This is a genomic window from Chryseobacterium sp. MDT2-18 (genome assembly GCF_030815285.1).
Classification (GTDB): Bacteria; Bacteroidota; Bacteroidia; order Flavobacteriales; family Weeksellaceae; genus Kaistella; species Kaistella salivictor.
In genome coordinates this window covers 1-57671 of record NZ_JAUSWQ010000013.1, presented here as the reverse complement: position 1 = coordinate 57671, position 57671 = coordinate 1, and the positions used below count along the sequence as shown (strand labels likewise).

Annotated in this window: 42 protein-coding genes and 4 CRISPR repeat arrays (1 of these 46 running past the window's edge); of the genes, 25 read left to right on the top strand and 17 right to left on the bottom strand. The window is 38.6% G+C overall.

All coding sequences use genetic code 11. From position 1 onward, the window contains the following. The 5 genes from QF004_RS12475 to QF004_RS12455 form a co-directional block, all read left to right on the top strand. A protein-coding gene (locus QF004_RS12475) for a type I restriction endonuclease (RefSeq protein WP_133441088.1) crosses the window boundary here: on the top strand, positions 1-51 show its 3' end. It extends 1017 nt beyond the left edge of the window; only the last 51 of its 1068 coding nucleotides appear in the window; its start codon lies beyond the left edge, outside the window; the stop codon is at positions 49-51. A gap of 85 nt (positions 52-136) precedes the next feature. Further along, entirely contained in the window at positions 137-988 is an 852-nt protein-coding gene (locus tag QF004_RS12470) for a transketolase (RefSeq protein WP_133439905.1), read from the top strand. 164 nt (positions 989-1152) lie between these two features. Beyond that, a complete protein-coding gene (locus tag QF004_RS12465) occupies positions 1153-2100 on the top strand; it encodes a transketolase family protein (protein WP_133439904.1) in 948 nt (315 codons plus the stop codon). A gap of 235 nt (positions 2101-2335) precedes the next feature. Continuing rightward, entirely contained in the window at positions 2336-2800 is a 465-nt protein-coding gene (locus tag QF004_RS12460) for an acyl-CoA thioesterase (protein WP_307426819.1), read from the top strand. Between the two features lie 120 nt (positions 2801-2920). Continuing rightward, on the top strand, positions 2921-3436 hold the full coding sequence (locus QF004_RS12455) for a PepSY-like domain-containing protein (RefSeq protein ID WP_307426816.1): 516 nt from the start codon (positions 2921-2923) through the stop codon (positions 3434-3436). Positions 3437-3604: 168 nt separating this feature from the next. Continuing rightward, a CRISPR array of direct repeats spans positions 3605-4883; the repeat unit is 47 nt; unit sequence GTTGTGAATTGCTTTCAAATTTCATTATCTTCGTGACGAGGAACAAC. 415 nt (positions 4884-5298) lie between these two features. Next, positions 5299-7578: a CRISPR direct-repeat array (repeat unit 47 nt; unit sequence GTTGTGAATTGCTTTCAAATTTCATTATCTTCGTGACGAGGAACAAC). Positions 7579-8070: 492 nt separating this feature from the next. Next, positions 8071-8425: direct repeats of the CRISPR family, unit length 47 nt; unit sequence GTTGTGAATTGCTTTCAAATTTCATTATCTTCGTGACGAGGAACAAC. Positions 8426-8532: 107 nt separating this feature from the next. Then, a CRISPR array of direct repeats spans positions 8533-15432; the repeat unit is 47 nt; unit sequence GTTGTGAATTGCTTTCAAATTTCATTATCTTCGTGACGAGGAACAAC. 312 nt (positions 15433-15744) lie between these two features. On the opposite strand, the gene QF004_RS12450 is transcribed toward QF004_RS12455, so the two are convergent. From QF004_RS12450 to QF004_RS12405, 10 genes are all read right to left on the bottom strand, one after another. Continuing rightward, positions 15745-16128, bottom strand: coding sequence for an HU family DNA-binding protein (locus QF004_RS12450; RefSeq protein ID WP_307426814.1), 384 nt, complete (start codon positions 16126-16128; stop codon positions 15745-15747). A gap of 402 nt (positions 16129-16530) precedes the next feature. Continuing rightward, complete coding sequence (gene cas2, locus QF004_RS12445) at positions 16531-16869, bottom strand: CRISPR-associated endonuclease Cas2 (RefSeq protein WP_282904871.1); 339 nt, start codon at positions 16867-16869, stop codon at positions 16531-16533. Beyond that, a complete protein-coding gene (gene cas1, locus QF004_RS12440) occupies positions 16866-17759 on the bottom strand; it encodes a type II CRISPR-associated endonuclease Cas1 (RefSeq protein WP_307426810.1) in 894 nt (297 codons plus the stop codon). Before cas1 ends, cas2 begins: the two co-directional genes overlap by 4 nt. Continuing rightward, positions 17756-21898 (bottom strand): type II CRISPR RNA-guided endonuclease Cas9, encoded by a 4143-nt coding sequence (cas9, locus tag QF004_RS12435; protein WP_307426806.1) that lies wholly within the window; start codon positions 21896-21898, stop codon positions 17756-17758. The genes cas1 and cas9 overlap by 4 nt, the downstream gene beginning before the upstream one ends. 439 nt (positions 21899-22337) lie before the next feature. Continuing rightward, positions 22338-23912, bottom strand: coding sequence for a ribonuclease Y (gene rny, locus QF004_RS12430; protein ID WP_307426804.1), 1575 nt, complete (start codon positions 23910-23912; stop codon positions 22338-22340). A 287-nt stretch (positions 23913-24199) separates the two neighbouring features. Beyond that, positions 24200-24487, bottom strand: coding sequence for a cell division protein ZapA (locus QF004_RS12425; protein WP_133439896.1), 288 nt, complete (start codon positions 24485-24487; stop codon positions 24200-24202). Continuing rightward, positions 24487-24789 carry a hypothetical protein gene (locus tag QF004_RS12420; protein ID WP_133439895.1) on the bottom strand — a complete coding sequence of 101 codons (303 nt, stop codon included), beginning with the start codon at positions 24787-24789 and terminating at the stop codon, positions 24487-24489. Before QF004_RS12420 ends, QF004_RS12425 begins: the two co-directional genes overlap by 1 nt. A 150-nt stretch (positions 24790-24939) precedes the next feature. Further along, on the bottom strand, positions 24940-25725 hold the full coding sequence (locus tag QF004_RS12415; protein WP_307426800.1) for a porin family protein: 786 nt from the start codon (positions 25723-25725) through the stop codon (positions 24940-24942). Between the two features lie 4 nt (positions 25726-25729). Next, the gene (gene ubiE / locus QF004_RS12410; protein WP_133439893.1) at positions 25730-26449 is read right to left on the bottom strand and encodes a bifunctional demethylmenaquinone methyltransferase/2-methoxy-6-polyprenyl-1,4-benzoquinol methylase UbiE; all 720 of its coding nucleotides are present in this window, start codon (positions 26447-26449) and stop codon (positions 25730-25732) included. Positions 26450-26455: 6 nt separating this feature from the next. Next, positions 26456-27028, bottom strand: a complete 573-nt coding sequence (locus QF004_RS12405; protein ID WP_307426795.1) for a hypothetical protein — start codon at positions 27026-27028, stop codon at positions 26456-26458. 105 nt (positions 27029-27133) lie between these two features. Here QF004_RS12405 and QF004_RS12400 point away from each other — a divergent pair, with 105 nt between their 5' ends. The 4 genes from QF004_RS12400 to QF004_RS12385 all read left to right on the top strand — a co-directional run bounded on the left by QF004_RS12400 (position 27134) and on the right by QF004_RS12385 (position 30319). Further along, a complete protein-coding gene (locus QF004_RS12400) occupies positions 27134-28201 on the top strand; it encodes a 3-oxoacyl-ACP synthase III family protein (RefSeq protein WP_133439891.1) in 1068 nt (355 codons plus the stop codon). A 66-nt stretch (positions 28202-28267) separates the two neighbouring features. Beyond that, positions 28268-29473, top strand: a complete 1206-nt coding sequence (locus QF004_RS12395; RefSeq protein WP_307426792.1) for a metallophosphoesterase — start codon at positions 28268-28270, stop codon at positions 29471-29473. A gap of 17 nt (positions 29474-29490) precedes the next feature. Continuing rightward, positions 29491-29985: a GNAT family N-acetyltransferase gene (locus QF004_RS12390; RefSeq protein WP_307426789.1), complete on the top strand. Its 495-nt coding sequence runs from the start codon at positions 29491-29493 to the stop codon at positions 29983-29985. A 91-nt stretch (positions 29986-30076) separates the two neighbouring features. Further along, entirely contained in the window at positions 30077-30319 is a 243-nt protein-coding gene (locus QF004_RS12385) for a hypothetical protein (protein ID WP_133439889.1), read from the top strand. Between the two features lie 75 nt (positions 30320-30394). On the opposite strand, the gene alaS is transcribed toward QF004_RS12385, so the two are convergent. Continuing rightward, positions 30395-33052: an alanine--tRNA ligase gene (gene alaS / locus QF004_RS12380; protein WP_307426784.1), complete on the bottom strand. Its 2658-nt coding sequence runs from the start codon at positions 33050-33052 to the stop codon at positions 30395-30397. Positions 33053-33947: 895 nt separating this feature from the next. Here alaS and ureA point away from each other — a divergent pair. The 9 genes from ureA to QF004_RS12335 are packed head-to-tail and all read left to right on the top strand — an operon-like array spanning position 33948 to position 40714. Beyond that, a complete protein-coding gene (gene ureA / locus QF004_RS12375; protein WP_307426782.1) occupies positions 33948-34250 on the top strand; it encodes an urease subunit gamma in 303 nt (100 codons plus the stop codon). Between the two features lie 19 nt (positions 34251-34269). Then, positions 34270-34638 (top strand): urease subunit beta, encoded by a 369-nt coding sequence (ureB, locus tag QF004_RS12370; RefSeq protein ID WP_133439886.1) that lies wholly within the window; start codon positions 34270-34272, stop codon positions 34636-34638. A gap of 3 nt (positions 34639-34641) precedes the next feature. After that, a complete protein-coding gene (gene ureC / locus QF004_RS12365; protein WP_133439885.1) occupies positions 34642-36363 on the top strand; it encodes an urease subunit alpha in 1722 nt (573 codons plus the stop codon). A 53-nt stretch (positions 36364-36416) separates the two neighbouring features. Further along, complete coding sequence (ureE, locus tag QF004_RS12360; RefSeq protein WP_307426775.1) at positions 36417-36968, top strand: urease accessory protein UreE; 552 nt, start codon at positions 36417-36419, stop codon at positions 36966-36968. Continuing rightward, the gene (locus QF004_RS12355; protein WP_307426895.1) at positions 36961-37650 is read left to right on the top strand and encodes an urease accessory protein UreF; all 690 of its coding nucleotides are present in this window, start codon (positions 36961-36963) and stop codon (positions 37648-37650) included. Before ureE ends, QF004_RS12355 begins: the two co-directional genes overlap by 8 nt. A gap of 15 nt (positions 37651-37665) precedes the next feature. Continuing rightward, positions 37666-38304 carry an urease accessory protein UreG gene (ureG, locus tag QF004_RS12350; protein WP_133439883.1) on the top strand — a complete coding sequence of 213 codons (639 nt, stop codon included), beginning with the start codon at positions 37666-37668 and terminating at the stop codon, positions 38302-38304. Continuing rightward, the gene (locus QF004_RS12345) at positions 38305-39102 is read left to right on the top strand and encodes an urease accessory protein UreD (protein WP_133439882.1); all 798 of its coding nucleotides are present in this window, start codon (positions 38305-38307) and stop codon (positions 39100-39102) included. It abuts the gene before it with no gap. A gap of 4 nt (positions 39103-39106) precedes the next feature. Further along, positions 39107-39808, top strand: coding sequence for a hypothetical protein (locus QF004_RS12340; protein WP_307426771.1), 702 nt, complete (start codon positions 39107-39109; stop codon positions 39806-39808). A gap of 18 nt (positions 39809-39826) precedes the next feature. Next, complete coding sequence (locus tag QF004_RS12335; protein WP_307426768.1) at positions 39827-40714, top strand: urea transporter; 888 nt, start codon at positions 39827-39829, stop codon at positions 40712-40714. A gap of 384 nt (positions 40715-41098) precedes the next feature. Here the strand turns inward: QF004_RS12335 and QF004_RS12330 are convergent, their stop codons facing one another. After that, a complete protein-coding gene (locus QF004_RS12330) occupies positions 41099-42526 on the bottom strand; it encodes an OmpA family protein (protein WP_133439879.1) in 1428 nt (475 codons plus the stop codon). Positions 42527-43674: 1148 nt separating this feature from the next. On the opposite strand from QF004_RS12330, the gene QF004_RS12325 reads away from it, so the two are divergent. Genes QF004_RS12325 through QF004_RS12300 form a run of 6 tightly spaced genes read left to right on the top strand, consistent with a single transcriptional unit; the run spans position 43675 to position 50548 of the window. Further along, entirely contained in the window at positions 43675-44799 is a 1125-nt protein-coding gene (locus QF004_RS12325; protein ID WP_133439878.1) for a hybrid sensor histidine kinase/response regulator, read from the top strand. A gap of 6 nt (positions 44800-44805) precedes the next feature. Beyond that, positions 44806-48387 (top strand): response regulator, encoded by a 3582-nt coding sequence (locus QF004_RS12320; RefSeq protein ID WP_307426762.1) that lies wholly within the window; start codon positions 44806-44808, stop codon positions 48385-48387. An 11-nt stretch (positions 48388-48398) separates the two neighbouring features. Next, complete coding sequence (locus tag QF004_RS12315) at positions 48399-48773, top strand: response regulator (RefSeq protein ID WP_307426759.1); 375 nt, start codon at positions 48399-48401, stop codon at positions 48771-48773. A 5-nt stretch (positions 48774-48778) separates the two neighbouring features. Continuing rightward, entirely contained in the window at positions 48779-49597 is an 819-nt protein-coding gene (locus QF004_RS12310) for a protein-glutamate O-methyltransferase CheR (protein WP_307426755.1), read from the top strand. A gap of 1 nt (position 49598) precedes the next feature. Then, the gene (locus QF004_RS12305; RefSeq protein WP_133439874.1) at positions 49599-50165 is read left to right on the top strand and encodes a chemotaxis protein CheB; all 567 of its coding nucleotides are present in this window, start codon (positions 49599-49601) and stop codon (positions 50163-50165) included. After that, complete coding sequence (locus tag QF004_RS12300) at positions 50162-50548, top strand: response regulator (RefSeq protein WP_133439873.1); 387 nt, start codon at positions 50162-50164, stop codon at positions 50546-50548. The genes QF004_RS12305 and QF004_RS12300 overlap by 4 nt, the downstream gene beginning before the upstream one ends. Before the next feature lie 231 nt (positions 50549-50779). Here QF004_RS12300 and QF004_RS12295 read toward each other — a convergent pair whose 3' ends face one another. Then, on the bottom strand, positions 50780-51070 hold the full coding sequence (locus QF004_RS12295) for a hypothetical protein (RefSeq protein ID WP_307426750.1): 291 nt from the start codon (positions 51068-51070) through the stop codon (positions 50780-50782). Positions 51071-51316: 246 nt separating this feature from the next. Next, positions 51317-51892: a hypothetical protein gene (locus tag QF004_RS12290; RefSeq protein ID WP_133439871.1), complete on the bottom strand. Its 576-nt coding sequence runs from the start codon at positions 51890-51892 to the stop codon at positions 51317-51319. An 830-nt stretch (positions 51893-52722) separates the two neighbouring features. On the opposite strand from QF004_RS12290, the gene QF004_RS12285 reads away from it, so the two are divergent. Continuing rightward, the gene (locus tag QF004_RS12285; protein ID WP_133439870.1) at positions 52723-54081 is read left to right on the top strand and encodes a PQQ-dependent sugar dehydrogenase; all 1359 of its coding nucleotides are present in this window, start codon (positions 52723-52725) and stop codon (positions 54079-54081) included. 704 nt (positions 54082-54785) lie between these two features. Here QF004_RS12285 and QF004_RS12280 read toward each other — a convergent pair. The 3 genes from QF004_RS12280 to QF004_RS12270 form a co-directional block, all read right to left on the bottom strand. Then, positions 54786-55130 (bottom strand): hypothetical protein, encoded by a 345-nt coding sequence (locus QF004_RS12280; RefSeq protein ID WP_307426745.1) that lies wholly within the window; start codon positions 55128-55130, stop codon positions 54786-54788. Between the two features lie 782 nt (positions 55131-55912). Further along, on the bottom strand, positions 55913-56620 hold the full coding sequence (locus QF004_RS12275; RefSeq protein ID WP_133439830.1) for a hypothetical protein: 708 nt from the start codon (positions 56618-56620) through the stop codon (positions 55913-55915). 256 nt (positions 56621-56876) lie between these two features. Beyond that, complete coding sequence (locus QF004_RS12270) at positions 56877-57428, bottom strand: RDD family protein (protein ID WP_307426739.1); 552 nt, start codon at positions 57426-57428, stop codon at positions 56877-56879. Between the last annotated feature and the right edge of the window lie 243 nt (positions 57429-57671).

Sequence of the window (57671 nt, the reverse complement as noted above, 5' to 3'; positions counted from 1 at the left end):
GGAATTTATAATTACCGGGAACAACTGCATACCACTTTTGAAAATTACTAAAATATCATCCGGGCCATAAACCCGGAATTTTCATTTCCAAAACCAATCAAAAATTTGTAAATTCGCCTGCAAATAAATCTATATAATGAGTAAATCGATTGAAGAGCTGAAATCTCTTACCACACAAATTAGAAGAGACATTTTGAGAATGGTTCACGCTGTAAATTCCGGGCACCCCGGCGGAAGTTTGGGTTGCACCGAATACTTCACCGCACTGTACGGGAAAGTAATGAACTACAAATCCCCTTTCACCATGGAAGGAAAAAACGAAGATCTGTTCTTCCTTTCCAACGGACACATTTCACCCGTCTTCTACTCCACTTTAGCAAGATTCGATTTTTTCCCGGTGGCAGAACTGGCGACTTTCAGAAAACTGGGAACCAGATTACAGGGGCATCCCACCACGCACGACGGACTTCCCGGAATCAGAATCGCTTCAGGTTCTTTGGGCCAAGGCCTTTCCGTAGCGGTCGGTGCTGCTTTAGCTAAAAAATTAGACGGTGACGACAGTTTGGTGTATGTTTTACAGGGCGACGGCGAATTGCAGGAAGGCCAGAACTGGGAAGCATTCATGTATGCGGCCGCAAAAAAAGTAGACAATATCATCACCACCATCGACTATAACGGAAGACAGATCGATGGCGATACCGAAGATGTTTTAGATTTAGGAGATTTACACGCAAAAATGGAAGCTTTCGGATGGACCGTTCTGAACGAAAAAAACGGTAACGATCTGGAAGCCGTCATCGCAATTCTTGAAAAAGCAAAATCGGAGACCGGCAAAGGGAAACCGGTTTGTATTCTGCTGCATACTGAAATGGGACATGGTGTAGATTTCATGATGGGAACGCACGCATGGCACGGAAAAGCGCCAAGTGACGAGCAATTGGATACTGCATTTAAACAATTGTATTTAGAAGCTCCGGCTGATTATTAATTTGATTTGGGCAGACATTTCCGTCCTCCACTCCCGCTTTTTTTATGGCCACCTTCGCTCCCGCTCAGACTGCCATAAAAAAGAGCTCCGTTCAGGCCGGGCTGCAGATCAGTTATCCTTAGAAAATTCCTTTATTAAAATTCAAGAAATCAAAAAAGTAAATCATGAAATATACCTATACAGAAAAAAAAGATACAAGAAGCGGATTCGGTGCCGGACTGGCAGAATTGGCAGATAAAAACCCAAATGTCGTCGCACTTTGCGCCGACCTTATCGGCTCTTTGAAAATGGAGAAATTCATTGAAAAAGCACCGGAACGTTTTTTCCAGGTCGGGATTGCAGAAGCCAACATGATGGGCATCGCAGCCGGTTTAACCATCAACGGAAAAATTCCGTTTACCGGAACTTTTGCGAACTTTTCAACTTCCAGAGTGTATGACCAGATTCGTCAGTCCATCGCTTATTCCAACAAAAATGTAAAAATCTGTGCTTCCCACGCAGGATTAACTTTGGGTGAAGATGGCGCAACGCACCAGGTTTTAGAAGATATCGGAATGATGAAAATGCTTCCCGGAATGACCGTGATCAACACTTGCGATTACAACCAGACCAAAGCAGCAACACTTGCCATCGCAGATTTCGACGGACCGGTTTATTTAAGATTCGGACGACCGGTTGTTCCCGTATTTATTCCGGAAGATATGCCGTTTGAAATCGGAAAAGGAATTATGCTTCAGGAAGGAACCGACGTGACCATCGTAGCAACCGGACATTTGGTCTGGGAGTCCTTGTTGGCTGCAGATGAACTGGAAAAAGAAGGAATTTCCTGTGAAGTCATTAATATTCACACGATCAAACCTTTAGACGAAGAGATTATCTTGAAATCTGTAGAAAAAACAGGAAGAATCGTCACTGCTGAAGAACACAACTACATCGGCGGTTTAGGAGAATCCGTTGCCGGAATGTTGTCCAGAAAAAGACCGACAATTCAGGAATTTGTAGCCGTAAATGACACTTTCGGAGAATCTGCCACACCGGCAGAACTGATGAAGAAATACAAAATCGACGCCGCTGCGGTAAAAGAAGCAGTGAAGAGAATTTTGGAAAGATAAAAAATACACTTTAAAATCATAGCGCACTGCCGCTCATCTTTACTATTGTTTTGGTGAAGAACGTTATTATTCACACCAGTCCACTGAAAATTCTCAGTGGACTTTTTTTTAAAATAAAAACAGTCCAAGAACTGAAGTGAAAATTGAAATCTATTTTTTTATAAAAGCCAATCTTTCTATTTTTCATTAATAAAAAATTAAAACGGATATTTGCTTTGTTCAAATAATCAAACAAATGCATAACAAAACAGTTTTTCAGTTTATCTCAGAACCCAGCGATGTAAATTATGGCGGGAATGTTCACGGCGGAAGTGTAATGAAATGGATTGACCAGGCAGGTTACGCCTGTGCAAGTTCCTGGTCCTCCAGTTATTGCGTTACGGTTTATGTGGGCGGAATCCGGTTTTATTCACCCATAAAAATCGGACATATCGTAAAAGTGGAAGCCGAAGTTATTTACACCGGAAAAACCAGTATGCATATTGCCATCAATGTTTTTTCAAGAAACATCAAAAGGAAAGATTTCGAAAAGAAAACGCACTGTATTATCGTTTTCGTCGCGGTTGATGATGAAGGTAATTCTGTAGAAGTCCCGAAATTCGTCCCAACCACAGAACAGGACAAGCAAATGGAAAAATACGCGATAAAACTGATGGATCTCCGTAAAAAGATTGAAGATGAGATGAAGCCTTTCATGTAAATTTAACGTTTGCTGTAAAAACATTTTAAAATGAATATTGGAACGGTACTTAATTTGTTCACGTTTTACTTCAATTAAAAATAAGACCTTAATTTTATTTCTAACCAAAATTCCTTGATTATGAAAAATTTGAAATTAGCAACACTGTCACTATTGATGGGCACTTTCGTTTTTACATCATGTGAAAAGAAAGTAGTTTTACAAAACCCCGCTGAGAACAATACAACTGCTTCAAAAACAGAAGTCGTAACGCCTAACCCAGAAGCAAACAACGTCGATCAGAATCTTCCACCACAAGTAAAAACTTTTTTAAATGAACATTATGCCGGTATTGCGATTTCAAAGCATGAAACAAAAACTAATGCCAAGGGTAAACAGTACGAGGTTCAATTAAATAATGGTGTGGAAATAGAATTCGACAATGACGGGAATTGGAAAGGCATCAAAGATAATAATGGCGTTCCCGACATTCTAATTCCTACCAAAATAAAAGAATACGTTAACAAAAATTACAAAGACATAAAAATCAAAAGTCTGGAGAAAAAATCCGATAAAAACATAATCAAAGCCGATCTTCTGAATGGCGTTGATTTAGAGTTCGATATGCAGGGTAATTTTTTAAGGATTGACTTGTAGAAAAACCAAATTTAGAATTTGAATTTACTACAATAAAAAACTCCTTTCAACACCAGATTGAAAGGAGTTTTCTATAAAATAATTTTAACGGTTATCTCGCAACCTGTCCCGGATAAGTTAACTTTCCATCATAAATGGAACAACTTACATCGAAGAAACAACGTTTTCGTTGTGAATTGCTTTCAAATTTCATTATCTTCGTGACGAGGAACAACCTCGGTGACTCGGTCGACTTCTCTAAAAATGTTGTGAATTGCTTTCAAATTTCATTATCTTCGTGACGAGGAACAACAAATATTAGATATGGTGTCTGATACGCTCGGTTGTGAATTGCTTTCAAATTTCATTATCTTCGTGACGAGGAACAACGAACAAGTAGTTCATTTGCGTCTTTATACTGTTGTGAATTGCTTTCAAATTTCATTATCTTCGTGACGAGGAACAACTTTATCTTTGAACGAAAGAGCCTGCTCGGAGTTGTGAATTGCTTTCAAATTTCATTATCTTCGTGACGAGGAACAACGGAAAAGATAATCTTTCCAATAGATGAAAAGTTGTGAATTGCTTTCAAATTTCATTATCTTCGTGACGAGGAACAACGGTGGGTTATTTATCCGCATAGTGGTAAGGGTTGTGAATTGCTTTCAAATTTCATTATCTTCGTGACGAGGAACAACAAGCGACAGCGTGGTTCAATTGTACGTACTGTTGTGAATTGCTTTCAAATTTCATTATCTTCGTGACGAGGAACAACAGAAGCCGAAAGATTAAAAAGAATCTTAGAGTTGTGAATTGCTTTCAAATTTCATTATCTTCGTGACGAGGAACAACGATGTGAAAAAACATTTGAAATCACGGAAAGTTGTGAATTGCTTTCAAATTTCATTATCTTCGTGACGAGGAACAACTTTTTCACTTTCTTTGAAAGGGTTCGGTAAGTTGTGAATTGCTTTCAAATTTCATTATCTTCGTGACGAGGAACAACTATAGTTAAAATTATGATAGCTCGATAATAGTTGTGAATTGCTTTCAAATTTCATTATCTTCGTGACGAGGAACAACGTCTATTCAAACCACCAACCCAAATGCATTGTTGTGAATTGCTTTCAAATTTCATTATCTTCGTGACGAGGAACAACAAAAGAGAATGCGAATGCACTAATAGCGGAGTTGTGAATTGCTTTCAAATTTCATTATCTTCGTGACGAGGAACAACGATTGGTTACTAATTTAGTTGCAACGCATAGTTGTGAATTGCTTTCAAATTTCATTATCTTCGTGACGAGGAACAACTTTTTGTGTAATTATGATGATTAGAAATAAGTTGTGAATTGCTTTCAAATTTCATTATCTTCGTGACGAGGAACAACTCTCCTTTTTCTCGGAGTACCCTCATTTTCGTTGTGAATTGCTTTCAAATTTCATTATCTTCGTGACGAGGAACAACTAAAGGCGAACTCATTACCGAAGGTCCATTGTTGTGAATTGCTTTCAAATTTCATTATCTTCGTGACGAGGAACAACACGGTTCTGCGGAAGTCCGTAATCTTTAGTGTTGTGAATTGCTTTCAAATTTCATTATCTTCGTGACGAGGAACAACTTTTAGTTTGATTTTCAGCTAATCTATCTGGTTGTGAATTGCTTTCAAATTTCATTATCTTCGTGACGAGGAACAACAGCCGACTTTCCGGAACCGGTAGCGCCGCAGTTGTGAATTGCTTTCAAATTTCATTATCTTCGTGACGAGGAACAACTACTTTGGTTTCAACCGCACCCGCGCCATAGTTGTGAATTGCTTTCAAATTTCATTATCTTCGTGACGAGGAACAACTGATTAGATTAGATTTTGAGTATTTGAACTGTTGTGAATTGCTTTCAAATTTCATTATCTTCGTGACGAGGAACAACGTTTCTGCGCAATCGGAACAACGATTTTAGGTTGTGAATTGCTTTCAAATTTCATTATCTTCGTGACGAGGAACAACTACTTTAGTTTCGACTGCACCGGCACCATAGTTGTGAATTGCTTTCAAATTTCATTATCTTCGTGACGAGGAACAACCACGTCTAACTGAAATTCCGTAAGACGTCAGTTGTGAATTGCTTTCAAATTTCATTATCTTCGTGACGAGGAACAACTGAGGTTTCGACCGAGCATAAAGATAATTTGTTGTGAATTGCTTTCAAATTTCATTATCTTCGTGACGAGGAACAACAAGAAAGTATTTTAAAAGCCATTGAGGAAGGTTGTGAATTGCTTTCAAATTTCATTATCTTCGTGACGAGGAACAACTTATTGTCTTACTGGCTTCCTCGGCACCTAGTTGTGAATTGCTTTCAAATTTCATTATCTTCGTGACGAGGAACAACCAAAGAAAATTAAATGTTTGAGATAGTTGGGTTGTGAATTGCTTTCAAATTTCATTATCTTCGTGACGAGGAACAACAATTATTTTTATTTTAAGTTAGAATAATTTGTTGTGAATTGCTTTCAAATTTCATTATCTTCGTGACGAGGAACAACACAGAACCCGAAATATTTCAACAGTCGATGGTTGTGAATTGCTTTCAAATTTCATTATCTTCGTGACGAGGAACAACCCTGTTCACATCCGGGCGGTTATTGTCTAAGTTGTGAATTGCTTTCAAATTTCATTATCTTCGTGACGAGGAACAACGAGATAATAAGGCAATTGCTGCAGAAAGCAGTTGTGAATTGCTTTCAAATTTCATTATCTTCGTGACGAGGAACAACATGTAGAAGCGCAGGCTAATTATCTACAGAGTTGTGAATTGCTTTCAAATTTCATTATCTTCGTGACGAGGAACAACTGCGCAAATTACAAAGCGGTGGAATGCTCAGTTGTGAATTGCTTTCAAATTTCATTATCTTCGTGACGAGGAACAACTCCCTCTTTTTCCGGGGTCCAGTATTCGGAGTTGTGAATTGCTTTCAAATTTCATTATCTTCGTGACGAGGAACAACAAGCGGCTAATAAAAAAGCGAATGCGCGGAGTTGTGAATTGCTTTCAAATTTCATTATCTTCGTGACGAGGAACAACCGGCGATGGTCATGGGTTTAATTCTTCATCGTTGTGAATTGCTTTCAAATTTCATTATCTTCGTGACGAGGAACAACTATCTTTTGTTTTATGATCTGGGTAATCTGGTTGTGAATTGCTTTCAAATTTCATTATCTTCGTGACGAGGAACAACTTGTGACTAATTATTTAATAATCAAATACTGTTGTGAATTGCTTTCAAATTTCATTATCTTCGTGACGAGGAACAACGTTAAGGTCTTCCATAATGCTTAATTTAAAGTTGTGAATTGCTTTCAAATTTCATTATCTTCGTGACGAGGAACAACTATTTTTGTCTATTTCATACACTGTTCCAAGTTGTGAATTGCTTTCAAATTTCATTATCTTCGTGACGAGGAACAACTTAGCTTTTTCTTTTGCTGTCATTATCCTAGTTGTGAATTGCTTTCAAATTTCATTATCTTCGTGACGAGGAACAACAAGGTCACGGGAAAGGGAAACTGAATTGGAGTTGTGAATTGCTTTCAAATTTCATTATCTTCGTGACGAGGAACAACTTTCTACTTCTTCTGCTTCTTCCTGATCTTGTTGTGAATTGCTTTCAAATTTCATTATCTTCGTGACGAGGAACAACTTCTATGGCTTCCAGCGCTTCCAGTCCCTGGTTGTGAATTGCTTTCAAATTTCATTATCTTCGTGACGAGGAACAACTTTTGATGTTGAGAAAATTGCGCGGGCCCTGTTGTGAATTGCTTTCAAATTTCATTATCTTCGTGACGAGGAACAACTTATTGGGACGAATTAATATACCAGTCACAGTTGTGAATTGCTTTCAAATTTCATTATCTTCGTGACGAGGAACAACTTAACTGATCTTGAGCTTCTTCCGGTAGCAGTTGTGAATTGCTTTCAAATTTCATTATCTTCGTGACGAGGAACAACATCTTTCTCCAGGCTCTTCGCCATTCCAGGGTTGTGAATTGCTTTCAAATTTCATTATCTTCGTGACGAGGAACAACACATTTTTTGCAATTCTTCTTGCGTTTTGTGTTGTGAATTGCTTTCAAATTTCATTATCTTCGTGACGAGGAACAACCTTTTATGTTCGATATGTACGTGAAAGGGAGTTGTGAATTGCTTTCAAATTTCATTATCTTCGTGACGAGGAACAACTTGGCTTACAACTTTCAATCTTATTTTATTGTTGTGAATTGCTTTCAAATTTCATTATCTTCGTGACGAGGAACAACTGAAAATTATTTTAATTGTAATTCCCCACCGTTGTGAATTGCTTTCAAATTTCATTATCTTCGTGACGAGGAACAACCTTTAGATTTGCATTAAGATTATTGACAATGTTGTGAATTGCTTTCAAATTTCATTATCTTCGTGACGAGGAACAACTCAATGCAATTAAAACCCAAACGGGAGGATGTTGTGAATTGCTTTCAAATTTCATTATCTTCGTGACGAGGAACAACTTCAAATCCAAATCTAGAAAGCCACTCTTTGTTGTGAATTGCTTTCAAATTTCATTATCTTCGTGACGAGGAACAACATATTCATTTGTCTTTTTGTGATGATTATAGTTGTGAATTGCTTTCAAATTTCATTATCTTCGTGACGAGGAACAACGATATTGTTGTAAGTTGATGAATCACCACTGTTGTGAATTGCTTTCAAATTTCATTATCTTCGTGACGAGGAACAACTTGGGATGGTCATCGTTTCCATTATCCTATGTTGTGAATTGCTTTCAAATTTCATTATCTTCGTGACGAGGAACAACGTCGCCAATAACAACCTGCAAGCAATACAGGTTGTGAATTGCTTTCAAATTTCATTATCTTCGTGACGAGGAACAACTTTCATCTGGTGAGCCTATACACTCCCAATGTTGTGAATTGCTTTCAAATTTCATTATCTTCGTGACGAGGAACAACAAATAATGCTTATGCTTCAAATCCGGCATGGTTGTGAATTGCTTTCAAATTTCATTATCTTCGTGACGAGGAACAACGTCGAAGGTCTTTTCTTGGGCTTCCTGCCAGTTGTGAATTGCTTTCAAATTTCATTATCTTCGTGACGAGGAACAACAGATGAAACAGTGAAATATTTTACCCCCATGTTGTGAATTGCTTTCAAATTTCATTATCTTCGTGACGAGGAACAACTGGAGACTGATGGAAACGCCTATTTTTACAGTTGTGAATTGCTTTCAAATTTCATTATCTTCGTGACGAGGAACAACTGCCGAAATTGGTTTCCGACTTATCGGCTGGTTGTGAATTGCTTTCAAATTTCATTATCTTCGTGACGAGGAACAACAATATCTGGAATGGTCCAATGCCTCCGAGAGTTGTGAATTGCTTTCAAATTTCATTATCTTCGTGACGAGGAACAACTTTATTAGAAATAAAGGACTTCACTGGAAGGTTGTGAATTGCTTTCAAATTTCATTATCTTCGTGACGAGGAACAACTTTCCGCTTCGAGTCCCGATAAGAATAATAGTTGTGAATTGCTTTCAAATTTCATTATCTTCGTGACGAGGAACAACTAACAAGTAGTTCATTTGCGTCTTTATACTGTTGTGAATTGCTTTCAAATTTCATTATCTTCGTGACGAGGAACAACAGATGTGGTATATCTTAAGGCAGGAGGAAGGTTGTGAATTGCTTTCAAATTTCATTATCTTCGTGACGAGGAACAACCGCGAAGAATTTACCTTGATAAAGCCGACGGTTGTGAATTGCTTTCAAATTTCATTATCTTCGTGACGAGGAACAACACTTATCATTTTACCAAGTGTTTTTTTGATGTTGTGAATTGCTTTCAAATTTCATTATCTTCGTGACGAGGAACAACAGACCAACTGAAATTATATGAAGCTGGAATGTTGTGAATTGCTTTCAAATTTCATTATCTTCGTGACGAGGAACAACCCGATAAGGGAGCCGACGCAATCGCTAAAGGTTGTGAATTGCTTTCAAATTTCATTATCTTCGTGACGAGGAACAACATGACGCGCTTACTAAAATGACGTATGAAAGTTGTGAATTGCTTTCAAATTTCATTATCTTCGTGACGAGGAACAACTGTAAAAAGAAGTTCCACGCCCAAACATTAGTTGTGAATTGCTTTCAAATTTCATTATCTTCGTGACGAGGAACAACTTGACGGTGATAATATTCTAAACATAATGAGTTGTGAATTGCTTTCAAATTTCATTATCTTCGTGACGAGGAACAACAGGTAAAGATTTAGAATTTATCAGTTTAATGTTGTGAATTGCTTTCAAATTTCATTATCTTCGTGACGAGGAACAACTGTAAAAAGAAGTTCCACGCCCAAACATTAGTTGTGAATTGCTTTCAAATTTCATTATCTTCGTGACGAGGAACAACTAGTTATTAAAAATAAAGCTAAGAGCCATAGTTGTGAATTGCTTTCAAATTTCATTATCTTCGTGACGAGGAACAACATCAGGAGCGTAGTTTATCACCTGCGCATTGTTGTGAATTGCTTTCAAATTTCATTATCTTCGTGACGAGGAACAACCATGAGTTCGGACGAAGCATTGAGCCACAAGTTGTGAATTGCTTTCAAATTTCATTATCTTCGTGACGAGGAACAACAGTTATGAGATTCAAGACGGAACCAACCGAGTTGTGAATTGCTTTCAAATTTCATTATCTTCGTGACGAGGAACAACAATGACAAAAGATACGCCTACCTTTTGGCAGTTGTGAATTGCTTTCAAATTTCATTATCTTCGTGACGAGGAACAACAATGTAAAAAGATGGTTGTTTCTACTTTATGTTGTGAATTGCTTTCAAATTTCATTATCTTCGTGACGAGGAACAACAAAGTTCGCAAGCTGTACAAAATTCTTTAAGTTGTGAATTGCTTTCAAATTTCATTATCTTCGTGACGAGGAACAACTATCGATGGATGCGATGGACGGGCTTTCAAGTTGTGAATTGCTTTCAAATTTCATTATCTTCGTGACGAGGAACAACGCGAGTTATTGATTCTTTGAATTTCCCGCGGTTGTGAATTGCTTTCAAATTTCATTATCTTCGTGACGAGGAACAACTGTTTATTTAGTTGTTCAACATATCGAACAGTTGTGAATTGCTTTCAAATTTCATTATCTTCGTGACGAGGAACAACTAGGTGATAGATTAGAAAACTACAACATCAGTTGTGAATTGCTTTCAAATTTCATTATCTTCGTGACGAGGAACAACAGAAAGACGGAAAGACATACACCAATTTCAGTTGTGAATTGCTTTCAAATTTCATTATCTTCGTGACGAGGAACAACAAAAATGCAGGAGCATTTGGATGCGCTTGAGTTGTGAATTGCTTTCAAATTTCATTATCTTCGTGACGAGGAACAACTATTTATTAAGAATTAATGGATTGCCCCAAGTTGTGAATTGCTTTCAAATTTCATTATCTTCGTGACGAGGAACAACCTATTCAATAAACTGCAGGGCATTAACGCTGTTGTGAATTGCTTTCAAATTTCATTATCTTCGTGACGAGGAACAACTTTGCTAATGTTATTTTGCTGTGATTCCAAGTTGTGAATTGCTTTCAAATTTCATTATCTTCGTGACGAGGAACAACTTTTTAAATACTTTTGTAAACAATGGCAAAGTTGTGAATTGCTTTCAAATTTCATTATCTTCGTGACGAGGAACAACCTACCAGTTCCGCCACACCGCTCTGTTTTTGTTGTGAATTGCTTTCAAATTTCATTATCTTCGTGACGAGGAACAACTAGACAGAATTAAGTATGCTAAGAGTATAGGTTGTGAATTGCTTTCAAATTTCATTATCTTCGTGACGAGGAACAACTGTTTATTTCAATGTTACTAATGGAGTTGTGTTGTGAATTGCTTTCAAATTTCATTATCTTCGTGACGAGGAACAACGGGGAGTATTTGGATTCTTCTATTCCGATGGTTGTGAATTGCTTTCAAATTTCATTATCTTCGTGACGAGGAACAACAGCATTTCCGCTTTCATATTGTTCTGCCTGGTTGTGAATTGCTTTCAAATTTCATTATCTTCGTGACGAGGAACAACGAAAGCCCTGAAGTCGGAAGCATTCCAACGGTTGTGAATTGCTTTCAAATTTCATTATCTTCGTGACGAGGAACAACTTTGGCGCAGAAACGAAAGTGACGATTGTTGTTGTGAATTGCTTTCAAATTTCATTATCTTCGTGACGAGGAACAACATAAGTATCCTGATTTCGATTTTGAAAAGGGTTGTGAATTGCTTTCAAATTTCATTATCTTCGTGACGAGGAACAACTATTGAATTTGTAGGTACGCAGGGTATAGCGTTGTGAATTGCTTTCAAATTTCATTATCTTCGTGACGAGGAACAACGTTGAGTTTAGCCCCTTATAAGGTTCCGTTGTTGTGAATTGCTTTCAAATTTCATTATCTTCGTGACGAGGAACAACTAAAGAATAGACGTTCCTCCTCAACCTCATGTTGTGAATTGCTTTCAAATTTCATTATCTTCGTGACGAGGAACAACAAAAAGTGCTGCAGCGATCGATCATAGAGAGTTGTGAATTGCTTTCAAATTTCATTATCTTCGTGACGAGGAACAACATCGAATTCTTTTGATACATCATGCCAAGTGTTGTGAATTGCTTTCAAATTTCATTATCTTCGTGACGAGGAACAACCCGATAAGGGAGCCGACGCAATCGCTAAAGGTTGTGAATTGCTTTCAAATTTCATTATCTTCGTGACGAGGAACAACTGCCAACAAAAGGAGTTGAACTTTGGAATGGTTGTGAATTGCTTTCAAATTTCATTATCTTCGTGACGAGGAACAACAAGTTCAATTTTAGGATATACCAAATAAAAGTTGTGAATTGCTTTCAAATTTCATTATCTTCGTGACGAGGAACAACAACCAAAAGCAAAACCTATTAAACCACCACGTTGTGAATTGCTTTCAAATTTCATTATCTTCGTGACGAGGAACAACTTCAACCAATGTTAAACCATTCATCGCCGCGTTGTGAATTGCTTTCAAATTTCATTATCTTCGTGACGAGGAACAACTTCTATAGTAAAATTTCTGAGTGCCGTACAGTTGTGAATTGCTTTCAAATTTCATTATCTTCGTGACGAGGAACAACTATATCTTTGATATTCTACACACCCCTTCAGTTGTGAATTGCTTTCAAATTTCATTATCTTCGTGACGAGGAACAACCCGTGACCATTCAGTCCGTGGATTACTACAGTTGTGAATTGCTTTCAAATTTCATTATCTTCGTGACGAGGAACAACGCAGGGGACAATTAATACAACTTATGAGCCGTTGTGAATTGCTTTCAAATTTCATTATCTTCGTGACGAGGAACAACCAGTATATGCAGGATCATGCTGGAACATCGGTTGTGAATTGCTTTCAAATTTCATTATCTTCGTGACGAGGAACAACTATGCAGGAAGAAAAATGGCAGGAAATTTAGTTGTGAATTGCTTTCAAATTTCATTATCTTCGTGACGAGGAACAACAATTACAAAATATAAAATATAATTGTAATAGTTGTGAATTGCTTTCAAATTTCATTATCTTCGTGACGAGGAACAACTTGTAACCTTAGTTGGTCAGGACACCGATGGTTGTGAATTGCTTTCAAATTTCATTATCTTCGTGACGAGGAACAACTTTCCGAGTTCTGGTGAATCAACACCACACGTTGTGAATTGCTTTCAAATTTCATTATCTTCGTGACGAGGAACAACATTATCCAATTGGAATTGGTACAGAATATAGTTGTGAATTGCTTTCAAATTTCATTATCTTCGTGACGAGGAACAACCAAATAGAATTGATTGCCGAACTTTCAACAGTTGTGAATTGCTTTCAAATTTCATTATCTTCGTGACGAGGAACAACAAGTCTTTGTTTTCATATCGTTTAATTATAGTTGTGAATTGCTTTCAAATTTCATTATCTTCGTGACGAGGAACAACCATTTGCCTTTTATAGTCGCAATCGCAGATGGTTGTGAATTGCTTTCAAATTTCATTATCTTCGTGACGAGGAACAACGTTTTTTTTCGGTGGACGATGGGAAAGTCTGTTGTGAATTGCTTTCAAATTTCATTATCTTCGTGACGAGGAACAACGGTCAAAAATAACACCCTATTTAACCCGTAGTTGTGAATTGCTTTCAAATTTCATTATCTTCGTGACGAGGAACAACGGTGGGTTATTTATCCGCATAGTGGTAAGGGTTGTGAATTGCTTTCAAATTTCATTATCTTCGTGACGAGGAACAACATATTCGGATATTTCCCTAACCTTTCTACCGTTGTGAATTGCTTTCAAATTTCATTATCTTCGTGACGAGGAACAACCTTTCCGTTATTTTTTATAACGCTTCGATAGTTGTGAATTGCTTTCAAATTTCATTATCTTCGTGACGAGGAACAACATGTTTCAGAAAGTACCGCCATTGAAGATGGTTGTGAATTGCTTTCAAATTTCATTATCTTCGTGACGAGGAACAACTTGGTTACGGTAAGCAATTGAGCCATTGGTGTTGTGAATTGCTTTCAAATTTCATTATCTTCGTGACGAGGAACAACGAAACATCACCGTTGCAACTTCATGGAATAGTTGTGAATTGCTTTCAAATTTCATTATCTTCGTGACGAGGAACAACGTTTCCGCTGTGGATCAGCAGGAGGTTGGTGTTGTGAATTGCTTTCAAATTTCATTATCTTCGTGACGAGGAACAACGTAAGATTTATGCGACCGCAAATCGTTGTGGTTGTGAATTGCTTTCAAATTTCATTATCTTCGTGACGAGGAACAACCCGAAATACCTGCAGCCGGAACCAGCGCGAGTTGTGAATTGCTTTCAAATTTCATTATCTTCGTGACGAGGAACAACTAGATATTATCGATGTAGTAATTTCCAATAGTTGTGAATTGCTTTCAAATTTCATTATCTTCGTGACGAGGAACAACTTCTAAACGTTCGTGATGCTGTCGCAATTGGTTGTGAATTGCTTTCAAATTTCATTATCTTCGTGACGAGGAACAACTCTAAAATCGAATCAGAGACGAGGTATCAAGTTGTGAATTGCTTTCAAATTTCATTATCTTCGTGACGAGGAACAACTAAGTAACTTTTTTATATAAATATTTGGTAGTTGTGAATTGCTTTCAAATTTCATTATCTTCGTGACGAGGAACAACAACACAAAGACTGATGATTGAGCCTTTTGGGTTGTGAATTGCTTTCAAATTTCATTATCTTCGTGACGAGGAACAACGGTCGAAAACTTATTGACCGCTCTTACAAAGTTGTGAATTGCTTTCAAATTTCATTATCTTCGTGACGAGGAACAACTTTTATTGTTTCTTTAAAGCGGTTTTTGCAGTTGTGAATTGCTTTCAAATTTCATTATCTTCGTGACGAGGAACAACCACCCAACATTTGTACGCCTTCGCCTAACCGTTGTGAATTGCTTTCAAATTTCATTATCTTCGTGACGAGGAACAACCTTACCGATTGACAAGGTTGAGCATTTACTGTTGTGAATTGCTTTCAAATTTCATTATCTTCGTGACGAGGAACAACTCCGTTTGCCGCTTCGTATGAACCCTTAGAGTTGTGAATTGCTTTCAAATTTCATTATCTTCGTGACGAGGAACAACTTTTATTGTTTCTTTAAAGCGGTTTTTGCAGTTGTGAATTGCTTTCAAATTTCATTATCTTCGTGACGAGGAACAACAGTTTGAGTTAAATACATGTTAGTTTGCATGTTGTGAATTGCTTTCAAATTTCATTATCTTCGTGACGAGGAACAACTTTACAGCGCACAAATGAACTCCGGAATCGTTGTGAATTGCTTTCAAATTTCATTATCTTCGTGACGAGGAACAACCTCAAATAATAATCTGCTGATTTTCAGTAGATTATTTGTTTTTATAGCATTTAAAAAGTGAAGTATTCCTCCTTGCTAAAGTTTTATTTTAGCCTGTTATTCTTTCCTGGATTTTAAAATCGAAAGTAGAAGTCCAAAGAAAATCAAGATACTAAAATGATAAAGCTATTTTTTAATGTTAGTTTTTGCGACACCCACTTCTTTTGCACAATACGTCATCCCGTTGCCAAACTTTTTAACGGAATTAGAGGCAGCATTTCTCTTTTCCTGTAAAACTGGGGAATATCAAACAGACAGTTATTGGGAAATAATCTATTTTTTAGGGACGAACTGTGTTTTGGAAATCCGCTGTTTCATCAGGACAGAAGGGCGGAAGTTGACCGAGGGTTTACCAATCGTTTTTTCGGAGACCAGTTCCGGAGATTCCACCGCGGTGGATTTGGCCCAGATCCTAAAAGTACCGAGAAATTCAATGTTCACGACATTTCCCTCCTGCAGGTGTTTTGCAATCTGCGCGGCCATGCCTACCATCACCCCGTAGCAATCCACCGGGTTCAGGGTGCTGTTTTCGGACAGGGCCTCAGCGATTTCGTGGAGGTTCACTTCCCGGTTTTTCACCAGGGTGGCACAATACAGTTCTTTCATTTCCGATCCGGAAGGAACCGTCTTCTTGGTGGTAATAAATTTTGCAGGCATATCTATTTATTTTTTAAAACCTAAAATTAATAAACACCGCGGTCTTTTCGGAAAATCACCGCGGTGATTTATTATTTTCACCGCGGTGATTTTTTCAAAGGTTACTGTAAAATATAAAGAGTATAATAAGAGCCTGTTTAAATTTTATTCAATAAGAATTTTATCGCAGATAATTTGACCCTATTTTCAGAGGTTTCCATTACGATTTCATAATTTCTACCGCAACTTCTGTCATGATCAAACCATGAAATACTTAAAGAACGGTTGTTTTTCCATTTTACATACTGGCTGTCGATCATTTATAAACCTGGCTCCGTGTTTTGGTTTCTCTTTAATCTGATTTTTTTCCGTAATTTAACAACTGTCAATCAGTTATTTATATTATTTTTCTATATGAATAAATCAGAATAATTCGAGCTGTTGGTACATTGGCGGCGGTTCTTCTTTATTTCTGGCAAAAAAGATTTCAATATCACCAAACTGCTTATCGGTAATGCACATAATGGCAACTTTACCCGCTTTTGGAAGCATAAATTTCACCCTTTTAATATGTACCTCAGCATTTTCCCGACTCGGACAATGCCTCATATACATCGAAAACTGAAACAGTGCAAATCCATCATCCAACAAACCTTTACGAAAGCGGTTCGCGTCTTTCATATTGGCTTTGGTTTCGGTCGGTAAATCGTATAAAACTAAAACCCACATAATTCGGTAGGCATTAAACCTCTCGGCATTCATATTAATTCCGGATAATCTATCAACCGCTTTTCTCCAGTATAACACTTATAAAGGGAGCTTGCAGTTGTTTTAACAGCCACCATCAGCGGTCTTCTCTTGCCATCGATCAACACATCTTTGGTTGCAATCTGCAGGAGATGCGCTTTAAACTCTTTGGTCAACTCTTCTGAATCGGGGTTTTTCGTCAGCCAATCCATCACCAACAGATCTACAAAAGGACGGTAAGGCTCCATCAAATCATCTGCTAAACAATAGGGATTGTATTTATTTTTGTGAAAAATCCCTAAAACCGGAAGCAAACCCGTCTCTACAATCGCACGGGCTACAATACTGCGCAAAACCGCATAACCGAAATTGAAAAACGGGTTCGGCGACTCACCAAACCGCTGGCGAAGAAAATCTAAACTGATGAGGTATTTCCAGTAATGTTGTGCTGCAATGCCTTCCATATTGGTAATATCGCCGCTTTTGACATTGTTTTGATAACCGGTCATGGGTTCGTGATAATTTCCTAAACGGATTAAAACTTCCTTTTGGTTTTCAATTTTACATTCTACGGTTTGTTTCCAGAGTTGTTTTTTCAGCGGTTCACTGGCTTCCAGCTGATCTTTGACCCTGTCTGAATGTTGGGAATGTCCGTACAACGGCAACATGATGCCGTGCGGCAAATGGTGCGCATCGCAACTGATGATGACCACATTATTTCCCATCATTTTCTGAATAAGCTGATGGGAAATGGTAATCTGAAAGTGATCTAACATCAGCAAACCCAAATCCTCCACCGGAACCTTGCCTTTCACTTCTTTGGTTTCCGGACAAAGAATGTACATCTGCTCGTCTTTGAGCTTGAGGTATGCGGAATTGCCGATGTAAATGGAGCGGGTGATCATCGGAAATTAAAATTTATGGTTCCATCTAATTTCATTTCAAAATCTTTACCTTCAATGATAAAATTAGGGGTAGTTGGCTTAAACAAAATTCTTGGAGCTATAAAATCTGTTTGATATTTTGAAAAACCATCCTTACCAGCTGATTTAAATATCTCTTTTGGAAAATCTTTTATTAATTCTTCATCTGTACGCGCTTCTAAATGGTGTTGAAAAAGCATATTTCCTACTGAAGCTTGGTGTAGCCTTTTAATAAAATATAGTCTTTTTGAAATTTCTTCAGGAGTTTTTTTAATATCCTCTAATTCTTCCAATGAATTATAGAAAATTACTTTTTGTCCACTTTTGAAAAGGTGAATTAGAATAGCTTCCTTAGTTTTTATTAAAACAGGTTCTTTCTGTTTAAATACTTCTTCTTTATTTTCAGGAATTCCTAAGGCACTAACAAACTTTGAAGCTTCAAATTTATTAATTGAAATTATATTTTTTTCTCCTTTTTCATTTTCATATAACCCAAACATATAATTCTCGCCGGAATCTGCATAAATATAATTTTTGTAATCTTTTGAAGATTTATAAACATGTTCTTTTACAACAGTTACATTGTCCGGATTCATAAATCCACGAGCCGCTTTAACTCTACATCGTAGATGTCTTAAAATTTTTCCTTGAAAATCCTGTAATTCTAGTTGTTTTACGCCATCTAAAATTTGTTTATTGAGATATTCTGCTAAATGAAAATCAACAATTATATCTGAACCAAAATTTACTTTATCAATAGGTTTTCTCAAAACCATCCAAACCTCATCTTTTCCATCTGTTTGATTATAGATTACATTACCTGATTCGTCTCTTAATAATGAACCATTGTTATCTTTTGCCGCAATTTTAATTTTTCCATAATAGGTTTGAAGATGTAATTCGCCCCTCACAGAATCTCCTTGTGCAACTTTAGGAATTTTATTTTTTTGATCAATCCAAACAACTTTTCCTCTTTTTCTTACAATCTTTTTTCCTGGAGTTAAAACTTGGTCTTTGTCGGCCATATTGTTGATAAGTATGTTATTTCTTATCTCATCAATCATCGAAATATTAAATCCAAGAAATGGTTTTTCGTGGTATTGTTTATCAAAATATTTTTCTTCAAATCCATAAGACTTTTTCAGTATTTCTTCTCGTTTTTTGGCAGAGGGAATAAGAGTTAAAACAGCAGCATCAATTGCGTGATGAGAATGCTTGCTTCTATCCTTTACCTCATCTTTTGGTTGAATCTCATATATTTTTCTAAATTCGGCAGTATTTGAGCCTTTAATAACATCTACTTTAGTAAAAACGGTTTTCAAATAATGAAAAGCATATTTTGTAATAATCTGTGTATCGGTTAATTGGCTATTGACAAATCCTTGCGGAATTTCTGTTCTTGTAAATCTATCTAATTTGCTTTTCCAATAATCATATTGCATTATACGAATATGTTTTTGACGAATAGCTTCATCTTTTGCCATTTTATCTATTGCAACTTTGGATTTGAATTTCCAAAAATCAATCTGCTTGAACAGATCTTCTACTTTCTTTTCCCACAAATACAAATGTGGTTTTATTGCCGAATACCCATTTGATTCTTCTTCATAATTAGGCAATTCAGTTGGCATTTGATTCTTTTTAATATTTCTATTATAATCTGCATAGCAAACCGTTAGATTAGCTAATGAATTGTCAAAAGATTTACTTCTGGGAATAGTATGCTCAAAATCGATTATGTTTTTATCAAACAAATCTGTCAATCTAATCATCTTTCCGGTGTAAAAACAAGTGCAATTTTGTTCTTTCCATAAACGGTATTTTTGAATGTCTTTTTGAGAAACAGATAGATTTTTATTTTTATCAATTACCTGAATTTCTTTCAGAACTTCTTCTAAATTGTCAGTTTGTTCAATCCATAATCTGAATTTTTCGTTGTCTTTTTTACTTGCAGGATCTGCATTTCCCTTGAATTCCGGATCATTAATTAACTCTGATATTGCATTAGCAAATTCTCGGTTTTCAGCTTCCCGGTCTCTTTGATATTTTTCTATTGCCCAGCGTTTGTTGCTATCGTTCAAATCTCTTGCAATTTCTACAACGATTCTGGTTTCTTCATCAATTTTTCCAATCTCAATTAAATAATTAATAACATCGCGCAACTTATACAATGTTTTGTAAGCCATCGGATTTTTGAAAGCTGCTGTTTTCGGGCTTAACAAATATTTTTGTCCTTCTTTTTTAGGATAAATATCGATTTGTGAGGGATGATAAATTTTGCTCAATTTTTCTTCTGAAACACCCAACGCACGCTTTAGAAATGCACAAATTCTATTTACCAAATGAGGTGGTTTGATATGTTCCCTTTTTGACGAAGCAAAAAAGTCTTGATATTTAATTGTTACTTCTGATAATATCTTTTTTCTGGAGCCTTCATCCAGTTTCTGCCAGGTTTTATCTCCGAAATGTTCTATAGTTGCTTTTTCAACCTCCTTCAAATCAGAACTATCTAGTTTATAACTTACATCTTTCCAAGCAAATCTTTCATCCCAATCCAATGCATAATACTTAAAAATCAAATTATTAGCAATGTTGACAATTGTTTTTTCTTCTCGTACGTTTTCAACTTCTTGCCGCAATGCTTCTAAGATTTCTTCTTTATTGTGTTCAAATAATTCCTTGCCGATAATTTCCGGTATTTTTGCTAGAATTACTGATTCGGAATAGATAATTCCTTGTTTTAAAAAAGGCAAAATATTGTTTATTGCTTTTAAACTTAAATTGGCATAACCAATAGGAAACTGATTAAATATAGTCACTAATTCTTTAACTTCCTTTTCATCTAATTCTAATGTACTCACGAGGAACTCTTCAAAAACCTCTTCATCTTCATAGGAAAACATAATATGCCAAATATCTTCAATAGTATAATTTACATCATACTCCTTCCCTTTCTTATCGATTTTTTTAATTGATTTTTTATAGTCCTGCCAATTTTCTCCAAACACAGATTTTAACCTTGCTGAAACAAAACAACTCGGAATAGAAATTTCATCCATTTTGGCCGAATAATTAAGTTCCCATTCTTTACCACCATTTTCCTTAATAAATTTTCTAACATCACTAAACTGAAAATCTCTCTTACTTTTGTAGAAGAATTTTTCGTTGTATAATTTTTGTCTAAGCTCTAGCGGTATTGATTCAAATTGATTCGTTTCTTTGTTTTTAAATTTTATATTATTAATAAAAGACCACGCTCTATACTCCTCAAATTTGTAATGGCTGATTGGACAACGGGCTTTATTAGGTTCTAAAGTACACTTCCCCACCAAGCCTTTTTGGGAGCGCAAAGGGCGTTGAAAAAATATTGCTTTTTCAATATCTTCACGAAACTGAAGATTGTCAATGTTTTGAAATTCTAAAATTTTCTTAGCTTCAATTTGATAATCAGACCTTAAAGTATATCTGTTTCTAACCCGTATTCCGTTATCTTCTAAAAACGCAAAAGCAGCTCCTAAGCTTCCATTCTCAATAATTAAATTTTCATATTCATTTCTTCCGATAGTCTTGGTTTCAGTACTTCCTTTATAAACTGCAGTTTTTTCATTAGCTCCACTTTTCCTGCTACTTTTAAAACCTCTTCTCTGCGCAATATGATATAATGCTCTACCAACTTTATATTTATTTTGAGGAAGTGATAAATTTAATTTTTCGGTGATTAATAATCTTCTCAATTGATATGGGCTTGTAAAATCCGGAATCCCATCATTATCAAAGTCCAACTTAATCCAGTTTTGAAATAATTCATCATTTACAGGAAAAATTCTTCCTAAGCCTTTTTCATAATGTTTCCATTTATTTAAATTTTCTATAGATAATGGACAATAATTATTTTCAATTAAAACTTTAAGAGTTTTCCACTTCCTATATCTTCTTGCATTGTAAAGCCTCCTTGAAGAACGATGTTTTGTTCTCTCGGCTGCAAATGAATATTCGCCGGATTTCCCTTCTCCAACCCCTTTTTTAAAAGTGTATACTCCATACCATGAAAACACATCACCGACTCTTAATGTAAGCCCAATTGAATTGGTACCTAAATCAACACCTAAAATTTTATTCATTTTTGTTTCGTTTTAATTATTTTTTATATATTTGCAACTGAAAGACAATTCACAACAAGGCTATAAGCCGAAGAAAAACTCAATCCTGCGTACTCCGTGGGATTTTTTATTGATGATAAGACGATTTCCAAATTTACCGGAAGCATTGCTTTTTCATAGTTATTTTTTTCAATTCCCTAATATAATAAAAAGAATTAAGAGAAAATTATGGAAATCCGTAATAGGGCAATAAATAATTTTTATACATTTGTCTCAATAATTTTGAAAGCAATTCACAATAAGGATTATTCCGTTGTGAAAACATTTAGCGCCTCGACTACCTTCGGGGCATTTTTATGCTTAAATGTTTCACAGATATTCCTCAAATAAAAATTATTTCAAATCACAAAAAAACTCCTTTCATCACTGAAAGGAGTTTTATATATCATTAATACGAAATTTATCTCGCAATATTCACCGCTCTGGTTTCACGGATTACCGTTACCCGAACTTGTCCCGGATACGTTAATTCGTTTTGAATTTTCTCTGAGATATCATAAGAAAGCTGTGCTGATTGGTCATCGCTTACTTTTCCGCTTTCCACCATTACCCGAAGTTCTCTACCCGCCTGGATTGCATAAGCACTTGAAACACCGTCGAAACTTAGAGCTGCTGCTTCCAGGTCTTTTAGTCTTTGTATATAAGATTCTAAAACCTGTCTTCTTGCGCCCGGTCTTGCTCCGGAAATCGCATCGGCCACCTGAATGATCGGCGATAATAAAGTGGTCATTTCAACCTCATCGTGGTGAGCCCCGATGGCGTTGACAACTTCCGGATTTTCACCGTATTTCTCTGCCCACTGCATTCCCAGAAGGGCGTGTGGCAATTCTGATTCCTGTTCCGGAACTTTTCCGATATCGTGAAGCAAACCGGCTCTTTTCGCTAACTTAACGTTAAGGCCTAATTCTGCCGCCATTGTTCCGGCGATATTCGCAACTTCTCTCGAGTGCTGCAATAAATTCTGTCCATAAGAAGAACGGAACTTCATTCTACCCACGATTTTTACCAGTTCAGGGTGAAGTCCGTGAACTCCCAAATCGATGACGGTTCTTTTACCCACTTCGATGATTTCTTCCTCGATCTGTCTTTTGGTTTTATCTACTACTTCCTCAATTCTAGCCGGGTGAATTCTACCGTCGGTAACCAATCGGTGAAGAGACAGTCTTGCGATCTCTCTTCTTACCGGATCGAAGCATGAAAGCAAAATAGCTTCCGGCGTATCATCAACGATGATCTCAACTCCTGTAGCCGCTTCTAAAGCACGGATATTTCTTCCTTCTCGACCAATAATTCTTCCTTTAACTTCGTCAGATTCGATATTGAATACAGAAACCGAATTTTCGATGGCCTGTTCTGTACCGATTCTCTGAATGGTCTGAATAACGATTTTCTTAGCTTCCTGTTTAGCGTTGAGTTGCGCTTCCGCCATGATGTTCTGAACATGTACCTGCGCTCTTGTTTTGGCTTCTGCTTTCAAAGCTTCTACCAGTTCGTTCTTCGCATCTTCGGCAGAATATCCGGAGATTCTTTCCAGGATTTCTACTTTCTGTGCCGTAACCGCATCCAGTTCCTGCTGTTTTCTTTCGAGAATTTCGTGTTTTTTACTGTAATCAGCAATTTGACGGTCGAGGTCTTTCTCCAGTTTGCCTGTTTTGCTTAATTCATCATTAAGTTTCTGCTCTTTGTCTTTGATTCTTTTTTCAGAATCCTGCATTTTTCTTTCTCTGGACTGAATGTCTGCGTCATGTTGCGATTTCAGTTCCATGAATTTTTCCTTGGCCTGAAAATGCTTTTCTTTCTTAATGGATTCTGCCTGTACGGTGGCTTTTTCTATAAGGTTCTCGGCGTTTTTCTTTGCATCTTCTACGATGAATTTCGCTTTTGTGTTAAGAGCACTTTTGGAAAAAACCATTCCAATTACCGCTCCTACAACCAAGCAAACAATACCGATAATAATAATGGTGATTGTTGTCATATATGTTTAGTTTAATATTAAGTTTGTTAAAAATCAAGCCGTTAGCTTCAAAATCATTTCAATTTGAAACCTCTACGACCTTGATTATGGGTTAAAAAAAACCTACAACAGTTCACGGATTTAGAGTAAACTCCTAATCAACACGATTTGAACTGTTTTTTATTTTCTGTAATCCGAGCATGTCGGCACGCCATTAAATAAACTTTCGTTCGGTAATAGTTTTGCGTTGAGTTTACCTGTAATGTGTTAGAACTATTGTAGGCAGTTGTTGAGTGAAAAAGAAAAATCTACTTTTCCAACTCTTCCAAAAATTGATTGATATTCATCAACCGCTCCGTGGAATCTTTTATATTTTTATCGTTGTTGATCTGTGCCACTTCAGCGTTGGTTCCTAATTTTAAGCAACACATCGCCAAAGCATCCTGTTTGTCTCTAACGTCAAAATTCTGTTCAAAATCTTTAATCATTGCTTCAATCTGTTTCCCGACTTTGCGCAAAGTTTCTTCTTCGGCGGAGGGTACATTCAGCGGATAACTTCTGCCGGCAATGGTGATGGTTATTCTTCTTACATCCATTACAATCCACTGTTTTGAAGTTCCGCAATACAATAATCCACTTCTTTGATCAACCGGTTGATATGGTTCTTCATCAATCGGTTATGATCCGGATTTCCTGATATTGCTGAATAAAGTTTTATATCTTTTTGTTCTTCTGCTAAAACCTGGTTTCTTTTTCTTTCCTCTTCGTATTTCATCTTCAGCTCTTCATGCTCCTGATTTAATTCGATATATTTTTCGTTAAGATTCTCGTAATTTTTTTTTACCGCCAAAATCTTCTTTTCTAAAAGCGAAAAATTATTTTCTAAATCTTTGAGCATTTCTCCAGGTTAATTTATTCTAACTCTGTAGCAAAAATATAAAAAATTAATTTGAAAGTATAACTTATTGAGTACTAATTTTAGAAATTGCGAAATAAAAAAGAGAAAGTCTTAGAACCTTCTCCCTGTTATTAAAAAACCATCCCTTTTTTATTCAAATTTCAATACAAACATGAACGCTCTGGTTTTCGCACTCGAGATTGCTGATGACCAGTAGGGCGGCGTTTCGGCATTATCTGCCACAGATTCATTATTGATCATAAAGGTTCCCCTGAAGCCCGGCGTCAGTTTAAACCTGCTGAAATAAAACTGAATTCCCACTTCTGCCGACCAGGCCAGATTACTCCCCGTGGTACGGAAAATCCCCTGCTGATTGTCGTCTTCTGCCTTGCTGTTGGATTGCAGATTCATCATCCAGTTGACCCCGGTGGCGGCATAAGGTCGGGAATTATACCAACGGTCACCGTGAACCTCTATTAACAGAGGAATATCTACGTAAGTTGATTTTACAGTTCTTAATTTATCAGCATCCGTTAAAACTCTCGGCGCAAAAGGTTGATTGGCCGGCGTCCCTGCCGCAAACTGATCGTTGGACTGCGTGTCGAAATAAATTTCGCGTTCCACGAACTGCAGACCCGGTTCGATTCTTAAATCGAAATAATCGCTTAATCTTAACTTCCCGATTAAACCGGCGCCGAAACTATAGGCAGATTTGGTCTGTACCAAATTCTTTTGCCCATCCATCCCGAACTTAGGATCAAGAACCAGTTTGTAATCGAAATTATTGCCAGCGAGGTAAAATCCATAACTGAATTTCTGCTCATCAAATCCTTCCAGATGATCCATCCTGTCTTTGGTCCGGAACAACTGTGCATTGCTAAATGTTGCAAAACAAAAGGCAGCAACGATGCTCGTTTTAAAAAAGTTTTTCAACATATTATTATTTGGTGGCCTTATAAATGGTTGCGATTCCTAAACTTAGTTTTTTGTATTCTACTTTTCGAAATCCAACATTTAATAAAATGGTTTTCATTTTTTCTCCAAAAGGAAAAGCATTTACAGAATCCGGCAAGTAGGTATATGCGCGGTTATCTTTTGAAACCAATTTACCGATTTGAGGTAAGATATTTTTAAAATAAAACATATAAAATGGAGCTAAAAAACCTTCTACTTTGGAAAACTCCAGAATATAAACGCTCTTTCCCTCTTTCACTACCCTTTTCAATTCTGAAAGCCCTTTTTCTAAATTCTCGAAATTACGCACTCCAAATGCAACGGAAACCGCATCAAATTTATTGCTTTCAAAAGGAAGATTTTCTGCATCTCCTTTGATCATTTCGATTTGTTCGGTCAAATTAATCTTCCTGATTTTTTCTATCCCTACGTTCAGCATTTGCTGCGAAAGATCCAAACCAATCATTTTTGCACCGGTTCCTTTTTGTACGGCGATTGCTAAATCTCCGGTTCCGGTGGCCACATCCAAAACCTCTTTCGGCTGATCAGCATTCATCCACTTCACCAGGGTATTTCTCCATAAAACATCTATTTTCATAGAGAGCACATGATTCAGCAGATCATATTTCGGTGCGATATTGTCGAACATATCTTCGACTTCTTTTTTCTTGCCGGCTTCGGTATTGTAAGGGGTAACTTGGTTCAAGGTGTCTTATTTAAATTGATAATATTCTTTATAATAATTCAAAAAATCTTCTTTCCGGAAAATTTTTGTTCTGGATTCTACTTTCTGGATGTTTTTTACTATTCCATCATACTTTTCGTCGATATTGTAATAAAAAGCATCGGTATATAATTTATTAAAATGAACGGGAGCATTCAGATATAATTTCCCGTCGATATTGGTTTGTTTTCTCGCCGCGATCAAAGAGTCCTTATTTAATCCATAGCCATAAAACTGTTCGTTGATATAATAATCCCGGTGAGCGATATTCAGCAGGCCGCGGTTTTTATTCACCACAAAACCTGAATCATACAGCATTTTTTTTTGACCGTCAAAAACTTTAATCTCGTTTTTGCCTTTCTTTAAATCAACATGCACTTTCTGCCCTGCCGAAATAATGTTTTCTGTCCCGTTATTAATAGTAAAATAAAAAGTATTTTCGGTGGGATTATCCACCAGGTAATAATTTTTTTTCGCTAAAAAGAAATTATAAATCCCGAAGGCGACCAATACAGTAATGACTGAAATAATTAAACCTTTGGTAGATGCACTGATTTTCATATAAAATATTGTGGTGAAAAAACTTTTGCAAATTTAATAATAATTTTGTTTTACTACGGTACAATAATAATTCTTAAATTTGCCCTAAATTTTTCATATCATTATATGCCCAATACAATCATAATCGGATCAGGAAGTTACATTCCTACTAAGGTAATCGGTAAAGAATACTTCATGGACTCTGTTTTTTACACCGACGAAGGTGAAAAAATCGACAAACCGAACGAAGAAGTCATTCAAAAATTTGTAGAAATCACCGAAATTGAAACCCGATGCTACCTGGAAGAAGACGAATTTAACTCTGATTTGGGATACCGCGCGGCAAAAGAAGCCATCGCGGACGCAAAAATAGACCAGGAAGATTTAGACTATATTATTTACGCCAGTAATTTTGGTGAAGTTGACCAAAACGGAATGACCAACTTCATGCCTTCGATGTCTTCCAGAGTGAAAAACAAACTCAACATTAAAAACAGAAGAACCGTAAATTACGACATGATTTTTGGCTGCCCCGGTTGGGTAGAAGCCATGATTTTGGCAGATACGCTTATTAAAGCTAAAAAAGCAAAATTAATATTGGTGGTAGGATCTGAAACCCTAAGCCGAGTAACCGACGCATTTGACCGCAACAAAATGATTTTTGCCGATGGGGCCGGAGCGGTCGTTGTACAGGCAACCGACGATGAAACCGTGGGAATCATTGCCGATTCAACCATTTGTGATAACGGACCGGAATTAAACTATCTCGAAAATGCACCTTCTTTAAAAAAAGATGAAGACCGCAGACCTTTATACATCAGAATGCACGGTAGAAAAATCTACGAATATGCCTTGAAAAATGTTCCTGATGCGATTAAAGAAACCATTGACAAAGCAAATTTAACCATCGACGATATCGATAAAATCTTAATTCACCAGGCAAATGCCAAAATGGATTATGCCATGATCTCCCGCTTGTTTAAACTCTACGGCAGAACAGATTACGATCACGCGGTTTCGCCAATGACGATTCAATATCTAGGAAACTCTTCTGTGGCTACAATACCAACCATGTTCGATTTAATTAGGAAAGGAAAAATGGAGGGTCAATCATTCAAAGAAAAAGGAAATATCGTCTTCACTTCGGTAGGAGCCGGAATGAACATCAACGCGATTGTTTACCGTTTTCCTTAATTAACAAGTCACAAAATAAAGAAAAGCACAAAATTTGTTTTGTGCTTTTTTATTGATCTAAAAATTATGCAAAGAAATATTTTAATAATTACCGGAATTTTATTCGCCCTTGAATTTTATGTGTATCAGGCTTTTAAAACCGTCACAAACAATAATTCCCTTCGGATTGCTTATTGGGCAATTACGGTTTTGGTGTATTTATTTTTCATTTATGAAGTCCTTAATTTCAAACGTACAGAACGCGATCATCAGCAGGTACAGATTGTCGCTTCGGTATTTTTAGTTTTTTTACTTCCTAAACTTTTTGTGGTTTTCTTTCTTTTGATCGAAGATTTCGGACGGGGAATTAAATATACCGTTCAATTATTTGGCACGGCCGAAAATCACATTCCCGAACGCAGGAAATTTTTAAGTATCGTCGGAATAGGAACTGCAGCACTGCTTTCAGGTTTATTTCTGGATGGGATTGTTTTTGGAAAATACAGGCATTCGATAAGAAAAGTGAAATTAAAGATAGCGGGTTTGCCGAAAAGTTTCAGCGGTTACAAAATCGTGCAGATTTCCGATGTCCACGCCGGCAGTTTTCTCCGTCCCGAAAAACTGCAGAAAGCCATCGATTTAATTAATGAGCAAAAACCAGATTTAGTCCTGTTTACCGGCGATATGGTCAATAATTACGCCAGCGAGTTTAAACCTTTTGTGGACTTATTCCAAAGCATACAGTCGAAAGACGGCAAGTTTTCAATTCTCGGAAATCATGATTACGGCGATTACGGTACCTGGAATTCGGCGGCCGAAAAAGCACAGAACATTCCCAATTTAATTGAATTACAAAAACAGGCCGGCTTTGAAATGCTTAGAAATGAGCACCGGATCATTGAAAAAAACGGCGAAAAACTGTATGTACTTGGTGTAGAAAACTGGGGCGAAAAACCTTTTCCACAATATGGAGATTTGGATGAAGCGTCTTATGGGATCCCTGCCGAAGCTGCGAAATTATTGATGAGCCACGATCCCACGCATTTTGATGCCATCGTAAAAAATCATCCTTCCAATGTACAGCTCACGCTTTCGGGGCACACCCACGGCATGCAGTTTGGGCTTGATCTGAAAAACGTCCGTTGGTCTCCGGTGCAGTACCGTTATAAAAAATGGGCAGATTTATATGAAAGCAATGGAAAATCGCTTTATGTCAACCGGGGCTTTGGCGTGATCGGTTATCCCGGAAGAGTCGGCATCGATCCTGAAATAACCTTACTGGAATTGAGTTAATTAAAAAATAAAACCTCATGGTTGAATTTATAAAAGCAGCGGAAAAAGACATTCCTCTTCTTCAGCAACTGGCAGAAAAATCCTGGAATGCAGCCTACAGAAACATTCTCCCGCAAGATCAGATCGATTATATGTTGAAGGAAATGTATTCTCAGCAGGAAATTTCTGACCAGCTCAAAAATCCAAATTATCACTATTACTTCATTTTAAATAATGGGAGCGCTGCCGGATTTATCGGTTTCGAATTTCATTATGAAAAAGACACTGCCAAACTCCACCGCATTTATCTTTTAGAAGAATTCAAAGGAAAAGGTCTCGGCAAAAAAGCCATCAATTTCTTAAAAGAAAAAGTCGCAGAAACTTCAGACAGGAGAATTATCCTGAACGTCAACAAAGATAATCCTGCAAAAAAAATTTATGAATCGCAAGGATTTTCGGTATTTGCAGAAGGTATTTTTGACATCGGAAACGGTTATGTAATGGATGATTACTTAATGGAATACCGGTTTTAAATCCTCATTTTCACCCGGAAAAAATAAGAGCTTTTTTTATTTGGTACGATTTTAGAATTGTTAATTTTATTAACATTAAAAAATTAAAATTATGACACGTACTAATTTATTCTCAAAGATCCAGATTTTCGCATTGGCAGTGATGGCAAACTTTGCCGTAGTTTTGGTAAAAGCGCAGGAAAAAGCTTCCGATTTAAAAGTGGATGTAGATGTGAACAAAGGAAATGACGCGATGGGCGGAGACTGGATGAGTAATCCACTGGTTTGGGTAGTCGGTGCATTGGTACTGATCGTTATCATTGCATTGGTTGCAAGAGGTGGCGGAAACAAATAAACGACCTCATCATCAACAAAAATCCCGAAGATTGTAAAATTTTCGGGATTTTTTGTTAAAATTTCTGTTGCTTTTTTACAGAGCGAGTGCTTTTTGATAAGCGTTTTCAATTCCATCCAGGTTTTTTCCACCTGCTGTTGCAAAGCCCGGATTTCCGCCGCCGCCGCCCTGGATCTCCTTAGCCAAATCTTTCACGATATTTCCCGCGTGGTATTTTGCTTCTAAATCTGAAGATACGCCTACGGTAATCATCGGTTTCCCATCCGCATCAGAAAGGACGATAATCACTGAATTCGCAACATCTTTCTTCAACTGGAACACAATATCTTTCACGCTACCGGCATCCAGAGAAACTTTCTTCACCAGTAATTTTTTATCTTCTTTCTGAACGAAATCATTGGCCCAGTTCGACGTTTCAGATTTTGCTTTCTCTTTTTTCAAAGATTCTATTTCAGATTTTAAAGAAGTATTTTCCTCGATCAGTTTCTCCACTGATTTTGTAAGCTCTTTTGACTTTAATAAAGAAGAAATCTCTTTCAGCTGGGTTTCCAAATTCCTGAAATAAGCCGCAGACTGATCTCCGGAAATCGCTTCTATTCTACGGATTCCGGCTGCAGTAGAACTTTCGTTCTGAATTTTAAAATGACCGATTTCTCCCGTATGTTTCACATGCGTTCCCCCACACAGTTCTTTGGAAGAACCGAACTGAATCATTCTTACTTTATCGCCGTATTTCTCACCGAAAAGTGCCATTGCTCCTTTTTCCATGGCTTCCGTAATTGGGATTTCACGGAATTCCTGAAGGGCAATATTTTCTTTGATTTTTGCATTCACCTTTTCTTCAACCACTTTCAAATCTTCTTCACTGATTTTAGAAAAATGGGAAAAATCAAAACGCAGATAATCCGGACCTACGAAAGATCCTTTCTGTTCCACGTGTGTCCCTAAAACTTCGCGCAGCGCTTCGTGAAGCAAATGCGTCACCGAGTGATTCGCCTGAGTATTTCTTCTTTCCGATTCGTTTACTTTAGCATAAAAAACTGCACCTGCATCTTTCGGCAAATCTTTAATTAAAGAGACGATCAGATTATTTTCTTTTCTGGTTTCCAGCACTTCGATGATTTCTGAACAGTCTGTAATATCAAAAACGCTTGGATTTGAAATATCAAAACCTGCGGTATAACTGGGAATTAAAATTCCCTTGTCACCCACTTGCCCGCCACCTTCAGGATAGAATGGCGATTTGGAAAGCACGATCTGATAAAACTCACCGTCTTTATTTTCTATTTTCCGGTATCTTGTAATATAGGTTTCAGTTTCCAGGACATCATACCCTACAAAAGATTCTGTTTTTTCCTCTAAAACAACCCAGTCATAAACTTTTTGTGCGGATGATTTTTTGGAACGCTGTTTCTGCTTGGTCATTTCTTCTTCAAAACCTTGCTCATCAACGGTCAACTGTTTTTCTTCAGCGATGATTCTCGATAAATCCGCGGGGAAACCGTACGTATCGTACAATTCGAAAACATCCACGCCGGAAAGGGTTTTCTGTCCTTTTGAAATCGTATCGTTAATAATTAAATCAATTCTTTTTAAACCGTGTTCGATGGTTTTCAGGAAAGAAGTTTCTTCTTCTTTGATCACTTCCGTCACCAGTTTTTGCTGTTTAACCAGTTCAGGGAAAAAGTCGCCCATTTCGGTTCTTAAAACAGCCACCAATTCAAAAAGGAAAGCTTCTTTCATTCCTAAAAATCGGTAAGCATACGAGATTCCGCGGCGCAAAATCCTGCGGATTACGTAACCAGCGCCACCGTTTGAAGGCAACTGTCCATCGGCAATTGCAAAAGTAACCGCCCGGATATGATCGACCACCACGCGGATGGCAATATCTTTTTCGTCTTCTAAAATTCCGGTATATTTTTTTCCTGAAAGTTCTTCTACTTTTTGAATTAAAGGCGTGAAAACATCGGTATCATAATTCGAAGTTTTGCCTTGTAAAGCCATACACAAACGCTCAAAACCCATTCCGGTATCTACGTGCTGCTTTGGCAGTTTTTCCAGACTTCCGTCGGCTTTTCTGTTGAATTCCATAAAAACGAGATTCCAGACTTCTACCACTTGCGGGTGATCGTTATTCACCAACTCCAAACCGGAAACTCTGGCTTTCTCTTCGTTTGTTCTGATATCGACATGAATTTCGGAACAAGGTCCACAAGGTCCGCTCTCGCCCATTTCCCAGAAATTATCTTTTTTATTTCCGTTAATGATCCGGTCTTCAGAAATATGAGCTTTCCAGAAATTGTAGGCATCCTGGTCGCGGTCTAAGTTTTCGGAAGCATCACCTTCAAAAACAGTAACATATAAATTTTCTTTCGGAATCTTATAAACTTCTGTCAGTAATTCCCAGGCATAACCAATGGCTTCTTTTTTAAAATAATCACCAAATGACCAGTTCCCTAACATTTCAAACATCGTGTGATGGTAAGTATCGCGGCCGACATCGTCCAAATCATTATGCTTCCCGGAAACTCTCAGACATTTTTGTGTGTCTGCAATTCGCGGTGATTTCGGTTCTTTATAACCTAAAAAGTAATCCTTAAACTGGGTCATTCCAGAATTGGAGAACATCAAAGTAGGATCGTCTTTCAGTACAATCGGCGCTGACGGTACGATCAGGTGATTTTTACTTTTAAAATAGTCTAAAAACTGCTGGCGTATATTTTGTGAAGTCATAGTTGATTTTGGCTTTTAGCGATTGGCTTTGGGCGAATTTATAAGAATGCAAATTTAAGAAATTTTTGACTGAAAAAACAGATTGATTTTTCGGAACTTAAGAGAGGTATTATTCTCAGTAAATATCTAATTTTTTAACCAAGGGATTTTTTATACTCCTTAGCCTTTCCTTAATTAAACAAAGAAGAATGAATAAATTGAACTGATTAAGCGGAAGTTTAGAACTGAAACTGCTGAAAGCGTTCATCCAAGCCCTCGACAAAGGCAGATTTAAAACATGTATTTCCGGTTAAGACAGATCATTGTAAGGAGGTGCAACAGCGCTGCCCCCAACCAACGCTCACTATCACAAAAAAACCAATTCCACTATCCGCAAAATTTAACACTCATGTATCAATTTTTAACATTTATTTATACATAAATAGTTGTTAATTTGTATAACAAAGTAAAGAAAACCAAGTAATGTTCACTCATTGTTTTGATTAAATTGATACCCGCTGTTTGGAAAGATCAGCTGTTGCCATTTTCCCGTTGTATCCAGACAGTTCTGTCATTTCAAATCTCAGCAATAATGAGAATACCCAAAGGTTCCTTTTCCGAAACTGATCATGATAAAGATTTTGCCGCTTAAGATAAAGGCACGAAAAACCGGTATGTATTCTACTTCCGGAAAACTGCAGTGGAGTGCTTTTCAGATGAAGGCACAGGAGAACTGTGTTTCGTGCACCTATTTTATTTTTTAATTTACCATTGCAGGCAGATTCATTAGCAGTCAATGCAGATGGTGGTTCTATGAAATGATCCGTTACATTTTGTTTTCAGAGCAAGCCTTTTTAGTTTTTCTGTAAACATGGAGCAATAGCTGTTAAACTTAAAATTAATTAAAAATACTGAGATGCATTTAACACCACGAGAAATCGAAAAACTGATGCTGCACACCGCTGGAGAACTTGCTCTGAAAAGAAAAGCAAGGGGTGTGAAACTGAATTACCCCGAATCTATAGCCCTGATCAGTCATTTTGTGATGGAAGGAGCAAGAGACGGAAAACGCGTTGCCGACCTCATGCACGAAGGCGCAAATATTCTTACGAGAGATGACGTGATGACCGGCGTGCCCGAAATGATCCATGACATACAGATTGAAGCAACGTTCCCCGACGGAACCAAAATGGTGAGCGTGCACAATCCTATCCGATAATCTCAAAAAACAAAGCATTATGATACCTGGAGAAATATTTGTAAAAGAAGGCACGATTATCTGTAATGAAGGCAGGCCGACCGTAAAAATAAAAGTGACCAATACCGGCGACCGACCCATACAGGTAGGTTCGCATTATCATTTTTTTGAAGTAAACAAAGCGATGTTGTTTAACCGCGATGAAGCCTTCGGAAAAAGACTGAATATCATATCAAGTACTGCAGTCCGTTTTGAGCCCGGCGAAGAAAAAGAAGTAGAACTGGTAGAGATTGGAGGAGACCGGAATTTCTACGGTTTCGACAATCTTGTAAGCGGATCTATCGACTCTCAGGAGGTGAAAGACCGGGCACTTGCTAAAATGAAATCTTTGAACTATAAATCTTTATAAAAAATGAGTTTAGAAGTAGACAGAAAACAGTACGCGAATATCCTTGGACCTACAACGGGTGATAAAATTCGTCTTGGAGATACCAATCTGATCATAGAAGTAGAAGACGACTTCGGAATTTATGGCGATGAATCTATTTTTGGTGGCGGCAAAACCGTACGCGACGGAATGGGACAGAATTCTACATTTCTAAGATCACAGGGCGTTCTGGATCTGTGCATTACCCGCGCAATTCTGATCGATCACTGGGGAATTGTAAAAGCAGATATCGGGATTAAAGACGGCAAAATCGTCGGGATCGGTAAAGCAGGAAACCCAGATACCATGGATGGAATTACCCCCGGAATGATTATCGGCGCTTCTACAGAAGTCCACAACGGTGCCGGAATGATCGTTACAGCGGGTGGAATCGATACTCATGTTCACTTTATTTCCCCGCAGCAGATCGAAACTTCACTCTACAGTGGAATCACTACGATGATCGGTGGAGGAACCGGACCAAATGACGGCAGCAATGCCACAACCTCAACACCGGGAAAATTCAATATTCAGAGAATGATGGAGGCCACTGAAGCCTTTCCCATGAATCTGGGATTTTTCGGCAAAGGAAACTGCTCCACCGTGGAACCTCTGGAAGAACAGATCGAAGCCGGCGCACTGGGGCTTAAGGTCCACGAAGACTGGGGCGCTACTCCGGCAGTAATCGACGCATCGCTGAAAGTAGCCGATAAATACGATATCCAGATCGCCATCCATACCGACACCCTGAATGAAAGCGGATTCCTGGAAGATACCATTGCCGCCATCGACGGACGGGTAATCCACACATTCCATACGGAAGGCGCGGGAGGAGGCCATGCTCCGGACATTATCAAAGCCGCGATGTATCCAAACGTATTACCGGCTTCTACCAACCCTACCCGTCCGTTTACCGTGAACACGATCGATGAACATTTAGACATGCTGATGGTTTGCCATCATTTGAGTAAAGAGATTCCCGAAGATGTCGCTTTTGCCGATTCCCGTATTCGTCCGGAAACAATCGCAGCCGAAGACATCCTTCATGACATGGGCGTTTTCAGCATCATGAGTTCCGATTCCCAGGCGATGGGACGTTGCGGAGAAGTCATTATGAGAACATGGCAGACCGCCGATAAGATGAAATTGCAGCGCAAGGAACTGGAAGAAGACAAAGGCAAAGGAAATGACAATTTCCGCGTTAAAAGATACATCGCAAAATATACCATCAACCCTGCCATCGCGCATGGAATCTCCGACTATGTAGGATCACTGGAAGTGGGCAAGATCGCCGATTTCGTCATTTGGAAACCTGCATTTTTCGGGGTAAAACCTGAAATGATCGTAAAAAGCGGCTTTGTAAGTGCCAGTAAAATGGGCGATGCTAATGCCTCGATCCCAACACCACAGCCAATCGTTTACAAAACGATGTTCGGTGGTTTCGGCACCGCGGTACAGAAAACGAGCATCACCTTCGTTTCCCAGGCATCCATCGAAAACGGAACCATTAACAGCTATCAGCTCAACAGGATTTTCCTGCCGGTGAAAAACTGCCGCAACATCGGTAAAAAAGACTTGATTCACAATGACAAAACTCCGAACATTGAAGTCAATCCCGAAAACTACAAAGTATATGTGGACGGCGAGTACATCACCTGTGATCCGGTGGAAGAACTGCCGTTGGCACAAAGATATTTCCTTTTTTAAAATTAAACTGAAACTGCGGGAGCTCGCTTCACGGTGGACTTCCGTATTTTTTTATGAGCGAAATCGAGGACAAAAAACCAATCTCAACAATGATTATTAACGAAATTTCAGGCAATCTTTCTGAAAGGCCTCTTCATGGTAAAACCGTAGATTATCTGGATCTGGAATGGTATGAAACAACCAAAAGAATTCAGCGCAAAAATACAGTACAGGGACAGGAGATCGCGATTAAATTTCTGCGCGAAGGACAGCGCCTGCGCGAAGGTGATATCCTGTTTGAAAATCAGGAGAAAATTGTCGCCGTAAACGTACTGGAGACCGATGCAATCGTCATAACTCCAAAATCGATGCTCGAAATGGGAACCGTGTGTTACGAAATCGGTAACAAACACATTCCGCTCTTCATCCAGGACGGCGAAGTTTTGCTGCCTTTTGAAATGCCCATGTTCCGCTGGCTGGACGCGGCAGGCTATCAACCTGAAAAAAGAAAAAAGAAACTGCTCAACTTGCTTAAATCAAATGTAGAACCGCACGGACACGGCAGTTTGGGATCGTCCCTTTTTACTAAAATATTAAAAATGGCTTCTTCTAAAGATGATGAATAAACAGTTCCTGGCAACACTGCTGCATATCTCAGACCCTGCGCTTCCTATTGGGGGCTACTCGCATTCCAACGGTCTGGAAACCTACATACAGAACAGGATTGTAAACGACCTCAAAACCGCGAAGGAATTTGTGGAAAACATGATCCGCTACAACCTGAAATACAATGACGGCGCGTTTGTAAAACTGGCCTATAATGCGGCAGAAAAAGGGGAATTACATGAAATCCTTAAACTGGATCAGGAATGCCTTGCACTGAAAGCGCCTATGGAGATCAGGCAGGCGAGCCAAAAACTTGGGCTGCGGTTTATTAAAATTTTTAAACGCTACCGTTCTTCCCAGCTTTTGGAAGACTACGAAGCCGAAATTAAAAAAGGAAATGCGTTCTCCAATTACTGTATCGCTTTCGGAATCTACGCGCATCTACTGGAAATTCCATTGCAAGATGCACTCTTCGGCTTTTATTACAGTTCCGCTGCAGGAATGATCACCAATGCCGTGAAACTCGTTCCATTGGGTCAGCTTGATGGGCAGGACATCCTATTCCAAATGTACCCCGTCATTGAAAAAACAGCCAGCGAAACCATAGAACTGGACCGCAGTTATGTGGGACTGTGCAACACGTCGTTCGATATCCGCTGCATGCAGCACGAAAGATTATATTCAAGACTTTATATGTCTTAACATTAAATTAAAAAAATGGAAAACAGAAAATATATTAAAGTAGGCGTAGCCGGTCCCGTAGGATCAGGCAAAACTGCACTGCTGGAAAAATTAAGCCGTAAACTTTATGGCATTTACGATATGGGCGTCATCACCAATGATATTTACACCAAAGAAGACGCCGAATTCATGACCCACAACAGTCTTCTGCCGCGCGACCGGATCATAGGCGTAGAAACCGGCGGGTGTCCCCACACCGCAATCCGCGAAGACGCAAGTATGAATCTGGAAGCGGTCGACGAACTGGCCAACCGATTCCCGGATATCGAGCTGATCTTTATCGAAAGCGGTGGCGATAATCTCTCTGCTACTTTCAGCCCTGATCTTGCAGATGTCACCATCTTTATCATTGATGTTGCTGAAGGCGAAAAGATTCCGCGAAAAGGCGGCCCGGGAATCACACGCTCCGATCTTTTGGTGATCAACAAGATCGACCTGGCACCGTATGTAGGCGCAAGTCTTGAAGTGATGGAAAATGACTCCCGCCGGATGAGAAACGGATCACCGTTCGTTTTCACCAATCTGAAAACAGAAGAAGGCTTGGACAAAGTCATCGGATGGCTCAAAAAATATGCACTGCTGGAAAATGCGGAAGAACCGGAATTACTGAGATAAATGGAATGCAGACTGAATATCACCGCCGGATATAAAGAAGGAAAATCCTACATCAAAGATCTTTATGTGGGAACCCCTTTCCGTGTGGTTTCTGTAGGACAACGGAAAAGAGACAACAAACTTTATCAGATGATCATGAGTACGTCACCGGGAATCCTGGACGGCGACCAGTACATTATAGGGATCAGTCTGGAAGAACAGAGCCGCTTGCAGCTGGCTTCGCAGTCGTATCAGCGGCTGTTTGATATGGAAAATAAAGCCACCCAAAATCTGACGGTCGATATTGGGGATCACGCTTTTTTCGCTTTCGTTCCCCACCCGGTAGTTCCGCACGAGAATTCAAATTTTGAAAGCCGGGCAAAAATTACATTGGGAAAAGAAAGCAGCGTATTGATCAGCGAGATTATTACCTGCGGAAGAAAACACTACGGTGAAGTTTTTAAGTTGAAAAAATTCCACAACCTGACCGAGGTTTTCCATGAAGGGAAACTGATCGTAAAAGATAATGTTCTCATAGAACCGGGGCGAATACCCATCCAGAATATAGGCATTCTCGAAGATTTCACCCATCAGGGAAGTTTGATTTTTGTGAGCACCAAAAAAGACACTGATAAAACAGAACTTGTCAATCATCTGGTAGAAAAATCAAAAGACTTTCCCGAAGTGGAAATCGGAATTTCTGCACTGGAAAGCGGCGGATTTGTAGTAAGGGCATTGTCGCACGGTGCCGAAGTGATGTATAATTATTTTCTCGCAGTACAGGATTTCCTGTGGGAAGAAAAGATTTTAACTCCCTAAAAAAATGAATACAGCTTTGTGGGCATTGGCTTTGAGCGCGGCGTCTATCAGTTTCATCCATACTGCTTCAGGTCCGGATCATTACCTGCCCTTCATCGTTCTTTCGAAATCGAAAAAATGGAGCAAAAGCAAAACCGTTCTTCTGACGGTTGTATGCGGCTTTGGGCATGTTTTGAGCTCACTGATGATCGGTGCAGTCGGATTATTTTTAGGCTGGCAAATGACCCGTTTTGCATGGTTTCAGGACATTCGCGGCAATCTCTCGGGATGGGCGCTTTTGATCTTCGGCATCGCTTATCTGGCTTATGGATTTCATCAGGCGCTAAGGAATAAACCGCACAAACATTTTGATGTCATGGGCGAAGAAGTATATGTTTTCGAACACAGCCATGGCGAAATGGTACGGCCGCAAAGCCGCATAAAAGTAACACCGCTCGTCCTTTTCATGATTTTCGTGATGGGTCCGAGCGAGCCGCTTACGCCACTGCTTTTCTATTCGGGGATGAACCGTTCCGTACCGGAAATTCTGGCACTGGTAATTCCCTTTTCTCTGACCACGGTCGCCACGATGCTCGGAATGGTGCTGTTGGGCAGATACGGCCTGACCACCCTTTTTAATTCTGAAAAATTTGAAAAATACATGGGACTCGTCAGTGGCGCTGTCATCACCCTTTGTGGAATAGGTATGGTTTTTTTTGGCTGGTAAAATTTAAACTAAATAGAGATGAAAAAAGTTTTCGAAAAAGTACCTTTTGTAGATCAGGTTCTGAAAGGAGTGGGACAAATTATGCTGCAGGAAAACAGTTGGACCGGCGTGCTTTTCCTCATCGGGATCTTTTTGGGAAGCTGGCAGTGTGGTCTCGCTGCAGTAGTGGCAGGTGCGTCTGGAACACTCACCGCCAAATTTCTAAAATATGATCAGAAAGAAATAAATGCCGGAATGTACGGGTTCAGCGCGTCTTTGGTGGGAGTTGCGCTGGCTTTCCTCTTTCAGGCAACGGTGTTGATATGGGTATTAATTATTGTGGGTTCAGTACTAGCGGCAATATTCCAAAACTTTTTTATCGCAAGGAAACTCCGCGCATTTTCATTCCCATTCATTGTTATCAGTTGGGTATTTGTTTATAGCCTGCAACATTATACACAAATACCGCCTTCAGATTTAATGTCTGTAAAATTCGAAGACTCAAAATTCATTGATGTGTTCACCGCGATCCAGGGTTTTGGTGAAGTAATCTTCCAAGGGAGCCCTCTATCCGGATTTTTATTTTTCCTGGGTGTTTTTATCGGTTCGCCTGTTGCGGCCCTGTACGGTCTGGCGGGCTCGTTATTGAGTGCCTACATTTCGCAGCTTAATGGGGAGGCGCTCGAACATGTGCACATGGGGCTTTTCGGGTTCAATGCTGTTCTGTCTGCCATCTTTTTTTCCGGGCATAAAAAGATTGATGGATTATGGGTACTCATCGCGGTTGTTATTACGGCCGTATTAAATGATTTAATAGTTGATTACAAGATTTTAGATGCATTCGGCGGCGTATTTACTTTCCCTTTTGTTGCAACAACCTGGCTGACCTTACTGCTGAAAAAAGTGGTTTTGAAAAAATCAGTGTAGAGCATGATTAAATTTAAAAATAAAAACACAGGAGTTAAAAGAACAACAGGATGAGGAAAAACTCCTAACGTTCAATATCAACAATTGTCAAAAATTTGGTATTCTTCTTTTATTGCTGCTTTACGACGGAGTTATGTTAAGAAAAAAAAGTGATATGGATAATGATTGTTATTAAACTTATCACAGGCGATTAAAGTTGAAAAATGTATATTTTTATTAAATAGAAAGAGATATCTATATTCATGATGAGGGTTCTGGTGCCCAATGCATCTTCTGTGCAATATCATTGCGAGCGTACCGAAGTAAACCCGTCAACAGCAGCATCTGAAAACGAAAAAAGCCACAATTAAGTGGCTTTCTTTAGAATCTTAAAACTTAAGAATATTATTTTGCTTCAAAATAAACTCTTCTGTTCGCTCTGTTTTTCCATTCCGGACATTTGCTCGCTGGGTTACATTCCGGATATTTAAGGTTGGTTTCACCTCTTCCTATCGCGTCGATTTTACCTGAACTTACGCCATTTTGGATTAAATAATTTTTTACGGTATTCGCTCTTCTTTCAGAAAGTCTCTGATTATAAACAGCTGTTCCTGTAGTATCCGCTCCACCAATCACATTGTATGCTCCTGCAGAGGAATTAATATAGTTAGCCGCATTGTTAAGGATTGGGGTATTTGAAGGCAAAATCCTGTCAGAATTAAAATCGAATTCAATTCCTTCCAATACTCTGGTGTTATCTCCCACTACAGAAGTGGAATTCGTAGGGCAACCGTTGTTTTCAACAGGTCCAGGAACGGTAACACACTTGTCATACAAATCAATAACGCCGTCTAAATCAACATCTAAAGCAACACCGGCACCATCAACTCTTGCTCCCTGAGGAGTATCTAACTGTCTGTCCCAGTCATCACAAACTCCGTCATTGTCAGCATCACCTGATTTACAAACTTCGATATCCTGGCTTTTTGCAGCCAAAACATCCGCTCTGTAATACATTTCCTGTAATGGATCATGCCAGAATACATGGGATTCGTGTTTGCCCAAATTCAAGGTCGCCCCTAAAGTAAGGTTAATGAAGTTATCAGAATTACTACCACCCTTGGTGCGTGCACCGTCGAAAGTGTCGTCTCCTGTATAGACATACATTCCTCTTGCTTCAAGATCCAGTGAACGGGAAGCACGGTATTTTAAACCTGCACCACCCTGGCCGAATATACTGCCTGCTTTAAATGGTTTGATTTCGGTAACCAACTGTTGGTTATAAGAAGCTCCTGCGTTTTGTCTGTACGCTCTGTAAGCTAAAGTTCCTACACCTGCATACCCGTGCAAAGCCCATCTGTACGGAGACTTGTTATCAACTCTTCTCAAAAGGTTTGAAAAGTTCAAATCACCTAAAATTGAAATGGCATCATACTGTGTTCTTCCAGCATCACCATTGGGAGAAGCTACATGGTCTTTGGTATTTACAGCTCCCTGTCTTGTTTCTCCTTTGTCGTACTGTAACTTAAGACCGAAAGCATGCGAAATCGCTTTATCTACACTCAGATAACCAGACCATCCGATAAGGTTTTGACCTGCTCCAAACTCTTTAAGGGAGTTTAAATCGGCTGAATGCATCAATGGAATACCTGCCCCCGCTGAGATAGCCCAGTCATTGAATCTCTTTGATTCCTGAGTAAAAGGTGAAACATTTGCAGACCCGGAGGTATACGAATTGGGATAACTACCTGTAGAACTCTTTATCGAATCCTGTGCAAATACGGCTGTAGGTAAAATTACCGCTACTGCCAAACTTGTTAAATTTAATCTCATATTACAATTATTTATTAATTTCTATTTTACTGCCCTTTTAAAGATCCTAGCTTTAAAGTTCCAGTCGCGTAACCCTCTTCCAACTTCTATGCCAATTTATGTTAAAAAATTAAAAAAATTCATAACAAGATCTTCTACAAAGGCGCAGGGGACATTGAAGTAAAAGAGAAAACAGCAGCATCTCCTCCAACATGCAGAGGCTTCCGGCACTGTGTAAGAGGCAGCTCAGAACGAACCGGCAGAACCGTAAGCATCCATTTCGCAAGACGCCTGGTCAATCCCAAATGTTTTGTCTGTGAGAAGTTGAAAAGATCAAAAAAAGAAAAAAAGCTAAGGTTTATTGAACGGCGCTCCCGTCCGGCAGCTTTTTACAAAAAACCCGTAAAGCAAGTCTGTTACTGAAATACTGTTAAAAGCAAAGCAGAAAACAGCGGATATTGGACTATTTTAAAAATCATGTACTCCTTTAGCACATAAGCACCATTTTAAAGTTTGGCAAGACCGTTGCTGAAGAAGAATTTTAAAATCGGCGGATTAAAGATAAAATTCATCATATCCACCAGAATCCTGTTAAAGTAAAGATTGTTTCTGAACCGGAGCATTAGTAGCTCAGCAGTGCAAGAAATTATACAGATTTAGATTATCTGGTGATTGTTAAAATATTCAAAATATTGCTTCACCAATTTTTCATTTTGTTACAGCTTATTAATATAAAAGTGAAAATAAATTAGAACAGTATTTTTCTCATAGCCTCATCTTTTGGTTTTCTAATTTGTTCGGTAAGGACTTCATTTATTGATGATTTAATGTCGCTGTATCTCTATATTAAAACATTATTATTAAATCTAATATAATAAAAGTATTTGCATTTTCTTGGAATCTAAAATACAGATACCTTTCCAGTCCCAGTAACGGTTTGCCATAAAAAGAAAAAAAGCAGGCGGTCTAAAAAGTTACCTTTATTACTTTTTTGGCATTCTCTTTCTAAATTTTCTCTGTGGCTCCTTTGGTTCAAGTATTTTTTATCATTTCTTAACAGGCTCTAAATAAAGAGCCGCTCCTTCACCGACTCTTTCCTATTGTCAAAAGATTCAAAATTCTTATATTTGGAAACTTTTGCATTAAATTTTTAACACAAATATTAAAAAATGATCCTGATTGTAGATGATGCTCCCGAAAATATAATCTCCTTAAAAAAAGTACTCGAAAAAAACGGTTTTGAGGTGGATACCGCATCATCCGGCGAAGAGGCCCTGAAAAAGATCCTTAAAAAATCGTATGTCCTGATTATTCTTGACGTTCAGATGCCTGGAATGGACGGTTTTGAAGTGGCCGAAACCATCTCCGGTTACAGCAGAGCCAAAGAAACCGCCATCATCTTTCTTTCCGCCGCCAGCGCCAATCTCAACCTCATCACCCGCGGCTATTCTTCCGGCGGGCTCGATTATATCAGCAAACCGGTTGATATGAATATTTTATTACTCAAGGTGAAAACATTTTACCGGATCTATGAGCAAAGCCGTGCGCTGAACGAAATGCAGAAAACGCTGCGCGAAGAAATTGAGTTCAGAAAAGAGGCAGAACGCAAAAAAGATGAGTTTATCAGCATTGCCAGCCACGAACTGAAAACGCCCATGACCAGCATCAAGGGATACATCCAGCTCTTGGAACGGAGTTTGGATAAAAACGACATCGAAACAATAAGAACCAGGCTTCATAAAGTACAGAACCAGGTTGAAAAATTAAACCTGCTCATTGCAGACCTGCTGGATATTTCAAAAATTGAAAGCGGAAAGCTAAAGTTTAACAAAAAATATTTTTGCTTCGACCATCTGTTTGGCCATATTACTGAAATCATGCAGCAGTCCAATCCTCAGATCAAAATCATCAAGAAAGGACATGACGTAGGAAATGTGTACGGTGATGAAATGCGCATCGAACAGGTAATGGTGAATTTCATTACCAATGCGATTAAATATTCGCCCGATACCGAAGAAATCCACCTCAGCGCCATGATGCAGGGGGATGATGTTTACTTCTCGGTGCGGGATTTTGGCATTGGGATGTCAGAGGAGCATCAGCAGAAAATCTTCGATAAATTTTACCGGATCGAGGAAACCTCAGAACGGTTCCAGGGACTGGGAATCGGGCTTTACATCTGCCGGGAAATCATAGAAAGACATCAAGGAACCGTGGGCGTTCACAGTAAACCCGGGGAAGGATCGGAATTCTACTTCACTATACCGGCAAATCCTGAAGGAAAAAACCAATAATTTACAATGATGAATTTTAAAAATAATCTTCTGTATGGACTGGGGCTGTCTCTGCTCCTTTTATTCATAAGTTCCATGGCTTCATTTATCAGTATTAAAAATCTGATAGACAGTGCTTCGATGGTAAAAAACAGCAACCGGATCATTCAGGATCTGGACCATGTTTTTTCTCTGGTAAAAGATGCCGAAACCGGTCAGCGCGGCTATTTATTAAGCGGCGACGAGCGTTTTCTGGAGCCCTATAACAATGCAAAGGAAAAAATATCAGAAGGCATCAATGCATTATCCGCTGAAGTGACCAATACCAACAGACAAACCAAAAATCTCGAAAAACTAGAGAGCAGTATTATCACGCGGGTTGATATTCTGGACCGGAATCTTAACCACAAAAAAGAAAACAAAGAGGTAACCCCTGAGCAGCTCCTCAGCGGAAAAAAATACATGGATGAAATCCGAAGTATCGTAACCGTTATGCAGAAAGAGGAACAGGCCATTCTGAAATCCCGCACGGAAATTATGGATAAGTTTGCCTCCTACACGCCGTGGCTGATTATTGTTTCCGCCATTCTGGCCATCACCATTACGCTTGTTTTTTACCGCAAAGTTCTGCAGGACTTCAACGAAAAAACAAAACTCACGCAGGAGCTTGAAAAAAAGAATGACGAAACAGAAAACCGCCTCATCGCCATCGAAAAAGTAGCGGCACAAATCTCCCGTGGCGATTATAATATCCTTTGGGATCAGAACGCTCAGGAAACCCTGGGCAGTGTCGCTGGACCGCTGAACCGGATGGCAGAATCACTGCAGAGTTCATTTAACACCCTGGCAGAAAAAGAATGGCTGAGTTCTACCATTGCGCATCTGAACGACCGCATGATGGGAAACAAAAGCATGGAAAAACTGGCCTCGAGTATTCTGGAAGAAGTTACAGCCAATACGCAAAGCCATGTGGCGGCGGTGTACCTGCAGGGCGAGGACAATCAGCTGCATCTTACCGGAAGTTACGCACTGGCAGACGCTACCGCCAGAAAACTCAAAATAGGCGAAGGCATTGCCGGAGAAGCCTTCCGTTCTGAAAAACAAATCATTGTAAAGGATATTCCGGATGATGCCATAACCATCAGTTTCGCCACCGGCAGTACGAAACCCAAAAATATCGTTGCACTCCCCATCACGCGGCACAATTTACCCCTTGGTGTAATCGAACTTGGCTCCATGCACGATTATTCCGCCCGGGAGCTTGAATTTCTCCGTTCTGTTGCCGGAAATATCGGTCTGGCCTTTTACAGTGCCCAGAGCCGGATCAAACTTCAGGAATTGCTGGAGGAAACGCAGGCACAGTCAGAAGAACTGCAGACCCAGCATTCAGAATTGGAAAACATTAATGCAGAACTGGAAGCGCAGTCTCAGAAGTTGTTGGCTTCCGAAGAAGAACTTAGGGTACAGCAGGAAGAACTCATGCAGAGCAACCAGGAACTTGAAGAAAGAACCGGCCTGCTTGAGGAGAAAAACGCGCTTATCGAACAGCGAAATACCGATATTCAGCAGAAATCAATTGAACTCGAACAAAGCACCAAATACAAATCTGAATTTCTGGCGAATATGTCGCACGAACTGCGAACCCCGCTTAATTCTATTTTACTGCTTTCCAAGTTGATGACGGAAAGTGATGACCTCGATGAGCAATATGTAGAATATGCAGAAGTGATGCAGAGCTCCGGTCAGGGACTGCTTATCCTCATCGATGAAATACTGGACCTCTCCAAGATAGAATCCGGCAAAATGACCCTGGAAATCAATGAGGTGCCTTTAGCAGAAATTACGGCGGATATGCAGATGCTGTTTAAGCCTATGGCCAAGGAAAAGAACCTGGCTTTAAACATCGAAACGGATGAAGAGGCTGCCAAAATTTTACACACCGACAAACTGCGTCTGGAGCAGATCCTTAAAAACCTTCTCTCCAATGCCATTAAATTTACCTCTGAAGGAAGCATTACGCTGCACGTTTCCAGTGACGAAAAGAAGGAGAAAGTATATTTCAAAGTCACCGACACGGGAATCGGGATACCGAAGGACAAAATCCGTATGGTTTTTGAAGCCTTCCAGCAGGCAGACGGTTCTACCCAGCGCAAATATGGCGGTACAGGCCTCGGTCTTTCCATCAGCCGCGAACTCGCCCGTCTGCTCGGGGGAGAAATACAGCTGCAGAGTACCGAAGGCCAGGGCAGCGAATTCACGCTCGTGGTACCGACCGATTATCAGGAAGGCGTGGCCTTACCCGCTCAGAAGCAGGAAGAAGCAACTCCGTATTTGGTTCAGGAAGCGGAAAAACTGCCGGAACGTTTTGTGACTGACCGAATTCCACAGCAGATTGAAGATGACCGCGATGATATTCAGCAAGGCGACAAAGTCATTCTCATCATTGAAGACGACACTGCTTTTGCTAAAATACTGCTGGACTTTTCAAGAACCAAAAACTACAAAGCCATTGTAGCGGTGCGCGGCGATGCCGGCATCGAAATGGCGCAGCATTTCAAGCCGCTGGCCATTCTGCTTGATATCCAGTTGCCGATTATGGACGGTTGGCAGGTGATGGAAGCCTTAAAATCCAATCCGGAAACCAAGCCGATTCCGGTACACATCATGTCTTCCATGAAATTCAAACAGGAAAGCCTGTTGAGAGGCGCGGTAGATTTCATCAACAAACCCTTTGCCTTGGAGCAGATGCAGGAAATTTTCAGCAAGCTGGAAAACGCGCTGAACCGGTCTCCTAAAAAAGTACTTATTGTAGAGGAAAATGAACAGCATGCCAAAGCCTTAAGCTATTTCCTAAGCGCCAATAATATCACGACCGACATCGCAAACAATGTATCCGACAGCATCGAATCCCTGCACAACCGTGAAATCGACTGTGTCATCCTGGACATGGGCGTGCCCGATAGAAACGCGTACGAAACCCTGGAAACCATTAAGCAAAACAAAGGGCTGGAGCAGCTTCCTATCATTGTATTCACAGGAAAAAATCTCTCTAAAGGGGAAGAAAACCGGATTAAGAAATATGCAGATTCCATTGTAGTAAAAACGGCTTACTCCTATCAGCGGATTCTCGATGAAGCAGGCCTGTTCCTTCATTTGGTAGAAGAAAAGAACAAGCAAAAACACGAAAGAATGTCAGGATTTGGAAATGAAGGCGAACTTCGGAACATCCTGAAAGACAAAACCGTGCTGATTGCCGACGATGACGTGAGAAATATTTTCTCGCTGACCAAGGCCCTCGAAATTCACGGGATGAAAGTCCTGCCTGCAATGGACGGTAAAGAAGCCCTGAAAGTACTGGAAAAAGAGCCCGGCATTGATGTGGTGCTGATGGATATGATGATGCCGGAAATGGACGGCTACGAAACCATCCGCGAAATCAGGTCCAGCGCTCAGTTCAGAAATCTGCCGGTTCTGGCAGTGACCTCGAAAGCCATGATGGGCGACCGCGAAAAATGCATCGCTGTAGGTGCGTCCGACTATATTTCAAAACCTGTGGATATCGATCAGTTGGTTTCTTTACTGAGAGTCTGGCTGTACGACAAAATCTAAAATTTCAATGTATGAAAAGCCAAAAGGAAATTCTTATCATCGACGATGACAGCAAAAACATCTTTGCACTGAACGCCGTTCTGAACGCAAAGAAATACCGGTGTGTTTCCGCACTGAGTGCCAGGCAGGGTTTTCAGCTGCTGTCCGATAATAAAAACATCGGCGTCGTGCTGATGGATATGATGATGCCGGAAATGGACGGTTATGAAGCCATCGGAAAAATGAAAAGCGACGAAGAACTGAAAGAAATTCCGGTAATTGCCATCACAGCACAGGCGATGACAGGAGACCGGGAAAAATGCCTTGAGGCCGGTGCCGACGGCTACCTCTCGAAGCCGGTGAACGTTGATGAACTGCTACAGGTACTCCAACAATTAATCCCATAAAAAAAGTGAAATCCGAACAAAGCGACGAAAACATGGAAACCCTGCTTTCCGATATACTGGAAATATACGGGTACGATTTTACAGGATACTCCAGAGCCTCGCTGAAGCGCCGTATGGTAAGACTTTACGAGCTGGACCGGTTTGTAAGTTTTGCAGAATACCGGTATAAAATAAGAACAGAACCGGGGTATTTCAAACGTTTTCTGGAACAGGTGACCATCAATGTCACCGAGATGTTCAGGGATCCTGCTTTCTATAAAACCCTCAGAACCGAAATCCTTCCCAAACTCGGCACCTACCCTTTCATCCGGATCTGGGTGGCAGGCTGCAGTACCGGGGAAGAAGCTTACTCTGTCGCGATCTTTCTCAAAGAAATGAACCTGCTCCATAAATCGCTGATCTATGCGACTGATATCAACAGTGCCGTTTTAGAAAATGCAGCACAGGCAATGATTCCGCTGAGCAAAATACAACTGTATACAGAAAATTACATGGCCGCAGGCGGCAGCGAAAATTTTTCAGATTATTACACGGCGAACTATTCGCTCGGGAAACTCAGCGATGACCTTAAATCAAAAATTATTTTTTCCACCCACAATCTGGTGACGGACCATTCTTTCAATGAATTCCAACTTATTCTGTGCCGCAACGTTCTCATTTATTTTGACAGACCGCTTCAGAACACGGTTTTCGAGCTCTTTGACAACAGCCTTGAAAAATTTGGTTATCTGGCTCTCGGCACCAAGGAAACGCTTGACTTCTCCACTGTATCGAAGAATTATGAAAGGCTGAAATCTGCCAAAATATGGCGCAAAATACATTAAAATGGAACCGTGTGAAGCATTAATGATCGGCGGATCGGCCGGCAGTCTGGAGGTTCTTATCAAAATATTGCCAGGGCTCGATCCTGCGCTTGCCTTTCCCATTATTATTGTGCTGCACCGCAAATCGGGCAAGGACAGCATCCTGACCCATATTCTAGCTTCAAAAACCCAGCTTAACGTAAAAGAGCTCGAAGAAAAAGAAAAAATAATACCCGGAACCCTCTACATTGCTCCGCCCGACTACCATGTACTCATCGAAAACGACAGAACCTTCTCATTGGATGCCTCTGAAAAAGTAAATTTTTCACGGCCTTCCATTGATGTAGCTTTTGAAAGTGCTGCGGAAGTATATGGAGAAAATTTGGTATGTTTGCTGCTTTCAGGTGCAAACAGTGACGGCACGGCGGGGCTGCAGAAAGTAAAAGAATACGGCGGCAAAGCGCTTATCCAAAATCCCTCGTCGGCAGTGGTGAGTTATATGCCCGAATATGCCCTGGAACATGTGACCATTGACGCGGTGCTGGATACCGGGGAAATGCCCAACTATATTAATAATTTAGGAAAATGACTGATAAAAATTCAATAAAAGAAACCAAAAAAGTGTTTATTTTCGATGACAATCTCGAAATTCTTGAACTGTGTACGGAAATTCTTGAAGATATCGGATGCGAAGTAAAAACCTCGCCCTCCACCAACAGCGTTGAACAGCAGGTTGCCGACTATATGCCGCATCTTATTCTGATGGATAACTGGCTGCCGGACATCAGCGGTATCGAAGCTACGCGTCTGCTGAAATCCAATGACGCCCTGAAAAACATTCCTGTCCTTTATTTTTCTGCCAACAGCAATATCAGTGCACTGGCGGAACAAGCCGGTGCTGATGATTATCTGGCAAAACCATTTGATCTCGACCTTTTTGAAACGACTGTAAAAAAATACACCGGCATCTGAAATCCACCGCTTTAAATACCGGCAGCTATCTCCTGTCCGCCGAAAAGAAAGCCCTCAGGAAAAGATGGGACAATCATTGGGTGCAGTAAAACATCACGGATTACCGCGACATCAGGATGCGAAAATATAACAGCTCAAAGCCGGGACTTTTATAAAAAAGTATTCTGTGTTGGAAGCTTCACGGATTACAAATTCGCGACATCAGGAAAATGGCGTTGTACTTTCAGTTTTTTAGCTTCCTGCAAAAGGGGTTCCAAATATTCCAACTGCAAGTTCTGTCCAAATGAGTATAAAAGCTAACAGTACAATACCGAAAAGGACGATTCTTCCTTTAGTGCTTCTGACCTTTCTTAGGACAAGTTCACAGAGCAATCCTGCTCCTAACAGTAGAACACTCATTATTATGAAGTCAAAAACTTCCCAGTCAACACCAGTGCTGAATTGCATTGCAATAAGCGGTACGAGTAGCAGTGCAGGCACTGCTAATATAATAAGCAAAAGCCTTTTGTTTTGTAGCGACATAATTATTAAATTTTTATTTGTTAGATGATAAATTAATTTACTGATTTTTCAATAAAATACAACCTAACCGTTACTGCGAAAACTCAACTGTTTTTCATGGCAGGGCGACTTTGGCTAACGGTTGGATATTTCTACAGACGGTATAAAAATACCAAAATTTCGACTTGCTAAAAAACTTAATTAATCGCTAAAATCATCGATGAAAACTTTATACGCGCATGTAGAAATAACTTATTAGCAGAAGTGTTATCTTCTTTCGAGCTTTTCAATATAAAGCTTATTTACCTTTGAGTTACTTTTTAATTTAAATAAACTAAATATTTTTGACGTTAATTCAATTTCTTTATCGGTGTTTGTTCCTTCATAACCACCAATTGAATAAATTCGATGATCTTTTAGCTGAATTACTGTATTTGTATTTGCACCATCAATTATGGGGTATTTTTTTTCATCCTCTTTAAAATCCTTTTCTTGGAAAGAAGTAATGATTTTTTGAATAGCTTTTATCTCGTCATTATTTAATTCCAAATATTCAGGTTCTAATTTTGGATTTTCATCGACAAATTTTTGATGTTCATCTCCTCTTCTTTTTAATTCCTCATCACTTGCGTTTTTAGGAGGCGGCGGCGGTGGAGGTATTAAATATTTTGATGGATTATAAAATAGCAGAGATTTGTTACTCAGATTAGCTATTATTTCAAAATGTTGAATAAAAGGAGGATAATAGCCAACTTTAATTAAATCTGCTTCGTTAGATTTAAGTTTGTTTTCACAACCTACTGAGGTAATAATTAAAAGAAAAACAGAAAGAAAATATTTCATACAGAATCTGGTTTTGACATTGCCGAACGTTTTGCAGCTTGCATAAGTGGCTGAACAATGAAGCCTATACTTCGATTGATCAGTGACTTTAGAAGTACGGAACCCGCTTTAAATTAAGCCCACAACCCGCCATTTTTGCAAACTGCTGTTATAGGCTGCACTTTTTCAATTTTTTTCCCAACTTTCACTTCTCATTAAAAATTCTGAATAGTCTATTTCGGTTATTTTACATTATTTACTTCAATTCCTTCTTCGGTTATTTTTCCGTTAAGTATTCTTTAGGAATTATTTTATTTTCATTTTTAGGCATCTGGATAGGGCAATAATCACAATCCATTTCTGTTCATTCAATTTTAGTTTGATATTATCTTTGATCAGTATTCCTTTAAAGTTGAAACTATCAAAAAATAATAAATTTTCATCTTTTCCTTTTCACGATTTTTGAGAATATAGCCTATACTCTCAAATATACGCATAATTTCAAATAGCGCAATAAACCATAGTATCTTAAAAAAAAACAGACAATTATTTTGAATCCCAATAGAAACTCTAATGAAATATTTAAAATACGCAGTTAGGAAATAACGGTCCAGTTGAAAATAACACACGATCCTGTAATGCCTTTACTTTGAGTTTAATAAAGATATAAAACAATATCCATCACCTGACTGTTTCGCTTAAAGCAAAAATGCAGACTCTCCTCAGGATTTTACAAAAAAGCTTCAAAATCAGAGAATTCTGAGAGCGGGGGAATTCCCAATAAATCATAATTAATATTTAATTTATAAAAATTATGGCTAACTTCACAAGACCTTAAAAACCAACTTATTATGAAAAAAATACTCCTTCTGTCAGGAATTCTTTCTGCAGCATTATTCTCTTCACAGAATATTGTACTTGCCGAATTTGCCTCAGGATTAACAAGTCCTGTTGAGATCGTAAATGCCAATGACAACAGACTTTTTGTTGTTCAGCAGAACGGCATCATCCAAATTATTCAGCCAAACGGAACAGTCAATTCCACTGCATTTCTGAACATCAGCACGAAAATAACGTTCAACGGAGAAAGAGGACTTCTGGGGCTGGCTTTTCATCCCCAGTATGCCACCAACGGCTATTTCTTCGTTTTTTACAACAACACTGCCGGCAATATCACCGTTGCAAGATATTCGGTGAATTCTGCAGATCCGAATACAGCAGATCCTACTTCTGAAAAAACAGTACTCAACATCACGAAACCTTTTGAAAACCACAACGGCGGCAGCATTCATTTTGCGCCAGACGGGAAACTATGGATTTCTACAGGCGACGGCGGAAGTGCGGGAGACCCCAATAACAACAGCCAAAACAAAAATTCGCTGTTGGGAAAAATACTCAGAATTGATGTAAATTCTACCGCAGCATATACTATTCCACCGGATAATCCATTTGTGGGAATTGATGGTGCGGATGAAATCTGGTCTTATGGACTTAGAAACGCATGGAAGTTTTCTTTCGATTTAGCAACAGGAAATGCAATGATCGCCGATGTAGGGCAAAGTCAGACTGAAGAAATCAACAGAATGCCCATAACACAGGCCGGAATCAATTACGGATGGCGCTGCTACGAAGGAAACAGCGCTTACAATACCACCGGCTGTGCAAACTCTTCCACCATGACTTTTCCAATTGCAGTGTATAATCACACCGGTGGCAAATGCTCGATAACAGGAGGCTATGTTTACCGCGGAACTGCCTATCCGGCCTTAACTGGTAAATATATCTTTGCTGATTACTGTTCCACCCAAATCGGAATTTTAAATGCCGACAACTCCATTGTTTGGACCTCTGCATTTACAGGGAATAATTTTGCAACATTCGGAGAAGATTCAGGCAAAGAACTTTATGTAGCTGCCGTGAATAACGGCAAAATTTACAAAATAAGCACCACCACTCTGGCAACCGGAGAACACCCGCAAAATTCATTTAAGATTTATCCGAGTCCAGCTTCCGGAAAGATTTTTATTGATGGTTTAAAAACCAGGAATAACACTGCAGAAATCAATAATGCTGAAGGAAGAAAAGTTTTGGAAACCAAGGTTAAAGAGGATCAAAGCATCGATATTTCAACCTTAAAATCAGGAATCTATTTCATCACCATTTCATCTGATCATCTTAAAATTTATTCTCAGAAAGTAATCATTAAATAAGCTACTCTGTGCTGAAGTGAAGGTCGGGAAGTTTTCTAATTGCCAACTGTAGGTCACGAGCCGATTGTGTTTAATATTTGGCCCAAATACACTAAAAATACTGAGCCGATTAGAAAGATTAATCGGCTCAAACATTTTGAAATATTTTTCAGTGGTCTTTTTTAGAATATTTGATCTTTATCGAATACCACCTGAAAAAGTTTGATGTGCGATCGCCACACGAAAGGATTGGTGCGGCAGCGGTGGCAAACTACGGGATTTACAAGAAAGTTTACAAGTGAAAAGAACTGTTTTTGTACCTCAAAATTTGCTCAGGAAATGCCGGTGTTGTAAAGAAGGAAACTTGGCCACCATTGCGATTTTCGGAAAGATAGGACCGCCACAGGATTTTCTTGCCGTTTTCAATGCCTCGTTTGCAAAATAAACATTGTGGGTAAGGAATTAGTTTCCTGCAGCGAAAAAAAACGGAGAAAAACTCTCATTACGGCTACCAAACGCCACAAAAAAAGCAGTCCTTCTAAAAAACTGCTCTAATATCCTAAATTCTAAAAACGAAAACTCCATAGACCGCCAAAATGCTGTTGAAAAGCCACCGGAGTTGGAGTTTACCCTAAGGGTTCAACAGGCTTTCATTTCTTGTCTTGCAGACAAAACGAAAGCTTAGTTACTATGTGTGGTTTTTTTTCTACGTTATTTTTGAAATTTCACGCTTTATTTTTTGGAATGAATCTGTCCATAAATTCTCCAGTTCCTTTTGCATCGAGTCTTCCAACAATTACATTGTTTGAACTTGTAGAAAGTTCTATTCCTGGTCGTAAATGATAATGTTCTCTTTCTCCAATTGGTAAGTGTTTATCTTCCACAGATTCTTGGTCAAGTTCGGCGATTTCCAAAAGTAGTTTTGCAAGTGATTTTAGTCCTTTTGGAGTTCCACAAATTAAGATTTCATCCCACGTTGTATTCTCACCATCATTTTCGTCTTCATTATTAGAAACGAAAATGTCTAATTCTCCCTCAATTTCATTTCCTTTATTCACCTTAAATTTCATATCAATTTCTCTCTTTCAGCAGGTTTCTAAAATCACACATAACTCGTTTATATGTATGACAAAATCATATAAAGCCGCCCAAATCTGGGTGTATTTGTATGACTATAGTGATACATTATTATTAAACCAAATATAGCAAAGTATTTGCATTTTATTGTACTCTAAAAATACAAACAACTTTTCAATCCCAATTACGGTTTCCCCTAAAAACAAAAAATCCCAACTCCCATTAGGATTATTCATCAATTTTATATATTTCTATATCGAAAATAGTCACGGATTGCAATTCCGCGAGATATTTTCACCCTTTCTATCAAAAAACTCACTGATTATCATTTGTGTTTCTATTTTTGTTAAAACGAATTCTATGAAAACTGTAAAAATCTACAATGTTATCGCAGTAATAATCATCCTACTGCTTGTTATTTGGGTAAAACAACTTCGAAATGATTTGCAGAAAACTCAAGATCTTCTTAATCAATGTTCCGAACGATACTACAAAGAAGTCAATAAGGAAAAATCATATCAACATTCCAGAGACTTATTCCCTTATTAGTTTACGCTCATTTTATCATCAAAAAATTTAATCTGGAACTTGTGCTTAAAGCATCTGTCTTCAAACCGTATAAATCAGAAAAAACCGTATCTCATTAATTTATGAGGAATGTAATTATTGTGGCTCAAAGTCGGAGACTTTGCGCAGCAGGGAGGTTCCGTTCAACGGACTTTCATTTCTTGTCTTGCAGACAAAACGAAAGCTTAGTTATTATCTGCAGGTTTTTTTATTTGTTACTTAGTTCTTTTCGTAATTTTTTATCTAGTGATGAAGGTAGGAATAATCTTTCCATTTTTGAAAATCGATAAAGAGGAGAAACATCCTTGTTTTTGAGTGAAATATCGAATGCTATTTCTTGGATCTTATTGAGATTATTTAAAAAGTACAAGTCATTAATTGGTGTGGAAGGACCACTAATTGATCCAGTAATTGATAGAGTTTTCAAGTTTGTTAATTCTCTAAGAGTTGTAAAATCAAAAACCGCTTTAAAATTTTCAAGTTCTAAATGATCTAGTTTTTTTAATGCTTCAAATCCTTCTAATGAAGTAATTCTTGGGTTACTACCAAAATATAAATGCTCTAAATTCTCAAGATTTTTAATGTTGGAAGTATTGTCAATTTTCCCCCATTTTACGTAAAGACCTTTTAGATTTTTCATTTTACAGATAGAATCAAAAAACTCCTGATCTATTTGATGAGTTGTCATCAAATATTCGACATCATAAAGTAGCGGAAGTGCATTAATCCAATGATTACGTATTTCTTTTTTTTCTTTGCTTGACATCGAATAATATTCAGGATTTAAAGTCGAAGTATCAACAATTAATATTTTAGTGTCAAATATTCTTGAGTCGTCATAACGAAAAGAATTTCCTGTCCAAAAATTAAAGTTAAAATTCCAAAATCCGAATTTTAATTTTATAGAATCACTCATAAAAATTTTGCTAAATAATTAAAATTCATTTTGATATGGGTTTTAATAAACTTCTGACTAACGTTAAATTATTCTATTGATAATCATCCGGTTATGATTTTAATGTCTTTGTCAGTCAAACCAAATTTAGTAATTTGTTTTTGAATCCTTTTCACTACACCTAGTTTTCGTTTTTTATCTAAAATATTGTTGAACTCTCAGCTAAGCCTTAGGTTCAACGGGCTTTCATTTCTTGTCTTGCAGACAAAACGAAAGCTTAGTTATTATGCGGCGTTTTTTTATCTAATAAGTCTTTTATTTTAAAATAAATGTTTTCTTTTATGACGTAAGTTTGACAAAATTTATTATTTAACTGCATATTAAAGTGCATTCCAGTTGCCCAAACTCCGGCTCTGTCTTGAATATCGTAAAAACTTGGAAATAAATTGATCAAACATAAGAAATTACGTTTTAAAGATTTTATAAACTCTGGGTACCTCGCATAATCATCAACTACTTTTAATTTAAAAATTTTCTTTCCTAGCGTTTGTCCAGTTTTCCACTCTAATATTGAATTTAAAATTATAATAATTGGAATAGAATAAATAAAACTTAAAAAAATATTTTGATGAAGTAAGAACCTTACGATTAAAAAAGCAGGTATTATGTCGATAATCTTCGCAAAAAATCTGATAGAATAAATTTCATTAGAATGTGTGGCAAAATCGAAATCGTAATCAAATTCTTGATAAATTCTATGTCCAAATTCATCAAAATTTTGAGTAGGTCTGTGAATCGTTTTGTTTTGTTTTAATTCGGAAATTTTCAATTTAGCGTTGCTTTATAAAATGTCGCATAACGTTTTGCGGCTTTGCGATGGTGCGGCGTAAAAATGCCAAATCTTTCTATTATAAACTAATCTTCGGAAAATCTAAAATAGTTAAACTTGTGAAAATCCCGCACTATTGCAAAACCGCTGTTCAAGCAACACCTTCGGTGAGCGGTAACTGCTTTTCAAAAATAGTCTATTTATTGTAAAATCTCAACTTTACCTTTCATTTAAAAATTTATA

Excerpts from the sequence above, each read along its gene's own strand:
- QF004_RS12425 (WP_133439896.1), bottom strand. The coding sequence starts at position 24,487 with ATGGATGTAAGAAGAATAACCATCACCATTGCCGGCAGAAGTTATCCG.
- cas9 (WP_307426806.1), bottom strand. The coding sequence starts at position 21,898 with ATGAATAAAATTTTAGGTGTTGATTTAGGTACCAATTCAATTGGGCTT.
- QF004_RS12460 (WP_307426819.1), top strand. The coding sequence starts at position 2,336 with ATGCATAACAAAACAGTTTTTCAGTTTATCTCAGAACCCAGCGATGTA.
- ureE (WP_307426775.1), top strand. The coding sequence starts at position 36,417 with ATGAGCGAAATCGAGGACAAAAAACCAATCTCAACAATGATTATTAAC.
- QF004_RS12335 (WP_307426768.1), top strand. The coding sequence starts at position 39,827 with ATGAAAAAAGTTTTCGAAAAAGTACCTTTTGTAGATCAGGTTCTGAAA.
- cas2 (WP_282904871.1), bottom strand. The coding sequence starts at position 16,869 with ATGAATGCCGAGAGGTTTAATGCCTACCGAATTATGTGGGTTTTAGTT.
- QF004_RS12280 (WP_307426745.1), bottom strand. The coding sequence starts at position 55,130 with ATGAAATTTAAGGTGAATAAAGGAAATGAAATTGAGGGAGAATTAGAC.
- QF004_RS12290 (WP_133439871.1), bottom strand. The coding sequence starts at position 51,892 with ATGAAATATTTTCTTTCTGTTTTTCTTTTAATTATTACCTCAGTAGGT.
- QF004_RS12300 (WP_133439873.1), top strand. The coding sequence starts at position 50,162 with ATGACTGATAAAAATTCAATAAAAGAAACCAAAAAAGTGTTTATTTTC.
- QF004_RS12355 (WP_307426895.1), top strand. The coding sequence starts at position 36,961 with ATGAATAAACAGTTCCTGGCAACACTGCTGCATATCTCAGACCCTGCG.
- QF004_RS12275 (WP_133439830.1), bottom strand. The coding sequence starts at position 56,620 with ATGAGTGATTCTATAAAATTAAAATTCGGATTTTGGAATTTTAACTTT.
- QF004_RS12320 (WP_307426762.1), top strand. The coding sequence starts at position 44,806 with ATGATGAATTTTAAAAATAATCTTCTGTATGGACTGGGGCTGTCTCTG.
- QF004_RS12395 (WP_307426792.1), top strand. The coding sequence starts at position 28,268 with ATGCAAAGAAATATTTTAATAATTACCGGAATTTTATTCGCCCTTGAA.
- QF004_RS12470 (WP_133439905.1), top strand. The coding sequence starts at position 137 with ATGAGTAAATCGATTGAAGAGCTGAAATCTCTTACCACACAAATTAGA.
- QF004_RS12345 (WP_133439882.1), top strand. The coding sequence starts at position 38,305 with ATGGAATGCAGACTGAATATCACCGCCGGATATAAAGAAGGAAAATCC.
- ureG (WP_133439883.1), top strand. The coding sequence starts at position 37,666 with ATGGAAAACAGAAAATATATTAAAGTAGGCGTAGCCGGTCCCGTAGGA.
- QF004_RS12385 (WP_133439889.1), top strand. The coding sequence starts at position 30,077 with ATGACACGTACTAATTTATTCTCAAAGATCCAGATTTTCGCATTGGCA.
- QF004_RS12340 (WP_307426771.1), top strand. The coding sequence starts at position 39,107 with ATGAATACAGCTTTGTGGGCATTGGCTTTGAGCGCGGCGTCTATCAGT.
- rny (WP_307426804.1), bottom strand. The coding sequence starts at position 23,912 with ATGACAACAATCACCATTATTATTATCGGTATTGTTTGCTTGGTTGTA.
- QF004_RS12330 (WP_133439879.1), bottom strand. The coding sequence starts at position 42,526 with ATGAGATTAAATTTAACAAGTTTGGCAGTAGCGGTAATTTTACCTACA.
- QF004_RS12420 (WP_133439895.1), bottom strand. The coding sequence starts at position 24,789 with ATGCTCAAAGATTTAGAAAATAATTTTTCGCTTTTAGAAAAGAAGATT.
- QF004_RS12325 (WP_133439878.1), top strand. The coding sequence starts at position 43,675 with ATGATCCTGATTGTAGATGATGCTCCCGAAAATATAATCTCCTTAAAA.
- QF004_RS12450 (WP_307426814.1), bottom strand. The coding sequence starts at position 16,128 with ATGCCTGCAAAATTTATTACCACCAAGAAGACGGTTCCTTCCGGATCG.
- QF004_RS12465 (WP_133439904.1), top strand. The coding sequence starts at position 1,153 with ATGAAATATACCTATACAGAAAAAAAAGATACAAGAAGCGGATTCGGT.
- QF004_RS12400 (WP_133439891.1), top strand. The coding sequence starts at position 27,134 with ATGCCCAATACAATCATAATCGGATCAGGAAGTTACATTCCTACTAAG.
- ureC (WP_133439885.1), top strand. The coding sequence starts at position 34,642 with ATGAGTTTAGAAGTAGACAGAAAACAGTACGCGAATATCCTTGGACCT.
- QF004_RS12315 (WP_307426759.1), top strand. The coding sequence starts at position 48,399 with ATGAAAAGCCAAAAGGAAATTCTTATCATCGACGATGACAGCAAAAAC.
- ureA (WP_307426782.1), top strand. The coding sequence starts at position 33,948 with ATGCATTTAACACCACGAGAAATCGAAAAACTGATGCTGCACACCGCT.
- QF004_RS12305 (WP_133439874.1), top strand. The coding sequence starts at position 49,599 with ATGGAACCGTGTGAAGCATTAATGATCGGCGGATCGGCCGGCAGTCTG.
- cas1 (WP_307426810.1), bottom strand. The coding sequence starts at position 17,759 with ATGATCACCCGCTCCATTTACATCGGCAATTCCGCATACCTCAAGCTC.
- QF004_RS12390 (WP_307426789.1), top strand. The coding sequence starts at position 29,491 with ATGGTTGAATTTATAAAAGCAGCGGAAAAAGACATTCCTCTTCTTCAG.
- QF004_RS12405 (WP_307426795.1), bottom strand. The coding sequence starts at position 27,028 with ATGAAAATCAGTGCATCTACCAAAGGTTTAATTATTTCAGTCATTACT.
- QF004_RS12285 (WP_133439870.1), top strand. The coding sequence starts at position 52,723 with ATGAAAAAAATACTCCTTCTGTCAGGAATTCTTTCTGCAGCATTATTC.
- alaS (WP_307426784.1), bottom strand. The coding sequence starts at position 33,052 with ATGACTTCACAAAATATACGCCAGCAGTTTTTAGACTATTTTAAAAGT.
- QF004_RS12415 (WP_307426800.1), bottom strand. The coding sequence starts at position 25,725 with ATGTTGAAAAACTTTTTTAAAACGAGCATCGTTGCTGCCTTTTGTTTT.
- QF004_RS12295 (WP_307426750.1), bottom strand. The coding sequence starts at position 51,070 with ATGTCGCTACAAAACAAAAGGCTTTTGCTTATTATATTAGCAGTGCCT.
- QF004_RS12455 (WP_307426816.1), top strand. The coding sequence starts at position 2,921 with ATGAAAAATTTGAAATTAGCAACACTGTCACTATTGATGGGCACTTTC.
- ureB (WP_133439886.1), top strand. The coding sequence starts at position 34,270 with ATGATACCTGGAGAAATATTTGTAAAAGAAGGCACGATTATCTGTAAT.